Raw genomic sequence first — 51781 nt, 5'->3', positions numbered from 1 at the left:
GTACGACCGCGCGATCAGGGTGGGGCTGGTGGGGGCCGTGGGCCGGGGGGGGTTCGGGAGGGCGGGGGGGGGGGTCGGGGGGGGTCAACCCGGGGGGCCGCCGGGGTGCGCGGCGGGGCGCGCTGCTGGTACGCAAGGGTGCGACCGTCCGATATGGACCGGCGATCCGGATCGTCCCGCTCTCCGACGACACCGAGCTGCATGCCTCGACCGCCCGCCTGCTCGACGAGCGGCTGGACGTCGTCGTCGCGACCACCGGGATCGGGTTCCGCGGCTGGATCGAGGCAGCGGAGGGCTGGGGCATCGGCGAGGCGCTGCTCGACCGGCTCGGCAAGGCGGCGGTGCTCGCGCGGGGCCCCAAGGCCAAGGGGGCCATCCGCGCGGCAGGCCTGTCGGAGGACTACTCGCCCGCCTCGGAGAGCAACGCCGAACTACTGCAGCACCTGCTCGCGTCCGGAGTGGACGGTCAGCGCATCGCGGTCCAGCTGCACGGGGAACCGTTGCCCTATTTCGTGGACTCGCTGCGTGACGCGGGCGCCGAAGTGATCGAGATCCCGGTCTACCGCTGGGTCGGACCCGCCGATCCAGGGCCGCTGGACAGGCTGCTCGACGCGGTGCTCGACGGCTCGATCGACGCGATGCCGTTCACCAGCGCGCCCGCCGCCGCGAGCATGCTGGCCTTCGCGAAGCGGACCGCGCGGCTGCCGGGCGTTGTCGATTCGCTGACCCACCGGATCGTCGTCGCCTGCGTGGGCCCGATCACCGCGGCCCCGCTCGCGGCGCTGGGCATCCCGACCGTGCAGCCGGCGCGCGCGAGGATCGGCGCGCTGGCACGGACGGTTTCGCAGGCTTTGGAAGCCCGGTCGCCGCGGCTGCAGGTGGCAGGGCGATGTATCGAGCTGCGCGGTCAAGCGGCCATTGTGGACGGTCAGTGGTGTGACGTCGCACCGGCGCCGATGGCGTTGCTGCGGGTGCTCGCCGCCGAGCCCGGCCGGGTCATCTCGCGGCGTGAGCTGACCTCGGCGCTGCCGTCCGGCGGTGAGGAGCACGCGGTCGAGACGGCCATCGGGCGGCTCAGGACTTCGTTGGGAGAGGGAAAAATGGTGCAGACCGTGGTGAAGCGGGGTTACCGCCTGGCCGTCGAGGCGGCACTGTGATCATCCTCGCCGCGCACGGCACGCGCGATCCGGCCGGTGCCGAGATGACCGAACGGCTCGCCGCCCGCGTGCGCGCGCACGGTGTCGAGGTGCGGGTGGCCTACGCGGACGTGCGGGCCCCCGACGTGACGACCGTGCTGCGCTCGGTGCGCGGGCAGGCCGTGGTCGTGCCCGCGTTCCTGGCGGCCGGGTATCACGTGCGCACCGATGTCCCCGCCCAGGTCGAGGCGAGCGGGCACCCGGATGTGACCATCGCGCGGTCGTTCGGGCCCGCGCCCGAGCTGATCGAGGTCCTGCGCGCGCGGCTGGTCGAGGCCGGGTACGAGCCCGGCGACTCGGTGGTGCTCGCCGCGGCCGGCTCCAGCGACCCTCGTGCGCTGGCCGACGTCGACGCGGCCGCGCACGCGCTGGCCGTACGGCTCGGCGTGCCCGTGCGCGTCGGTTTCGCCGCCACGGCCGAGCCGTCGGTCGCCGATGTCGTCGCCGCGCTGCCCGGCCGTGTCGCCGTGGCTTCGTGGCTGCTGGCGCCCGGACTGTTCCAGCGTCGCGTCGCCGAGTCCGGCGCCGCGGTGGTCGCCGAGCCGCTGGGCGACCACGACCTGATCGCCGATTTGGTCCTCCGCCGCTACCACTCGGTCAGGCGCGCACAAGTCGCGTAGCACTGGGCCGAACGGCCCAACTTCCGATGACGAGGCAACCGATTTACAGGCCCCAGGCCTATATATCGGTGCCTACTCACCATCGGAGGAGCCAGTGCGAAAACTTTTGTCCCTGGTCACAGTGGGGATCGCCGTCTTCGCGGCCCCGCAGGCGGTCGCCGATCCCGGCCCGCCCGCGAACACGGTCCTGCTGCCCACCGGAGACGAGGTCGTGCTCCGCACGGCGCCGGACGGCAGGGAGCTCACCGAGGTGCGGCCCGCGGCCGCCAAGGGGGTCGCCGCGACGCTCGTCCACCTGCGGCTCGGGGGCAGGGCGTTCGAGGTGCCCGCGACCGCGCTGCCGTATCTCGGCCGGGGGCTGAACCTCGCCGACTTCGACATCCACACCCGGCCGACGACGGCCGACGCCAAAGCGGCCAAGGAGTTCGGCAAGGCGCTGGCGAAGCAGTACGCCGAGGACCGTGCGCGTGGCAGCTTCGGCGGGCAGGGCCTGTTCGCCGGTAAGGCGCCGCAGCGGGCCGAGGTGAAGTCGCCCATGCGAACGGTCTCCCTCGACGCGCAGGGGCCCGATGGCAAGCCCGCGAACGAGGGCGTCGCGTTCCTCTACAACGTCGACAACGCCGGTCTGCTCGACTTCGACGAGCAGGTCAACTACTTCGACGGCGGTACCGCGAAGTTCAGCGCGCCGGACGGGCACTACAGCGCGTTGGGCCTGTTCATCAGCACCGACGCGGACGACAACGTCACCGGCGTCCGGTTCGTGAGCCAGCCAGAGTTCGCCGTCACCGCCGACACGACCGTTCGTGTGGACGCGCCGCGCGCGACCAGCAAGGTCGACTGGGTGACGCCACGGCCGTCACTGCCTGCCGATAACGGGTTCTACTTCCGCCGGGCGGCGCGGGTCGGCACCGGCCAGGTCGTCGACGTGAGCGCGGGCCCCGCGCCGATCTGGGTCGCGCCGAGCGCCAGGCCCGTGCGGGTCGGCGAGCTTCAGACGTACCCGCACAGCAGGCTGATCTCCGCGCCCGCGCCCGGTGTGCCGTACGAGTACCAGCTGCAGAAGGCCGCCATCGGTGTCATCCCGCAGCAGCGGTACGTGGTCAAGGCGAGTGATCTCGCGACCGTGAACGCCAGCTACTACTCGGAATTCGGTCTGACCGGGATCCGGCAGCGAGCGGGCATGTACCCGTTCCAGAAGGAGGGCGGCGGCGGGGGCAGTCACCCGATCACGCTGCCGAGGAAACAGACCGAATACGTCTCGACCGGGACCGATCTCGGCTGGTTCGGCGGACTCGCCAAGTACAGCGTGACCGGCTCCGGCGGGTTCCAGGCCTGGTACGGCGGGCAGTACGAGTCATGGCACTACTACCGGGCAGGGCAGACGCTGACCGAGGACTGGAACAAGTTCCCGTTGCATCCGGCGGGCGCGTTCAGCCTGGTCGACGACAGCTCGAACTTCACGATCGCGCCGGTGACCAGGGACGGCGACCTGCTCCGGGTCGAGCTCACGCCGTTCAGCGACAACCAGCCGGGGCACACCGGGATGGGCTTCTACGGCGAGCCCCGCGACGGGATCGGCGGCTCGTACCGGCTGACCCAGGACGGCACGACGATCGTCGAAGAGAACGCCGCCCGCGGCGTCGACCTGCGGTTCGACCAGAACCTCGATCCCAAGCCGTCGACGCTCAAGCTCACTCTCGACGCCTACCGATACGGGCCGAACTACGCGCTTTCCACCGATACGCGCACCGAATGGACGTGGCCGTCGAAGCACGTCGAGGGCGCGACGCTGCCCGGCTCGCTCGTCTGCACGTCACCCAAGGGGCAGCCGCCGAGCCGCGCCTGCGCGGCGGAACCGTTGCTGACGCTGGGGTACGCGGTCGGCGGGCTCGGCGTCGACGGCCGGGTGCCGAACGGGCCGCAGAGCCTCGACCTGACCGTCGGGCACCTGCAGTCGGCGTCGGCGAGCCCGATCACGGGCGCGACCGTCCAGTTCTCGCTCGACGACGGGGCGACCTGGCAGGACGCGGCGACCACCGCGCGCGGCGAAGGCAAGTTCACCGCGGCGTTCGCGGCGTCGTTCCCCGGCTTCAACGGCGGTCATGTCTCGCTGAAGGTGACCGCGGCCGACGCGGCGGGCGGGGCGATCGAGGAAACCGTCACGCGCGCCTACAAAGTCCTGTCCTAGCGCCAATTCTGGGAGGTATTTGTGCGTAAGTCTCTCTCCGTTCTTTCCGCGATCGCCGCCGGTGCGGCCATGCTCACGGCGGCGCAGGCGATCGCCGAACCCGATGCGCCACCATCCGACACCGTCCTGCTGGTCACCGGTGACCGGGTGGTGATCCACACTTCGCCGGACGGAACGGAGTTCACCGAGGTCAGACCCGCCGTGGACAAGGGCATCGCCCGCTCGTTCGTCCACCTCAAGCTCGGCGGGAAGTCATTCGAGATCCCGGCGATCGCGTTGCCGTACCTGGGCAACGGCCTCGACATGAGCCTGTTCGACGTCCACGCGCTGGCCAAGGCCGAGCGGGACGGCCGGGTGCCGGTCGAAGGCAGGGCGAGCATGGACGCCGACGCGGCCAAGGCGTTCGGCGCCGCGCTCGCCAAGCAATACGCCGAAGACAAGGCACGCGGCAGTTTCGGCGGGCAAGGCCTGTTCGCGGCGGGCGCGCTGCGGCTGCCAGGCGCGGCGGCGCCCAAGGTCAAGACGTCTTCGGTGATGCGGACGCTCACGTTCGCCGCGAACGGTCCGGATGGCAAGCCCGCCAACGGAACCTCGGTGTTCCTCTACAACGTCGACAACGGCGATCTGCTCGACTACGAGGAAGAGGTCGGCCGGCTTTTCAACGGCAAAGTGGCTTTCAGCGTGCCCGAAGGCCACTACAGCGCGCTGGCGATCCACTACACCAGCGATGCCGAGAACAACGAAACCGGCGACTACGTCGTCGCGCAGCCCGAGATCACCGTGAACAAGGACGTGACCGTCCGGATGGACGCGTCGCGGGCGACCAGCAAGGTCGAATGGGTGACCCCGAGGCCGTCGCTGTTGTCCAACAACGGCTTCTTCTACCGGCGCGCCGCGACGATCGGCCGTGGCTGGTCGCTGGGAATGGACACCGCGCCGGGTGTCCCGGTGTGGGTCTCGCCGTCGCCGAAGGTCAAGATCGGAGAGCTGCAGAGCTACGCGCAGACCAGGCTCGTCTCGCCGCCGGGTCCCGCGTACGAGTACTACCTGATGAAGCCGACGCACGGGTTCATCCCGCAGCAGCGTTATGTCGTGACGGACAAGGACGTCACGACCGTCAAGGCCAGCTACTACTCGGACCACCAGACGGTCGGCCTGCGGCTGCGCGCGCCGACGTTCACCTTCCAGAAGGAGGGCGGCGGCGGGCCGACCCAGCAGGTCGTGACCCCGATCCGGCAGACCGAGTACGTTTCGGCGGCGCCGGATCTGCGCTGGTTCGGGTTCTTCTCCAGGTACTCGGAATTCGATGGTGGCTTCCTGAACCCGCGTGACACGCAAGAGGAGCCGAGCCACTACTACACCGCGGGCCAAACGGTCACCGAGGACTGGAACAAGTACCCGCTGCATCCGACCGGCGCGGTCAGCCTGGTCGCCCCGGACGACAGTTCGGTCCGAACGGTCCCGCCCGCGCGGCGTGCGGGTGATCAGCTCAAGGTCAATCTCATCCCGTTCGGTGACAATCAGCCTGGGCATCGCGGTCCCGGCTTCTCCCGCGGGGCTCAGGACAAGGTCGCCGGGCAGTACACGCTGACCCAGAACGGGACCGAGATCGCCAAGGGTGACCAGAGCACCTCCTGGGCGCTGGAGCTGGACCAGGCCGTCGACCCGAACCCGTCGACGTTCAAGCTCAGCCTCGACGCGAGCCGTGCCGGGCCGATGTTCACGCTCGCCACGGCCTCGCACACCGAGTGGACGTGGAAGTCCCAGCACGTCGAAGGCGCGACGCTGCCCGGCGCGTTCGTCTGCCAGCGGTACACACAGGACCGGGCGTGTGCGGTGGAACCGTTGCTGACACTGGGTTATTCGGTCGGGGAGCTGCTCCCTGCCGGGTACACCTACGGCGGGCCGCAGTACGTCGACCTCACCGTCGGGCATCTGCAGCAGGCCGCCGCGAGCGCGATCACCGGCGTGACCACGCAGTTCTCCCTCGACGACGGGGCGACCTGGACGGACGCGGCCGTGACCGGGCAGGGCGACGGGAAGTTCCGCGCCGCTTTCACCGCGTCGTTCCCGAATTTCGGGAGCGGGTACGTCTCGCTGCGCGTGACCGCGCAGGACGCGGCGGGCGGCGCCATCACCGAAACCATCACGCGCGCCTTCCAGGTCGCGCGCTGAAAACAGGGGGAATCATGAGACGTGTTCTTTGTGCCTTCTTCGCGGTGGCCGCGGGGTTGACGGCGGTTGCGGGCACCGCGACGGCCGAGCCCGGCCAGCGTGTGGCCTGTCCCGACGACAAGCCTGGCTATGTGCGCTGCTTGACTTCGTACACGCCGGCCGTGCGCGGTCTCGCCGACGTGCCGTCCGGCTGGGGAGCCACCGATCTCGCCGCGGCGTACCGGCTTCCGGCGGGTGGCGGCGCCGACACGCTGGTCGCGATCTCGATCGCTTACGACGCACCGAATCTGGAGTCGGACCTCAACACCTACCGCGCGCAGTTCGGCCTGCCCGCGTGCACGACAGCCAACGGCTGCTTCCGCAAGGTCAACCAGCGCGGCGACGCGACGCCGTTGCCCGCGTTCCAGTCCGGCTGGGCGATCGAGTCCACTTTGGACGTCTCGATGGTGTCGGCAGCCTGCCCGTCCTGCCGGATCTTGGTGGTGGAGGCGGACAACCCCTCGCTGGAGAACATGGCGGCGACCGAGGAGACGGCCGTGCGTCTCGGTGCGAAGGTCGTGTCGAACAGCTACGGCGCCAGGGAAACCGGAGCCGCGCTGGCGCTTTCGAAGAGCTACACGCACGCCGGCGCGACGATCGTCGCGTCCTCGGGCGACAGCGGATTCACCGCGGCGAGCTACCCGGCGGTGCTGAGTTCGGTCGTGGCCGTCGGCGGGACAACGCTGACGCGTGACGAGGGCACGGCCCGCGGCTGGTCGGAGACCGTGTGGCAGGGCAGCGGCAGCGGTTGCTCGGCGTATGTCGCGAAACCGCGTTGGCAGAAGGACAAGAACTGCGGCAAGCGAACGGTCGCGGACGTCGCGGCGGTCGCTGAAACGCTCGCGCTCTACGTCACCGACGTGGGTGGCTGGATCACCGTCGACGGCACCAGCGCGTCGGCGCCGTTCGTCGCCGGGCTCTACGGCCGGACCGGGCACCTCGGCAAGCCGGGTGACCTGTACGGCCGGACGGGCTTCTTCGATGTCGTCACCGGCAACAACGACCCGCGGTTCAACGGCGACAAGTGCGGCGGCGACTACCTGTGCGTCGCCAAGCCGGGCTACGACGCCCCGACCGGGTTGGGCACGCCGGACGGGGTAGCGGCCTTCTAGACGGCTCGGCCGTGGCTTTGGGGTCGTGAGTGTTTTGGCCGGTTAGAACCGGCCGTGCCACTCACGACCCGGGAGTCCGGGGCGACGCTTGTGGGCGAATGGAACCTCTGCTGCCCTTCGCGCAAGGGCCGTCGGCAACACTCACCACCCTTTGCCTGAGCCCCATCGTGAAGCGAGGGTGCCCCCGAGTGCGTTGGACGCACCCAACGGCCCCTCGCTTCACTGCCCATCCGTCGCGCAGCGCCACCCTCAACGGAGGCGCTGAGCCCCACCGTCATGCAACGCTCACGACCAAGCGACTCGGACGTCCGCGAAACCGCGGGCGGTGGCGATCCGCTCGGATTCCTCGGCTGCGGCTTCGCGAGCGGCGGGCGGGAGTGTCTCGAAAGGACTGAGGTCGAAGTCGAGACGCTTCCGCCCGGCCGCTTTCGCGCGCCAGGTGCCCGCGATCTCGCCGTCGGCCAGCACGACGCCGGGGTTGCCGAGCATCCGCCAGACCTCCTTCTGCCGCGCCCGGTCCGGCACCAATATCGCCCGGTCCCGCGCCTGCAGCAGCGGATCCCACGAGGGCAGCAGCCGCACGAGATCCGGTTCCGGCGGGTTTTCCAGCTCGGAAACGCGTTCCTGGGGCAGGAAAGCGGGCTTGCCCTCCACCCGGACCTCGGTCAGGTCGTCCGGCCAGGTGCTTTTCACGGTGCCCGCGGTCGTGCCCGCGAACCCGGCCGCGTCGGCGCGCGTGCCCGGGCCGTTGACATGCAGGTAACGGCGCACGACGGCGGTCGCGGCCGCGAGGTCAGGCCTGGTGCTCACCGGCTTGCGGCCTTCGAGCGGCGCGAGGACGGCGGGCGTCGCGTCCGGTTCCAGGCGGATGCCGCCGTGCAGTGAGGAGATCCGGAACAGCTGCTCCAGGATGTGCACCACCTGGCAGCCTCGGCAGTAGTAGGTGAGGCCTTCCGGGACCAGCTTGGTGACGGCCGTGCTCGCGTCGCCCTTCGACGTCGGCTTCGGGACGGCCTTGCGCATCGCGCGGGCGGCGATGAACAGCGTCTCCATCGCCGGGATCGCCGCCGCCTCGACCATCTTGCGGTTCCAGCCCATCCTGGCCATCGCGTCGGCCTCGTCGATCGGCACGAGCGACCGCGTCAGCTCGGCCAGGTCCTCGCGGCGGTGGAAGTGCTGCGCGCCCCGGTGCGACCACACCAGCGCGAACCGCTCGTCCTGGGTGAACGACTCGCCGGTGATCGGCGCCGCGAGCCGCGCGACGAGCGCGTGCAACGCCGTGTCGCGGCTGCTGTCCTGCACGCCGAGGTCGAACACGGCGAGCTTCGCCGCGTCCTTTTCGCCGCGGTGCAGGCCCTGCGCCGCGATCCGGTACGCCATGACCTGCGCGCGATCCACTTCCAGCACCTCGGCCACTCCTTAGGTCGCGTTTCTCGGCTTGGGCACGCGATAGCCGCGCCCAAGCCGTCCCTGGCGGCACCGCGGCATCACTCGAGTACAACCCGGTACGAGGGTGATCCCGCGGCACCGCCAGGAACAACCTGGATCACGACTTTCACGCACCGGATCCGAGAAACGCGACCTACAGCGAGTACTCGAACGTGTAGGACATCGTCTGCGACCCCATCGAGCCGGACGCTTCGCCGCCGCCGCTCAGCCCGGCGAGTTCGCCGGTGCCGGAGCCGGGCACGACCGTCCAGCTGCCGTGGACGCCTTCGAGGTCGAAACCTACCTCGTGCCGGATGACGAAGCTGCCCTCGCGACCGTCCACGGTGCCCTCGATGCGTTCGAGGCCCGGCGAGGTCGTGCCCCGGCCGTCGAAGCCCTCGCCGGGGTAGAAGAGCAGGTAGTCGCACACGGATTCGCCCTCGATGACGCCCGAGTAGGCGAACGTGACGTGCGCGTGCGCCACCCTCGGGGCGCCTTCGGTCCCGCTGACGATCTTTTCGTCCCAGTTCTTCGGGGTGAATGTGTTCATGGGGACCACTGTGCCTGGCATACCTGTCAGCTTGTGTCAGGTTTTACTGCGAGAATGAGGTCATGCGAGCGAGCAGGCTGCTTTCGATCCTTCTCCTGCTGCAGAACCGCGGCCGGATGACCGCCGACGAGCTGGCGGCGGAGCTCGAGGTGTCCGTCCGCACGATCTACCGCGACATCGACGCGCTGTCCGCCTCGGGCGTGCCGGTCTACGCCGATCGCGGCCGCACTGGTGGCTACCAGCTCGTCGACGGCTACCGCACGCGCCTGACCGGGATGACCGAGGAGGAGGCGCAATCGCTTTCGCTGGCAGGTCTCCCGGTCGCGGCGGCCGAACTGGGCCTCGGCACGGTCCTCGCGGCCGCCCAGCTCAAGCTCTACGCTGCGCTGCCGGCCGAGCTGCGCAGCCGCGCAGGCAAGGTCGCCGAGCGCTTCTACCTGGACGTGCCCGGCTGGCATCGCGGTATCGAAAGCCTGCCGCATCTGTCCGAAATCGCCGAAGCCGTCTGGCAGAGCAGACTGTTGCGCATCCGCTACGAGAAGTGGGGCCAGCGTGTCGTCGACCGCACGCTGATGCCGCTGGGCCTGATCCTGAAGGCGGGCAACTGGTATCTCGCGGGCCGCTGCGAAGGCAGCGATCGCATGTATCGCGCGTCACGGATCCTCGAGGTCGAGGAAATGGACGTTTTCGAGCGTCCAGCCGACTTCGATCTGGCCTCGACCTGGCGAGAATGGTCCGAACAGTTCGAGCGCCGGATGTTCCCGCGCGTGGCGCTGGTCCACATGTCACCGCGCGCGCAGGCGCTGGCCGGGTTCTACTGCGGTGCGGTCGGCGAACGCGCCGTCCGCGAGGCGCGGGCTTCGCGTGAGCCGGACGCCGACGGCTGGCTGCTCGTCGACCTGCCGGTCGAGAACGGCGAACCAGCGCTGGGCGAGCTGCTGCGCTTCGGCGGGCATCTGCGAGTGTTGGAGCCTGCCGAACTGCGGGACGAGGTCGCGCTGGCGATCAGGGAGATGGGCACGTTATATGGCTGAGCTCACCGGAGTCACGATCGGCATCACCGCCGAGCGACGGGCGGACGAGTTCATCGCCGCGCTCGAACGCAAGGGCGCGTCCGTCTGGCACGCCCCGACCATTCGCATCGTCCCGCTGCCCGACGACACGCTGCTGCGCGCGGCCACCGCCGACGTGCTGTCCGGCGTCGACTTCACGGTCATCACGACCGGCGCGGGCTTTCGAGGCTGGGCCGACGCGGCGGACGGCTGGGGCATGGAGCTCGTCCCGGTGCTCGGCCGTTCCCGGATCTTCACGCGCGGCCCGAAAGCGGTCGGCGCGGTCCGTGGCCGCGGCCTGACCGAGCACTGGTCGGCCGCGTCCGAGACGAACGCGGAGCTGTTCTCCGGCCTGGTCGCCACGGGCGTTTCCGGCGCGCGGGTGGCGGTCCAGCTGCACGGCGGCCCGCTGCCGGAGTTCACCGGGCAGCTGCTCGACGCGGGCGCGTCGGTCATCGAGGCCCAGCCATACCGCTGGCTCTGGCCGGAAGACCTCTCGCCCGCGCGTCAGCTGATCGAAGGCGTTCTTTCGGGCGAGGTGGGCGCTTTGGCGTTCACGAGTGCGCCCGCGGCGAAGAACCTGCTCACGCTGGCGCGCGACTCGGGCCGGTTGGACGCGCTCGTGGACGCCTTGCGCGGGGACGTCGTCTGCGCGTGCGTCGGCCCGGTCACGGCGGCTCCACTGGCCGAGCTGGGCATCACGACCTTGCAACCTGAGCGCCAGCGCCTAGGCGCCCTGGTGAAGCTGCTCGCCTCCGCGTTGGGGTCGTGAGTGTTCCCGACGGTTAGAACACTCACGAGCCTCTACCAGAGCCCGCCTTCCGGCTCCTCCGTCTTCCATCGGTAAACCCGCAGGTCAACCCGTTGGTCGTGCGCCAAGACCCCTTCGGCGCGCAGTAGTTCCAGCTGCTCGTGCGCCAGATGCGGCGCAGGCGTGCCGTTCGCGCGGAGGATGCGGTGCCACGGCAGGTCGTGGCCGTCCTCGGCGAGGATTCGGCCGATCAGGCGGGGTGAAGGGGCACCTGAGGCGTCGGCGATGTCACCGTATGTGGCCACTTTGCCCGCCGGGACGGACAAGATGACCGTGCGCACGCGTTCGTGCAGCTCGTCGTCCATATTCACACTTTGCCGTGTGGCGCGCGCGGGCCGGGCGGGTGGGCATGGTTCCATCCAAGGATGCGCGGATCGACGGTTCAGGCGGGGGCGCGGCTCGTCCGCGTGCCCGCCGGTGCGCGTCGTGAGCTCGTCTGGGACGAGCAGGCGCGCCGGGTGCTGGCCGGACCCGACGGCTACAAGCGGGTGCTGGGCGGCCCTGGCACCGGTAAGACGACGTTGCTCGCGGCGGCGGCGGCCGCGCGGATCGCGGCGGGCGCCGATCCGGAGAGCCTGCTGCTGCTGACGGCGTCGCGGCGCGCGGCGGAGTCGTTGCGCGCGCAGATCACGCGGATGGTGACCACCGAGCACACGATCCGTGAACCCATCGTGCGCACCGTGCACTCGTACGCGTTCGCGTTGCTGCGGCAGCAGGCGCAGGCCGACGGGCTGCCGACGCCCCGGCTGCTGTCCGGCGCCGAGCAGGACGTCGTCGTGCGTGAACTGCTCGTCGGCGATCTCGAGAACGGCGCGCCGGACTGGCCGGAGACGCTTCAGCCCGCGCTGGCCGTGCCCGGTTTCGCCGAGGAGCTGCGTGACCTGCTGCTGCGTGCCGCCGAGCGCGGGCTCGGGCCGGAAGACCTGATCAAGCTCGGCCGCCAGCAGCAGCGCCCGGAGTGGGTGGCCGCCGGGAAGTTCTGGCGCCAGTACGAAGAGGTCACCCTGCTCTCCGCTGGCGGCGGCAACGCGCTAGGCCTGCCCAGCGCGCCCGCGATGGACGCCGCCGAGCTGGTCGCGTCGGCGCTGGTCGCGCTCGAGGAAGACCACGAGCTGATGGAACGCGAACAAGCCCGCGTGCGGCACCTGTTCGTCGACGACGCCCAGCATCTCGACCCGCTGCAGTTCCGGCTGCTGCGCACGGTCGGCTCCACCGCCGGTGAGTTCGTCGTCGCAGGCGACCCCGACCAGTCCGTGTTCTCGTTCCGCGGCGCGGATCCGTCGCTGCTGACCATGGACGACCAGACCGGCGACCGCACGGTCCGGCTGATGACCAGCCACCGGCTCGGCGGCAATGTGCACGCCGCCGTCTCGCGGCTCACCGGCACGCTGACCGGCGTCGGCAGGCATCGCCGGTTCACCACCAAGCCCGGCGCGCCGCCGGGGCAGGTCAAGATCAGGCTGATGCCGACGCCAGCCGCCGAGGCGAGCTGGATCGCCGACCAGCTACGGCGCGCGCATCTCATCGACGGGGTGCCGTGGTCGGAGATGGCCGTGCTCGTCCGGTCACCCGCGCGTACTTTCCTGGTGCTGCAACGTGCCTTGCGTGCGGCAGGCGTGCCGATCGGCTCGGCGATGGAAGAGCTCCCGCTCGCGAAGCAGCCCGCTGTCCGCCCGCTGCTGATCGCGTTGCGGCTCGCGGCCAACCCCGAGCTGCTGGACGTCGACCTCGCCGAACTGCTGCTTTCGTCGCCACTGGGCGGCGCCGACCCGCTCGCGTTGCGGCGGCTGCGGCGTGGCCTCAGGCGGCTGGAGACCGCGGGCGGCGGTCAGCGGTCGAGCGACGAGCTGCTGGTGGAAGTGTTGCGGGGCAACGACATCCTCGCGGGTCTTGGTGACGCCGAGGCGGTGCCTGTTCGCCGCGTCGGCGGGCTGCTGCACGCGGCGCACAAGTCGGTGCGCTCGGGCGCCGGTGTCGAGCAGGTGCTGTGGGAGCTGTGGCAGGCGAGCGGGCTGGAGTCCCGGCTGACCCGGCTCACGGAACGTGGCGGCTCGCTCGGCATGCAGGCGGACCGGGACCTCGACGCGATCGTCGCGTTGTTCGACGCGGCCGGGCGTTACGCCGACAGGCTGCCGAAGTCGAGCGTCGCGGCGTTCGCGGAATACCTTGGCTCGCAACACATCGCGGGTGACAGCCTCGCGCCGCGCGCGGCGCGAGGCGAGGGTGTGTCGCTGCTGACCGCACACGGCGCCGCCGGTCGCGAATGGACGGTCGTGTCCGTCGCCGGTGTGCAGGAAGGCAGCTGGCCGGACCTTCGGCTGCGTGGATCCCTGCTGGGCGTGGAAAGACTCGTCGACCTGCTGTCCGGAGTGGACGACAAGGCGTCGATGATCGCGCCGATCCTCGCCGAGGAACGGCGCTTGTTCTACGTCGCGGCGAGCCGCGCCAGTCGGACGCTGCTGGTGAGCGCGGTCGCCGGGGAGGACGAGCAGCCGTCGCGATTCCTCGACGAGCTGGAAGAGATAGGCGACGAAACCAAGGACACGCGCACCAAGCCACCCGGCCGTTCACTGGTGCTGGCCGAGCTGGTCGGCGAGCTGCGCCGGGTCGTCTGCGACGACGAGTCGGAGCCGGTGCGCCGTGACCGCGCCGCGCGCCAGCTGGCGAAACTCGCCGCGGCGGGTGTGCCCGGCGCACACCCCGGCACCTGGTACGGGCTCGCCGAACCGTCGACCGATCAGCCCTTGCACGGCCCCGGGGACCTGGTCAAGATCTCGCCGTCCACTGTGGACATCCTGACGCGGTGCCCGTTGCGCTGGCTCATCGAACGGCATGGCGGCAGCGATCCCGCGCAGCTCGCGGCCGTCACCGGCACGCTGGTGCACGGGCTCGCACAGGCCGCCGCCGGCGGGCTCGACGACGAGCAGCTCAAGACCGCGCTCGACGAGGCATGGGCCAAAGTGGACGCGGGCGCGCCGTGGTTCTCCCGCAGGGAACGGCGTCGCGTCGAGCAGATGCTGCGCAATTTCATCGCGTGGCTGCGCCAAAGCCGCGCCGAGCTCAAGGAAGCCGGTGTCGAGCAGGACATCGAAGTCGAGCTGCCCCAGGGGGACAGTGAGACGCGGGTGCTGCTGCGCGGCCGGGTCGACCGGGTCGAGGTGGACGCCGAAGGGCGCCCGGTGATCGTCGACATCAAGACCGGCAAGGTGCCGGTGACCGCCGCGGACGCCGAACTGCATCCGCAGCTCGCCGCGTATCAGCTGGCCGTGCTGCTCGGCGCGTTCGACGGCAAGACCGAGCCGGGTGGCGCGAAGCTCGTCTACGTGGCCAAGGCCAACAACAAAACCGGTTCCACGCAACGGGATCAGCCACCGATGACGCCCGAGGGCGGCGGCCAGTGGCTTGAGCTCGTGCACAAGGCGGCCGCCGACGCGGCCGGGCCAGGCTACGAGGCGAACGAGAACTCCGAGTGCGACCGGTGCCCGGCGCGCGGCTCGTGCCCGCTGCGTCCCGAGGGGCGGCAGGTGACCGAGTAGTGCGCACCACGGGGTGGGTCTCACCCGCCGACATCGCCGAAGCGCTCGGCCTGCACCGGCCGACGCCAGAGCAGTCGGACGTGATCGCCGCGCCCGTCGAACCGGCTCTGGTCGTCGCCGGCGCCGGCGCAGGCAAGACCGAGACGATGGCCGCGCGCGTGGTCTGGCTGGTGGCCAACGGGATCGTCACGCCCGAGCGCGTACTCGGCCTGACCTTCACCCGCAAGGCCGCTCGGCAGCTCGCCGAGCGCGTGCGCGCGCGGTTGAAAAGACTTGCGGGATCAGGACTTCTGCAGCGGATCGACCCCGGCGGCACGCGGCTGGCCGCCGTGCTCGCCGGTGAGCCGACCGTCCTCACCTATCACGCCTACGCGGGGCGCCTGCTCGGCGAGCACGGGCTCCGGCTGCCGGTTCAGCCCGGTGTGCGGCTGCTGTCCGAGACCGCGTCCTGGCAGCTGGCGCACCGTGTGGTGTCCACTTGGGACCATGATCTCGACACCGATCGGGTGCCGTCGTCGGTCACCGCCCAGGTGATCGCGCTCGCCGGGGAACTGGGCGAGCATCTGGTCGAGGTCGGTCCGCTCGCTGACTACACGCGGTGGCTGTGCCAGGTCATCGAGAACGCCCCGCGTGCCAAGGGGCAGCGTGCCGCGTTGCCGCAGAAACTGGCGGAAATCATTGCCGCGCAACGGTTCCGCCTCGAACTGCTGCCGCTGGTCGAGGGCTATCACCAGCGCAAGCGTGCGGAGGGCGCGCTCGACTTCGCCGACCAGATGTCGCTGGCCGCGCAGCTCGCGTCGAGTCATCCCGAGGTCGTCACGGGTGAGCGTGACCGTTACGGCGCGGTGCTGCTCGACGAGTACCAGGACACCGGGCACGCGCAGCGGGTGCTGCTGCGGTCGCTGTTCGGTATGGGGGAGCGGCCGCCGATGCCGGTGACCGCGGTCGGCGACCCGGCGCAGGCGATCTACGGCTGGCGCGGCGCGAGCGCGGCCAACCTGCCTCGCTTCACCACGGACTTCCCGCGCGTCGACGGGAAGCTGTTGCCGGCGCACGAATACGGGCTGCTGACCAGTTTCCGCAATCCGGCGGCGATACTGACGCTGGCCAACGCGATCTCGGAACCGTTGCGCGCCAAGGGGCTCGGCGTCGAACGGCTGCGCGCGCGTGACGGCGCCCCGCCAGCCGACATCGCCTGCGCGTTGCTCAAGGACGTGCGCGCCGAACGCGTGTGGGTCGCCGACGCGCTCGCCCAGCGCTGGTACGCGTACCAAGAGGAGCACGGCACGCCGCCGACGGCCGCCGTGCTCGTGCGGCGCCGCGCCGACATGGCGCCGATCGCGGCCGAACTCCGGGCGCGCGGGCTGCCGGTCGAGGTGGTCGGGCTCGGCGGGCTGCTCGACGAACCCGAGGTCGCGGACCTGGTCAGCACGTTGCGCGTGCTCGCCGACCCGCTCGCGGGCACGGCGGCCGCCCGGCTGCTGACGGGTGCGCGATGGCGGCTCGCGGCCGCCGATCTGGCCGCGCTGTGGCGGCGCGCGAACCAGCTGTCCAACCCCGGCCAGCAGGCCGCGAAGGACGAGGTCGTGCTCTATACCGAACGCGCGGAGCAGGCCGGGCTGGTCGACGCGATCGACGATCCCGGCCACCCGGGGCAGTACTCGGCCGACGGGTTCCGGCGGATCCAGCGCATCGCCCGGGAATTGTCGATGCTGCGGCGACGGCTCGACCAGTCGTTGCCCGAACTCGTCGCGGACGTCGAACGGACGCTGCTGCTGGACGTCGAGTCGCTGGCGAGGCCGGGCGCGGCGGGGCGGGTGCACCTGGACGCGTTCGCGGACGTCGTCACCGACTACGCGGAAGCCTCGCCGACGGCGACCCTGTTGTCCTTTGTGGACTATCTGAACACCGCGGCGCACGCGGAGGACGGGCTCACCCCCGGCGAGGTCGAAGTGGTGCCAGACCGGGTGCAGGTGCTGACCGGGCACTCGGCCAAGGGGCTCGAATGGGAGATCGTGGCCGTGCCGCATCTGGTGCAGGACACGTTCCCGAGCAAGCGGCGGTCGTCGTCGTGGCTGCGCACGGTCACCGCGCTGCCCGCGGTGCTGCGCGGCGACGCGCAGGACCTGCCCGAGCTTCGCGTCGCGGACGGCTACGACCGCAAGGAAGTGCTCGAAGGCCTTGAGCTGCACGAAGAAGGCTTCGCCGAGCGGGAGGCCGAGGAGGAGCGGCGGCTCTGTTACGTCGCGCTGACCCGGTCCGAGCGGGCGCTGCTGGTGTCCGGGCATTGGTGGAACGAGACGAGCAACCGGCCGAAGGGGCCGTCGGTGTTCCTGACCGAAATCCTCGCGGTGCTCGAGGAAACGTCCGTCGGCGCGATCGCGGAATGGGCGGACGAGCCCGACCCGGATGACGAGAACCCGCTGGTCACGGACTCACGCAAGGTGGTGTGGCCGGTCGACCCGCTCGGCGCGCGCCGCGAGCCGGTTGCCAACGGCGTCGAACTGGTGCTGGCCGCGATGTCCGACGCCGAAGACCCGGACGACCCCGACGCGCCCGCCGAGGAAGAGGACGACCCGGACGGCTGGATCACCGACACGGAGGTGCTGCTCGCGGAGCGGGCGCGCGCGGTCGCGAACGTCCAGCAGGTGACACTGCCCGATCATCTCTCGGTGAGCCAGCTCGTCGAGCTCGCGTCGGACGCGGAAGGCCTCGCGCGGCGCCTTCGTCGGCCACTTCCCTTGGCGCCCAACACTTTCGCGCGCCGCGGCACGGCGTTCCACGGCTGGCTGGAGCACCGGTTCGGCGGTGGGCGGCTGTTCGAGATCGACGACCTGCCCGGCGCGGCCGACGCGGGCGAGGCCGACGACAGCGAGCTCATCGCGCTGCAGGAGGCGTTCGAGGCGAGCGCGTGGGCGGCGCGGATGCCGGTCGACGTCGAGGTCCCGTTCTCGACCGATCTCGACGGGGTGACCGTGCGCGGCCGGATGGACGCCGTGTTCCAGGAACCGGACGGCACCTGGACCGTCGTCGACTGGAAGACCGGCGCGGTGCCCGACGGCGAGAAACTGCGGCCGCTGGCGGTGCAGCTCACCGCGTATCGCCTGGCGTGGGCGGCTTTGCGCGGTGTCGACCCGTCGTCGGTGCGCGCGGCCTTCCATTACGTGAAGCACGATCGAACGGTCTGGCCGGAAGACCTTTTGGACGCCGAAGGCCTGCGCGAGCTGCTGCGCGGCGTCCCGACGGCCGAATGACTCAGGCGTTGTCGCGAACCTTCAACGCCCACGCGACGAGCGGCCACTGCACCGGCAGTCGCGCGCAGGCGACGGCGCGTTCCTTTCCCTTCGCGTCCAGCGCCTGCTTCACGTTGGCGGGAAAGACACCGAGGAACATCAGCGCCGCGGCGAGCCCGCCCAGTTTGCGTGTCTTCGGCACCGCGATCGCGGTCGCGACGGTCAGTTCCACCACGCCCGACGCGTGCGTCCACTGGCGAGGCGTGCCGGGCAGCTCCTTCGGCACCATCGTGTCGAAGAACTTGGGGCGCGCGAAATGCATGACGCCGGCGAGGCCGAGGAAAGCGGCCAGGAACGCCGCGGGACGCTGTGAAGACATGCCGAAGAGCAAAGCACATCCGCCGACGGCGAGATGACATCTGACCGTGCAATTTCGACCGGCGATCTGCCCTGTACGAATCGTGCGGTTCGGATAGCATGCGCGGCGTGAGTGATGCTGATCATCGGCCAGATCATGAACTCGTCGGCGTGATCAGGATGCCCGAGACGACGGTCAGCCCGTTGCGGTCGATCGTCAAGCGCATCATCGGTGCGTTGCTGGCGCTGCTGGCCACGGTGCTGATCGTCTACGTCGACCGTGGCGGTTACCGCGACACCAACGGCGACGGGCTCAGTTTCCTCGATTGCCTGTACTACTCGACGGTCTCGCTGTCCACGACCGGCTACGGCGACATCGCGCCTGCGACGGACTCGGCGCGGCTGATCAACGTCCTCGTCATCACCCCATTGCGTGTGCTGTTCCTCATCGTGCTGGTCGGCACGACACTCGAAGTGCTGACCGAGCGGTCACGGCAGGCGTTCAAGATCCAGAAGTGGAGGTCGAAGGTGGAGGACCACGTGGTGGTCGTCGGGTTCGGCACCAAGGGCCGGTCCGCGGTGAACACGCTGCTGGGCGACGAGAGCCTGCCGCCGAACCACATCGTGGTCGTCGACACCGACCAGCAGGCACTCGACGCGGCGAGCGCGCTCGGCCTGGTCACCGTGCACGGCTCCGCCACCCGCTCCGACGTGCTCCGCGTCGCGGGCGTGCAGCGCGCGCGTGCCGTGGTCGTCGCGCCGAACCGGGACGACACCGCGGTGCTGGTCACGCTGACCGCCCGCGAGATCGCGCCGAATTCGCACATCGTGGCGTCGGTGCGCGAGGCCGAGAACGTCCACCTGCTGAAGCAGTCGGGCGCGAACCAGGTCGTGGTGTCCAGTGAGACCGCGGGCCGCCTGCTCGGCATGGCGACCTCGACCCCGCGGGTCGTCGACATGGTCGAGGACCTGCTCACCCCGGAATCCGGGCTCGCGATCGCCGAGCGCCCTGTCGAGCCGAGCGAGGTCGGCGGGTCGCCCCGGCACCTGTCGGACATCGTCCTCGGCGTGGTCCGCGACGGCGAGCTCTACCGCGTCGACGCGCCGCAGGCCGACGCCATCGAGCACGGTGACCGGCTGCTTTACGTCAAGAAGGTGACGTTCGCCGACAAGATCGAGCGGTGACCGGCCCGGCTGTGTTTTGCCGCTGCCATCTGGAACCATGGCTGGTGTGCGGCGATCGGAACCACTCAGAAACGCGGTCGTGCCGCGTTGGACACCTTTCGCCGTCGCTGGCGCGCTCGCGGTCTTCGTGGTCATCGCCTCGTGGTTCGCGGGGCCCGGCCTGTTCGCGCTGACCGGTGAGGCCAAGGGCGTAGTCGTCGAAGCCGAGGTCACGGGGCCCGCCCCCTGCACCGGCCCGTCCCCGCACGAGGCCATCCGCATCCCGCAGGGCGGTCACGCCCTCGACGCCACGCTCACCGCGTGCGGCCACAACCAGGGCGAAAAGGTCAAGGTCATGCTGCCGGACGAGCACACCGGCAAGCTCACGGTCGACCCCGCCGAGTTCGTCACCGGCGCCAACGACCTGGTCCGGCCGGCCGGTCTCGCCCTGCTCACCCTGAGCTGCGCCGCCGGCGCCGCCTTCGTCCACCTGCTGCAGCGGACCCCCGCCCGCACCTGAGCCTGGGAAAAAAATCCCAATGCGGCATTCGTCAGGTTTCAGCGTCCCAATGTGGCTTTCGTCAGCTCTGAGCTGACCAAAGCCGCATTGGGATTTTTTTTGTCAGGACACGGCTGACGCGGGCGCCGAGAACGTGTTGCAGTCGACGATCCGGTCGCTCTTCGCGCCCGCACGCCACCAGGCCGCGTAGTGGGCGTTGGTGCCGTGGTCACGGCTGCCCGAGGTGTTGTCGCCCCGGGTCTCCTGGTCGTTCCAGGCCTTGTCGAACATGTCCTTGGTCAGCGAGCCGCCCTGATCGACGTGCGCGCCCAGGAACATCCCCGAGAAGCACTGGGCCTGCAGCTCCTTGCGCCGGGACATGTCGAGACCTGCCGGGCTGTTCGGGCCGACCTCGTAGATCTTCTGCCACGCCGCGTCCATCAGCCCGGCGACCTCTTGCACGTGGTGGCCGTACTCGTGCGCGAACAGTGCCAGGTAGACGCCGGGATTGTTGCCGTACTGGTCGGTCTGCAGGCCGCGGAACGGCACGTAGAGGTTGTTCTCGCAGTAGTACGCGGCCGTCGCGATGCCGACCTGGATGGTGCCGCATTCGGTGTCGAAGCTGGGCCCGGTCGGGAAATGCAGCGCCGGCGGCGAGAACGGCAGGTGGTAGTACTCGAGGAACGGGCCCCACGCCGCGTCGAGGCAGCGGCTGGCGGCGGTGAAGAACTGCTCGGCCGCGCTCTGGTTGCTCTGCCACGCGGGCAGCGTGCAGACGCGGTTCTTCAGCCCGGCCGCCGGGTCCTGCAGGATCGGGTGATCGGCGAGCTTGAGGATCTTCTGCTGCTCCGGCTGCTGGGTCGCGCTCGGCTTGCTGACCGGCACCGACGAGCCGGTCGGGGACGACAGTGTCGCGGGCGGCGGCTTCTGCGGCGGCGGGGTGGGTGCCGCGCTGCTGCTGAACCCGGCCGCGGCCACGTTGCCGTTGTCGTCGCGGTTCAGCGCGACGATCGCCACCAGGCCGAGTACGAGCACGGCCACCGCGCTCAGCGCGATCACCACGATCGCCAGTGGCGACTTCTTCCGCGGCGGTGGCGGAGGCCCCTGAAACCAGGGCCCGCCTTGCTGACGGCTGGGCGCCGGAGGCGGCTGGACCACGCCGGAAGGCGGCCAGGTGCCGTGGGGCGGTTGCGTCATCGATGCGGTCCCGTGGGGGTCTCGGTGGACACGGGCCGGGGCTGCCGGCACGGTCCAGCATAACTAGCCTGGCGCGAGTTCAGTGTCTGTCAGGTCGGGCCGGTGGTGGCCCGCTGGTCAGCGCTCTGCAAGAGTGTGCGCAAGCATTGTCTGAGGGGCTAGGGGCTGCAATGAGTGATAACGGTGGAACGTCCGTGCCAGAAGAGCCGGACGCGCCGACACCGAGCCAGGGGATACCGCGCCACGAACCGAGCGGTTTCATCCAGCCCGCGAAGCCCGAGCAGCCCGCGGACGCCACGCCCGCCCAGCCTGGCACCCCGGCCGAGCAGCCTGGCGCCACCCCGTCCGGCGGTTTCGTGCCGCCGTCCACGCCCGCGCAGCCTGGTGGTTTCGTCCCGCCGTCCGCGCCGGCGCCGCAGCCCGGTTACGCACCCGCGCCCGGCATGCCGGGCGCGCTTCCGCCCCAGTGGAACCCGCAGGGCTACGGCAAGCCCGGCGTGGTCCCGCTGCGCCCGCTGAACCTCGGCGAGATCCTCGACGGCGCGATCACCATCATCCGCCGCTACCCGGGCCAGGTGCTCGGCGTGTCGGCGGTCGTCGCGGTGATCAGCGCGGCGTTGAACTTCGGCCTCGGGTTCCTGCTCGCGGACAACCTCACCGAGATCGAGCCGCTCGGCCCGGCCGCGACCGACCAGCAGCGCGTCGACCAGATGTGGAGCATCCTCGGCCCGACGATCGGGTCGCTGGTCCTCGTGCTGCTCATCACCCTTCTCATGCACGCGGTCCTGCAGGGCTACCTGACGACCGTCGCGGGCAAAGCGGTACTGGGCAGGCCGGTTTCGGCCAAGGAGGCCATCTCCGAGGTCGGGCCGCGGATCCCGCAGCTGATCGTCGTCGGCCTGCTGTACGGCCTGATGTGCGCGGTCGGCGTGCTGCTGTGCTTTGTCGGCGTACTGGTCCCGTGGACGTTCTTCGCGCTGGCCTCGGCCGCGCTGATCCTCGAGCGCAGCACGATCATGGAGTCGCTGCGCCGCTCCGGGCGCCTGGTCAGCAAGGCCTTCTGGCGGGTGCTGGGCTTCCTGCTCGTCGCGTTCCTGATCAGCTGGGTGCTGAGCTTCATCATCCAGCTGCCGTTCGACCTCGGCGCCGGTGGCACGCTCGGCCGCCTGTTCGGCATGTCGGCCCCGCACATCCCGACGACCACCGACCTGATCATCCAGGCCGCGGGCGCGGTGGTGGTGGAAACGCTGATCACGCCGTTCTCCGCGCTGGTGACCGTGCTGATCTACGTCGACCTGCGCATGCGGCAGGAAGGTATGGACATCGACCTGGCGCGAGCGGCCGGAACGGCTCCGCAGTACCCGCAGAACCCGTCCGCGCCGCCCCAGCAGTGGTGAGAATGGACATCCCGGTCGTCATCGGCCGGGACGACGCGCGCCGCGCGGCCCAGGAGGAGCTGACCGACCAGCGGTACCAGGCCGCGAAGCCTTCTTGGTTCGACGAGGCGTTGCGATGGCTGGCCGAACGGCTCGGCGAGTTCCTCGGCAACGTGCAGAGCGTCGTGCCGGGTGGCGTTTTCGGCCTGGTGGCGATCGTCGTGATCCTCGTCGCCGCCGTCGTGGCGGTGCGCGTACGCAGCGGCAAGATCCGGCGCGCCGCGCGCGGGGACCGGCTTGTCTTCGAGGACGGCCGGACCCGCTCGGCGGCGGAGCATCGCAAATCCGCGGTGGATGCGGCGGGCCGCGGCGATTTCGCGAACGCCGTGCGTGAGCGTTTCCGCGCGATCGTGCGTTCGCTGGAAGAACGCGCGCTGCTGGAAGAACGGTCGGGCCGCACGGCGGACGAAGCCGCCGCCGACGCGGGCCGCCTGCTTCCCGAACTCGCCGCCGGGCTTTATCAAGGCGCGCGCCTGTTCGACGACGTCCACTACGGCGACCGAACGGCCACCGAAGCGGGCTATCGCGAGCTGACCGAGCTCGATCAGCGGATCCAGAAGGCCAAACCCGTCGCCATGGCGGCCGGATGAGCACCTCGGTCTCGCCGGACGCGCGCCGCATCTGGCTGAACGTGCGCTGGCCGCTGGCGTTCATCGTGTTCGTGCTCGTCGCGGGCGCGGTGCTGACGCTGGCTGGCGGACAGCCGAACCGTGAATTCCTCGACCCGGCGTCGTATCAGCCCAAAGGCTCGCACGCCTTGGCCAAGCTGCTCGAAGACCGCGGCGTCGACATCGAAACGGTCCACACCGCGAACGACGCGGACGCCTCGCTCGACGGCGAATCGACGTTGTTCGTCGTGCTGCCCGAGATGATCGACCCCGAGCGGCTCGGCAGGCTCGCCGAACGCGCAGGCGACGTCGTCCTGCTTTCGCCGCAGCAGGACGTCACTCGCGTCGTGCCGTCGATCGAGGCGGGAGGACTGGGCGAGGTCGCCGTATACGAGCCCGGCTGTCAGCTCGAAGCGGCCGTCTCCGCCGGTTCCGCGCGGGTGGGCGGGATCCGTTATCGGGCGACCGGCTCGGATGTGACGTTGTGCTACCAGGGCTCGCTCGCGCAGATCCGGGCTGAGCGGGGCACGACCACGCTGGTCGGCTCCGCCGCGCCGGTCACGAACGAGCGGCTCGCCGAAGAAGGCAACGCGGCGCTGATGACGCGGTTGCTCGGGACGCACTCGAAGCTCGTCTGGTACATCCCGTCGCCGTCCGACATCGACGCCGCGGCGAAGAAGACGTTCTACGACCTGGTCCCCGACGGCTGGAAGTTCGCCGTCATCGAACTCGGGTTCGCGGCCGTGCTGGTCGCGCTGTGGCGTGCGCGTCGGCTGGGCCCGGTCGTCACGGAGCCGCTGCCGATCGTGGTCCGCGCCGCCGAGACCACCGAAGGCCGCGCCCGGCTCTATCGCCGATCCGGCGCGGCCGATCACGCCTCGGAAACACTGCGCGAGGCCAGCCGCGCGCGGCTCAAACCGCTGCTCGGACTGCCGGTCGACGCCGAACCGGCCGCTGTGGTGGCTTCCGCCGCGCAGCGCCTCGGCCGCCCGGAAGCCGAAATCGGCGCGGTGCTCTACGGGACGCCGGTCACCGACGACCAGACAATGGTCCGGCTGGCCGACGCGCTCGACGAATTGGAACGGAAAGTGGGGGAGTAGTGACCAGCACCCAAGTGTCCACCGCCGAGGCGCGTGACGCGCTCATCGCGCTGAAGGGCGAGGTCGGCAGGGCCGTCGTCGGCAACGACGCGGCGGTGACCGGCCTGATCCTGGCGCTGCTGTGCCGGGGCCACGTGCTCATCGAAGGCGTGCCAGGCGTCGGGAAGACGCTGCTCGTGCGCGCGCTCGCGTCGGCGCTGAACCTGGAGACCAAGCGCATCCAGTTCACGCCCGATCTGATGCCGGGTGACGTCACCGGCTCGATCGTCTACGACGCGCACAGCGGCGAGTTCTCGTTCCGCGAGGGCCCCGTGTTCACGAACCTGCTGCTCGCCGACGAGATCAACCGGACGCCGCCGAAGACGCAGTCGGCGCTGCTGGAGGCGATGGAGGAGCGGCAGGTCTCGCTGGACGGCCGGTCGCGGCCGCTGCCGGACCCGTTCATCGTGATCGCGACGCAGAACCCGGTCGAGTACGAAGGCACCTATTCGCTGCCGGAGGCGCAGCTGGACCGGTTCCTGCTCAAGCTGACCATGCCGGCGCCGTCGCGTGAGGACGAGGTCGGCATCCTCGTCCGGCACGCGCAGGGCTTCGACCCGCGCGACCTCGTCGCGGCCGGGATCAGGCCGGTCGCCGGGCCGGAGCACCTCGCCGCCGCGCGGCTCGCCGTCGGCGCGGTGAACGTCCGGCCCGAGGTCATCGCCTACATCGTCGACATCTGCCGCGCGACGCGGTCGACGCCGTCGATCCGCATCGGTGTCTCGCCGCGTGGCGCGACCGCGCTGCTGGCGGCGACCAGGGCGTGGGCGTGGCTCGCCGGTCGCGACTACGCGACGCCGGACGACGTCAAGGCGCTGGCCAGGCCCGCGCTGCGGCACCGGCTCGACCTGCGCCCGGAAGCCGAGCTCGAAGGTGCCACCGCCGACGGTGTGCTGGACCGCGTGCTCGCGTCCGTGCCCGTCCCACGCTGATGGCGCTCACCGGACGGCTCGGGCTGCTGGCGGCGCTGGGCGCGCTGGTGGTCGGTTTCGCGCTGCCCTCATGGCTGGGTGTTTGGACGGTTTTGGGGGTTCTGGCGCTGGGCGTGGCCGTCGATCTCGCGCTGGCGGGCAGCGTCCGCGAGTTGCGGTTCATTCGGTCAGGCGCGTCGTCGGTCCGGCTCGGTGAGACGGCCGAAGTCACGCTGACGGTCGCCAACTCCGGCAGGCGCGTGCGCGGCACGCTGCGCGACGCGTGGCCGCCGAGCGCGAACGCGCACGAAGATCGTCACGCGCTCGAACTGCCGTCCGGTGAACGCCGCCGGTTCGTCACCAGGCTGACGCCGACGCGCCGCGGCGACCGGCCCGCGCACCAGGTGACCGTGCGTTCGCTGGGCCCGCTCGGGCTCGCCGCGCGCCAGGGTTCGCACGCGGTGCCCTGGTCCGTGCGCGTGCTGCCGCCGTTCCACAGCCGCAAGCACCTGCCCTCGCGGCTGGCGCGCCTGCAGCAGCTCGACGGCCGCAACGCGATGCTGATCCGCGGCCAGGGCACCGAATTCGACTCGCTGCGCGAATACGTGATCGGCGACGACGTGCGGTCCATCGACTGGCGCGCCACCGCGCGCGCGTCGGACGTGATGGTCAGGACCTGGCGTCCGGAGCGCGACCGTCATGTCGTGCTCGTGCTCGACACCGGCCGTGTGTCGGCGGGCCGCGTCGGCGACGCGCCCCGGCTCGACGCGGCGATGGACGCGGCGCTGCTGCTGGCGGTACTGGCGTCGAAGGCGGGCGACCGGGTCGACCTGCTCTGTTATGACCGGCAGGTGCGCGCGGCCGTGACCGGCTCGTCGGCGGGAGACCTGCTGCCGTCACTGGTCAACGCGATGGCGCCGATCGAGCCTTCGCTGGTCGAGACCGACGCACGCGGGATGGTCGCCGAAGTGCTGCGGCGTACCCGGCGCCGATCGCTGGTCGTGCTGCTGACCGGGCTCGACGCGGCGCCGATGGAAGAGGGATTGCTCCCGATCCTGACTTCTCTGACGTCACGCCACCAGGTGGTCATCGCGTCCGTCGCGGATCCGCGCGTCGCCGAGATGGCACGCGCCCGCGGCGACGCGGAAGCCGTCTACGACGCCGCCGCCGCGGAGAAGACGCTCGCCGAGCGACGCCAGGTGACCGCTCGCCTCGGCCGTCGTGACGTTCAGGTCGTCGACGCGACTCCCGAGGATTTGCCGCCCGCGCTCGCGGATCGGTATCTCGCGCTGAAGGCGGCAGGGAAGCTTTAGGAGCCTGGATCGCGGCTCTCACCCACCGGAAAGACGCCCTCACACCATGGAGTGGGGCCGCTGGTGCGATCGCTGTCCTGCTGCAATGTTCAACAAGATGAACGTTGCCAAGTTCAACAAGGTGAAGCGGGTACTGGCGCTGGCCGCCTGCGTGCTGGTGCTCGGTCCCGCGCCCGCTTCGGCACAGCCCGCCGGGTCACCGCTGTACCTCGCGGACGGCGGCGGCGCCGTCTCGCTCGCCGATGTCGACGGCAAGCCGGTGCTCGCGGACGCCAAAGACGCCAAAGCGCAATGGACGTACGCGAAGGACCTGCTCCAGTTCAAGAACGTGGCGAGCGGGAAGTGTCTCGCCGCGGTCAGCCCGGTCGACGGCATCGGCGTCACCATGGCCGCCTGCGCCGACAAGGACCGCTACCAGCAGTGGAAACGCCAGGCAGGCGCGCCGGGACTGGTCGTGATCGGCAATGTCGCGACCGCGCGGTGCCTGACCGCGGACGGCACCGCCGCGGGCGCGCGGCTCTATCAAGAGGTCTGCTCGCTCACGGGCATCGCGAATACGTGGGCGGCGGGCGGCCGCACGCTCGCGATCATCTCCGGCAACGACCAGCGGCTGGGTGCGGCCCAGCCCGTCGGCGTGCCGTTCGTGGTCAAGGTGATCGGCGAGAACGGGCAGCCGGCTGCGGGCGTCCCGGTCAACTTCTACGTCCGGTCCGCGCGCGCGAAGAATTACCTCGCGTTCGAAGGCGGCGGCGAGACGGCGACGGCCACCAGCGGCGCCGACGGCATCGCGGGCAGCCCGAAGATCAAGCTCGCCGAGCCGGGCGAGTTCGAGATCCGGTTCACCGGAAGCGCGAGCCTCGACGACAGCAACACGATCGTCTTCGAGGGCACCTGTCTCTGCTAAGTCGTCTATCCGAACTCACGTATCGCGAATTCGTGTCAGCCGGTTTCGGGCAGCGCGTCACCCGCGTCGCGTGCGTCGACGTCTCCGGTCTCGCCGTCACGCGCCGCTCGGCGGCCGAGCACGAACACGTACGCCAGGAACAGGACCTCGACCACCACGCCGATCCCGATCCGGGCCCACGTCGGCAGCCCGGACGGGGTCACGAACCCTTCGATCGCGCCCGACACGAACAGCACGCACGCGAGCCCGAGCGCCATCACGACCACAGACCTGCCCTGCTCGGCCAACGCCGCCGCGCGGGAACGCCTGCCAGGGCTGATCACCGTCCAGCCGAGCTTCAGCCCGGTGCCCGCGGCCACGAACACCGCGGTCAGTTCGAGCAGGCCGTGCGGCATGATCAGGCCGAGGAAGACGTCGCCGCGCCCGACCGAGTTCATCAATCCGCCGCCGACGGCGAGCACCTGGATGTTCTGCCACAGCGCGCCGATCACCGGAATGCCGAACACCACCCCGAAGAACAGGCAGACCGCCGCCACCCACGCGTTGTTCGTCCACACGTGGAACGCGAACGACGCGGCGGGCCCGGTCGAGTAGTACGTCTCGTACTGGCCGCCCGGTTCGGTCATCTCCTTGATCAATTCGGGCGGCGCGATGGCGGTGCGCACCTCCGGGTCGTTCGCGATCCACGCGGCGAGCACGGTCGCGATCGTCAGCGAAAGCACGGCCACCGGCACCCACCAGCGCCAGCTGAGGTACACCGTCGCGGGGAACCGGCGCGTGAAGAACAGCCCGAACTCACGCCAGGCGGGCGAGCTCGTCCCGGTCACCGCCGACCGCGCGCGGGCGACGACGCCGGACAGCTGGGAGACCAGCGCCGGGTCCGGCGCCACGGAACGGATGATCGACAAGTGCGTGGCGGCGCGCTGGTAGAGCGTGACGAGCTCGTCGGCCTCGGCTCCCCGCAGCCGGTTCGCGCGGCGGGTCAGCTCGCCGAGCCTGTCCCAGTCGGGCCGATGCGCCGCGATGAACACATCCACGTCCATGAACCGCTCCTCGTCCCCCAACACCCGCGCCGATCCATCGCGCGCGAGCGTGCCCCGAAAGTCGCTTCGCGTGTCGCGAGCAACGTTCGTATTCGGTATCCACCCAGTCCCCGCACACCTTACTGTTGACCTCGTGAAAGAAGAGACGGATCTCGTCACGGGCGAGGCCGTGGTGCTGGACCTGCGGGTCGCCAGACTGGCCAGCCGGGGAGCCGCGATGCTCCTCGACGTGCTGATCCAGGCCGTGACGCTGCTGGTCGTGTTCCTCGTGCTGGTGATGACCTCTTCAGGCGACGAATCGCTGCTCAGCGCGGTGATGCTGGTCTCGACCGTGCTCGTGCTGGTCGGCTACCCGGTTCTGTTCGAGACCCTGTCGCGCGGCAAGACGCTCGGCAAGATGGCGCTCGGCCTGCGCGTCGTCCGCGCCGACGGCGGCGCGATTCGGTTCCGCCAGGCGCTCACCCGAGGCCTGTGCGGCGCGCTGGTCGACTTCTGGCTGCTCGGGTTCCTGGGTGTGGTCGCGATCCTCGTCTCGGCGTTCTCACGCGACGGGAAGCGGGTGGGCGACTACCTGGCAGGCACCGTCGTGATCCGCGAACGCGTGCCGGTCGCGGCCGACGCCGCGCCCGTCTACATGCCCCCGCAGCTGGCGCACTGGGCGTCTCAACTGGATCTGTCCGGCCTGCCGAACGATTTGGCGCTGTCGATCCGCCAGTATCTGGCCCGGTACCACGACCTGCGTCCCGAAGCCGCGCACATGCTCGGCTGGAGCCTCGCGCAGCAGGCCGGCGCGAGCGTCGGTGCCGGGATTCCGCAAGGCATCCCGGTCTGGGCGTACCTCAGCGCGATCCTCGCCGAACGCCGCCGCCGCGAACTGGCCCGCGCGGGGCACGCGCCCGAGCCGATGATGATGCCGAGCTCGGCGATGCCGGTACCGCAGACCACCTACGCGCACCCGGACCCGGCGACCCAGACGCCCACGCCTGCGCAGGCGCCAACCGGGCAGCCGCCGGGCACACCGCCTCTGACCGAGCAGCCGCCGGCGGCGCCGACCGAGGAACCCCCGGTCGCGGAAAGCCCGTTCGCCCCGCCCAAGTGAGACGCCGCCCGCGCGTATCGCGAATTCGCGATACGCGCGGGCGTCACATCAGGACACGTCCCCCGACGGGGAAGCCCAGGTGTTGCACTGCACGTTGCGGTTCTTCAACGCGCCGGTCTGCCACCAGCCCGACGAATGCGCGTCGCTGCCGTGGTCACGCGGACCCTTGCCGTGATCGCCGCGCTGCTGGGTACGCCACGCGTCGTTGTACATCGCGCGGTTGACGTCGCCGCCCCTGTCCACAGTGGAACCGAGGAACATCCCGGAGAAGCACTGCGCCTGCAGTTCGAGCCGCCGTGAGTACTCCAGGCCCTCCGCCGAGTCGGCGCCCGCGTCGTACCGCTTCTCGTTCATCGCGGGCATGATGCCGGTGATCTGCTGGATGTGGTGACCGTATTCGTGCGCGAACACCGCGAGGTAGACGCCGGGCCGGTTGCCGAAGTCCTTCACCTGCAGACCCTCGTACGGCATGTACAGCGTCTGGTTGGTCGGGCAGTAGAACGCCGCCGCCGACCCCTGGCTCACCCCGCCGCACGGGCTGGACCACGAACTGCCGGACGGATACTTGATGTCCGGGTAGTTGAACGGCAGGCCCACGTAGGACAGCGCGTACTTCCACGACTCGGCCGTGCATTTCGCGGCGCTGTCGAAGAACGACTCCGCCGCGCTCGGGTTGTTCGCCCACCGGTTGAGCCCGCACCGGATGTTCGGGAGGCCGCCGTCGGACTTGCTGAACAACGCGTTGTCGGCGAGCTTGCGCGGTGCTTTCGGTGCCGAAGACGCACTCGTCGTCGTGCTCGTGGACCGCGAGGTGCTGGTCCCGGTCGACCGCGAGGTGGAGGTCGACGTCGAGGTGCTGGTCGTCGTCGACGTGGTCTCGCTCGAGGTGATCGTCGGGCGCGTGCTGTACCCGGCGTCGGCCACCTGGTGCCGTTTGCCACCCCCGGACAGCGCGAACGTCGCGATCAGCCCGCCGACGACCACGAACACGCCCACCGCGAGGATCCCGACCACCATGCCGGTGTTCGACTTCTTCGCGTACGGCGCGTATCCGGGCCCGAACCGCGGCCCGTACGCGGGCTGCCCGAACGGCGCCTGCATCCCCGGGTTGAACTGGGCAGGCGGCGGCATCGGCGCGGCCATGGGCGGCGGCAACGGCTGCCCGCCCGTCTGTGGCCATGGCGGCGGGCCCATCGGCGGCCGCTGCATCGGCGGCGGCGGTCCCTGAGGCGGCCTCGGCGGCATCGGTGGCTGACCACCTTTGCCGCCGAGTCCGCCCGGTGGCGGCCCTGGCTGCTGCCCGCCAGGTGGCGGTCCCATAGGCGGGCGGCCCGGCGGCATCGGCCGCGCGCCGGGCGGCGGCAGCGGACGGGAACCGGGCGGGGGCACAGGCCGCCCGCCCGTCGGTCCCTGGCCCGGCCGGTGGCGTGGATCCGGCGGGCCTTGCGGCGGTTGGGTCATCGAGAGGGAACCCCCAGTGGTCTTGCTCCGTCAAAAGGCAGGTCTTCACCCAGTTGGCGGGTTTCGTCTTCTGGGCCGCCAGCATAAATGGATTGATCTAGGGTGTGTGGCTGTGTTGACGAAATGGGGGCCGGCCGCGGTATTGACCGCCGCCGCCGTGATGTTCCCGGCTCAGCCGGACTTCGATATCCCGCCCGCCGGCGGACCTTCCGTGCCCGACCAGCCGGACATCACGATCCCGCGGCCGCCGAACGGCGTCGCCGGGCGTGTCGCTGAGTCCCAGCCGGACGGACCGACCAGCGACCTGGAGCTGAAGGTCGGGCGTGACGGCAAGCTGAACGTAGCCGAAAAGGTGAAGATCCCGGGCGGTAAACAGCTCGTCCGTGTGATCCCGCTGCGCGTGCCCGCGACCGGTGACCAGGACCGAGTTTTCGGCATTCCCGAGATCAAGGCCGAGGGCCCGGCGACCATCAGCCAGAACTCCGACAACGTCACCATCACCTTCCCGCCGGGCGAGTCGACCGTCAGGTACACAGTGGACGGCGCGGTCGCCGACCTCGACGGCGGCCAGCAGCTGCGCTGGCAGCTCGCGAGCGGCTGGTCGGAGCCGGTCGCCAGGGTCACCGCCTCGGTCATCGCGCCCGTGCGCGAGCTCTCCCTCGTCAACTGCTTCGCCGGGCCGATCGGCTCCGACCAGCAATGCACGCTCGCCGAGGTCGACCACACAGGCATCGTTCGGATCGAACACGACGACCTCAAGCAGGGCGACCGGGTCGACCTGTCGGTCGGTCTTCCCGCGGGTTCCGTGCCCGCGAACGCGCGTTTCGAAGCGATCTCGGGCGCCGCCGGCGCGTTCGCGCTGACCACGGCCGTCGGCATCGGCTTCGGGCTGCTCGCGCTCCTGCTGCTACTGGGCGCGCTGCTCGTATGGCGCCTGCGCAAACGTGACGCCGCCGCGCTGGCAGGCGGCTCCGGGCCGGTCGACGTCCTGCAGCGCGACGGCGGGCACGTCACCTTCGTTTCGCCAGACGGCGTGCTGCCCGGCCAGGTCGGCACGGTCGTCGACGAGACGGTCGACGTGGTCGACATCAGCGCCACCGTCGTCGACCTCGCGGTGCGCAACTACCTGTGGATCGCCGAGGTCCCGAGCGGCTCGGGCACGGTCGACTGGCAAATCAGCCGCCGCAATCCGGCCGACGAGAACCTGCACGAGTTCGAGCGCGCGATCTTCGAAACGCTGCTGCCGGACGGCACGGACAGCGTGCTGCTGTCCGAGATCCGCTCGCGTGGCTCGCTGGACCTGCGCAAGGTCAGCGACGCGATGTACGCCGACGTGGTGCGCAAGGGCTGGTTCGCACGCCGCCCCGACAGCGGCAAGAGCCTGCTGACCTGGATCGGTGTCGGCCTGTTCGGCGCGGGGCTCGCCGCGACGGTCGCACTGGCGTTCAGCATCGGCAACGCGTTGCTCGGCGTCGCGCTGGCCGTCGCCGGGATCGCGCTGGTGCTCGGCGCGGGCTGGCTGCCGTCGCGGACCCCGCGCGGGCGCCTGCTCGTGAGCAACGTGCGCGGGCTGCTGGATTACCTGCACAACGTCAAGGTCGAGGACATCCCGGCCGCGGATCGCGAATTGGTGTTCTCGCGCTCGCTGCCGTTCGCGGTCGTGCTCGGCGACAGCGAACGCTGGCTGCGGACGTTCGCCTCGCTGGACCCGTCGGCCGACGGATCCGCTGGCCTGTACTGGTTCGGCGGACTTGACCAAGAGCGCGATCTGCATCGCTTCGCCACGCATTTCCCGGCGTTCTTGACGGCTTTGGACGGCCTGCTGGCCGAATCGGGCCACTTGCGTTCGCTGCAGCCCGTCCCGGCGTGAGGGCCGCGCTCCTAGCGGCGGTTTTCCTGCTCGTCTCGGCAGGTTCGGCATGGGCGGACGATCCGCCGCTGCCGAACCTGCCGAACAGTGCGGAGATTCAGCTCAAGGTCGAACGCGACGGCACGCTGTCGGTGGCCGAAGCCGTTTCGGTGCCCGCGGGCACGACCATGGTCCGCAAGATCGATCTGCGTGTGCCCGCCGCGCACAACCGTGACCGCGTATACGGAATCCACGACGTCAGCCTCGAAGGCGCCGGGAGTACCGAGCAGAGCGGCGACGTCTTCACCGTGACGCTGCGCGGCGGCACCTCGATCCTCCGGTACAAAGTGGACGGTGCGGTCGACGACGACCACGACGTCCTGCACGTCAGCTGGCGTCTCGCCGGTGGCTGGGACACCAAGCTGGCGCTGGTCCGCGCGTCGTTCGCGGCGCCGCAGATCGCGCAGGCGGTCAGCTGTTCACTCGGCTCCGCGGATCGCCATTGCGGGGCCGCGCAGATCGACCACATCGGACTCACCCGGTTCAGCCAGCAGAACCTGGCGGCCGGGCAGCCGATGGACATCGCCGTCGAATTGCCGGCAGGCTCGGTGCCGGCCAACGCCGAGTTCGCACCGTCGAAGACACTCGCCGGCGCGTTCGTGCTCACGACGCCCGTCGTGCTCGGCTGGATCCTGTTCGCGATGCTCGCCGTCATCGGCGGCGCGTGGCTGTGGCTGGCCCGCCGCCGCGACGCCGAGCCGGGCGATCCGCTGCCCGTCGAAGTCGTGTCCGGCGACGACGCGGACGCGGTGTTCGCGTCCCCGGACGGCGTGCTGCCGGGTCACGTCGGCACCGTCCTGTCCGGACGCGCCGATGAGGTCGACCTCGCCGCGACCGTGCTCGACCTGGCCGTCCGCAACTACCTCTGGGTCGAGGAGAGCGAGGACGACGGCCTCACCGACTGGCGATTGACCCGCCGCAACCCGCCGGATGAGCACCTCACCGACTTCGAACGTGCCGTGTTCGAACTCGTGCTGCCCGGTGACACTCGCACCCTGTCCGAGCTCAGGACCGAGCGAGTGGGCGTCGCCGCGGTGCGAACGGTCCTGCGCGAAGACGTCGTCGGCAGGCGCTGGCTCCGGCGCGGGGGCACTTTGTCCCGGCGCGGTCTCCGAGTCGTTTGCTACGGCCTGTTCCTGACCGCCGTGCTCGCGTTCACGATCGGCTACGCGCAGCTCGGGGTGGCCGTCGCCATCGCGGGTCTGCTCACCGCGTTCGCCGCCCGATTCGTGCCGTCGCGCACCGATCGCGGCAGGCAGCTGCGCCGCCGCCTGCTCGGGCTTCGGGACCAGCTGCACGCCACGCGCGCGAAAGGCGTCCCCAAACTGGCCCGCGACCTGGTGTTCTCTCGCGCGCTACCGTACGCGCTGACCCTCGGTGAAGTCGACGATTGGGTGAACGCGTTCAACGCTTTGAAGTCGCCGCCGAAGCCGTATTGGTACGGCGGAGTGGGGTCACTGCGGCGGGTGAGTGAATTCACCGCCGCGCTCGTGGGAACGTTCGCCGGGTCACGCCGGGGGCGTCGCCTCGAAGGCTGAGAAACCCGTAGGGTGAGGCCATGGCGGTTCCTGAACTCACTAGGTTCACCCTCGACAACGGCTTACGCGTGGTACTGGCTCCGGACGACACCGCACCGGTCGTCGCGGTCAGCGTCCACTACGACGTGGGCTTCCGGTCCGAACCGGAAGGGCGAACCGGCTTCGCGCACCTGTTCGAGCATTTGATGTTCCAGGGCAGCGAAAGCCTCGAGAAACTCGCACACTTCCGTCACGTGCAGTCCAGTGGTGGCTCGTTCAACGGCTCCACGCACCCGGACTACACCGACTACTACGAGGTGCTGCCCGCCGCGGCGCTCGAGCGCGCGCTGTTCCTCGAAGCGGACCGCATGCGCGCGCCCAAGCTGACGCAGGAGAACCTGGCCAACCAGATCGACGTGGTCAAGGAGGAGATCCGCCTCAACGTGCTGAACCGGCCGTACGGCGGGTTCCCGTGGATCCTGCTGCCGCCGGTGCTGTACTCGACGTTCCCCAACGCGCACAACGGATACGGCGGGTTCGAGGACCTCGAACAGGCCACACTGGACGATTGCGCCGCGTTCTTCGACACCTACTACGCGCCGTCCAACGCGGTGCTGACGGTCGCGGGCGACTTCACCGTCGACCGCGCGCGAGAGCTCATCGAGAAGCACTTCGGTGACGTGCAGTTCCGCCCGCGCCCCGAACGGCCTTCGTTCTTCGAGCCCCACCCGGTCGGCGAACTGCGCGGCGAGCACACCGACCCGCACGCCCCGCTGCCCGCGCTCGGCGTCGGTTACCGCATGCCGGACCCGATCAACGACCTCGACGGCTACCTCGCGAACCTCGTGCTCGCGGGCGTGCTGACCGACGGCGACGGCTCACGGCTGCAGCAGCGCCTGGTGCACCGCGAGCCGCTGGTCGTCGACCTCAACGCGGGCGCCGGTCTGTTCGGCCCGTTCGAGGCGCGTGACCCCGACACGTTCACCGTCACCGCGATCCACCCGCCGGACGTCTCCACGGAGCGCGTGCTCGGCGCGCTGGACGAGGAACTGGAGAAGCTCGCCTCCACCCCGCCGGACGCCCAGGAACTCACCAGGGTGACCGCGCGCTGGGCCGCGGGCCTGCACCAGGAGCACGACCAGCTGCTCTCGCGCACGCTCGGCTTCGGCTCGTTCGAACTGCTCTATTCCGACGCCGCACTGGTGTCGACGCTGGCCGACCGGATGGCCGCGATCACCGCGGAGGACGTCTCGGCCGCGGCCAAGGCGTTGCGCCCGGACTCGCGCGCGGTACTGGTGGTCAAGCCCGAGGGAGGCAAGTGATCGTGACCGCAGCAACACATCGCACGGCGGAGGAGATCGGCCGGACCGAGCAGGGCCCCCGGCCGCTGCCGCCGCTCGGCGACCAGCGCGCCGCCGCCGACCTGTCCCATGTGGACACGGTGCTCGGCAACGGGCTGCGGGTGCTGGCCGTGCGCAAGGCGAACGTCCCGCTGATCGAGTTCCGCCTGTGGATCCCGTTCGCCGGTGACGACCGCATGCACCCGGCACGCGCCGAGGTGCTCGCCGAGACGCTGTTCACCGGCACCGTGCGGCGCGACCGCGTCGGCGTCGACACCGAGCTCGCGCTCATCGGCGGCGACATCTCCGCCGGGGTCGACCCGGAGCGTCTGATCATCTCCGGCAACGCGCTGTCCAGCGGCCTGCCGACGCTGCTCGACGTGGTCGCCGACTCGCTCACCGGGGCGTCCTATGTGGACGCCGAAGTGGCGCGCGAGAAGGAACGGCTGATCGAGCGGATCAGCATCGCCAGGACGCAGCCGCGCACGATCGCCCGCGAGGCACTGCAGAAGCACCGCTACGGCAACCACCCGGCGACCTTCGAGACCCCCGAGGCGACCGACGTCACCGAGGTGACCCCCGCAGAGGTCCGCGCACTGCACACCGCGTCCGTGCTGCCGCGCGGCGCGGCGCTGGTGATCGTCGGCGACATCGACCCGCAGCAGGTCGTCGCGGACATCGAAAAGGCGTTGTCCGGCTGGGTTTCCGACGCTTCGGCGGTCCGGCTACCCGCGCTGCCGGAGCTGGCCGGTGGCCCGGTGCTGCTGGTGCCGCGGCCGGGCGCCGTGCAGTCGCAGATCCGGCTGTCCGCGCAGGCGCTGCCGCGCACGGACCCCGGTTACGCCGCGCTGCAGCTGGCGAACCTGGCCTTCGGCGGCTACTTCTCCTCGCGTCTGGTCGAAAACCTGCGTGAGGACAAGGGATACACCTACAGCGCGCACTCCGGCTTCGAGTTCACCGACCAGACGGCGACGGTCAACATCGACGCCGACACCGCCAGCCCGGCGACCGCGGCCGCGCTGCTCGAGACCCGCTACGAGCTGGGCAGGCTCGCGCTGGTGCCGCCGACCAAGGACGAGGTCGAGTCGGTGCGCCAGTACGCGATCGGCTCGCTCGTCACGTCGACGTCCTCGCAGGCCGGTCTGGCTCGCCAGCTCACCGCGCTGGTGTCGAACGGGCTCGGCCTCGACTGGCTCGCCGAGCACCCGACGCGGCTCGCGCAGGTGACCGGCGAAGACGTGGAGAAGGCGGCGCTGGCGTACTTCGGGCCCAAGCGGTTCACCGGCGTGATCGTCGGCGACGCGGACCTGCTCGCGGAGAAGCTGACCGCCGTCGGTGATGTGACCGTGGGTGACCCCACCGTATGACCGTCCCGTTCCAGCTCGCTGCTCTGCCGACCCTGTCCCGGTCCACAGTGGATCGCCAGGAAACCTTGCGTGGCAACCCTGATCGGCTGCGCACACGCTGGCCCAAGGCCCGCGTGATGCTGCTCGACGACCGGGGACGGTCGCCGGTTCGCCTCTCCGAGGCGACACTGGCGACACGCCGGGCACTCGACTTCGGCGACGCGCCGCCGGACGACGCGGTGTTCCTGGGGGAGTGGCAGGACGTCGACTACTGGGCGGCTCGTGGCGAATGGCGCGGCGAGCCGGAGATCCAGCAGCTGGCAGGCAGCTGGGGCGTGCTCGAGGAGGTCCCGGTCGTCGACGGCGAAGCGTGGGTCGATCTGCGCGGCTACGGCGACCTGCTGGACGACACGTCCGCCGGCCTCTTCACGACCGCGCAGGCGCTGCGGCACTGGCGTCGCCAGGCGCGGTTCTGCGCGCGCTGCGGCGCGGAGACAACGCTCATCCAGCTGGGCTGGGCGAGCAGGTGCACTTCGTGCGAGCGCGAGGAGTACCCGCGTACCGACCCGGCGGTGATCTGCCTCGTGCACGACGACTCGGGTGTCAACGGCTCGCACGTGCTGCTGGCACGTCAGCCGATCTGGCCGCCGGGGCGGTACTCGGTGCTCGCGGGCTTCGTCGAGGCGGGCGAGTCACTCGAAGGCTGCGTCGAGCGCGAGATCCGCGAGGAGGTGGGCGCCGAGGTCTCGGCCATCCGCTACCTCGGTAGCCAGCCGTGGCCGTTCCCGCGTTCGATCATGCTGGGCTTCACGGCCCGCGCCGACATGGCGGCCCCGCTCACCCCGGCCGAGGGCGAGATCGAGGAAGCGTTGTGGGTCTCGCGTGACGAGGTCCGCGCCGCGTTCGCGAACTCCCAGGAACGCACCGGGCACGCGGTCCCGACCCCCATCGCGGGCGGCCGCGCTTCGATGATCATGCCGGGCAACTCGTCGATCGCCCGGGTCATGCTCGACGCCTGGGCACACGCCGAGGCCTGAGGAACGTTGGTTCGGAAGGACGCCTTCCCTACGCCACATGGCTAGGGGAGGCGTCCTTCGTTTTGGGCGGGTGTTCCTCTTTCACCGGCAGGCTCGCAAGGCGGGAAAGTCCCCAACGGAGCGCTCTCACCTGCACGGATCTGAGCATTCTTGCTCGGTAAACGGTTCCCCGACGAAAAATCCACACCGACCACGCATGTGCCGTTCGCCGGGCCTCGAAGCGTTATGCGTCTGTTTCAAACCGGTGTTGACGCCTGATGTGGCGCTCACTACAGTCCCCGAAATCGTCTGTAAAGTTTCCTAATAAAGTCGGAGTACAGAGTGAGAGCCGGAAGCCCCCGGATGCTGCGCGAGATGAACGACCGCGCCGCCATCGACGCCCTGCTGAGGGTGGGGCCCTCGACGCGCTCGGAACTCGAGTACGCGATCGGCCTCTCCAAGCCGGCCACCGCCCAGCTCCTCGCCCGCCTCGAAACCGAAGGCGTGGTCGTCAAAGCGGGTGTCCGCGGCGGCGGCCGAGGCCCCCGCGCGCAGCTGTGGACCGTCAACGGCGGACTCGCCCACGTCGCGGCCGTCGACCTCACCCCGCACGTCGCCGACTTCGTCGTCGCCGACATCACCGGCGCGATCCTCGCGGAGCACCGCGTGCAGCTCCCCGTGCACGCCGGCGCCGACGTGGTCGGCTCCTTCGGCACCGCGCTCGACCGCGTCGTGAAGGCGGCAGGCCTGCAGCGCGCCGATCTGCGTCACGTCGTCATCGGCGCCCAAGGCGCCTGCGACCCGCGCACGGGCCACATAGGATCCGCCCCCCACATCCCCGGCTGGCTCGGCTTCGACGTGCCCACCCGGCTCAGCACCGAACTGAACATCGAAGTCACCATCGAGAACGACGTGAACCTCGTCGCCATCGAGGAGATGACCGAAGGCCGGGCCGTCGACCTGCGGGACTTCGTCCTCGTCTGGCTCAGCGAAGGTGTCGGTGGCGCGGTGGTCGTCGGCAGGCGGCTCCTGCGCGGCGCCACCGGCGGCGGCGGCGAAATCGACTGGATGCGCGTCCCGGACCCCGCGTCGGTAAAAACCGAGGACGGGATCACCCGCTCTGGCGCGCGCTTCGGTGAAATCGTTGACTCACCCGCGATTGTACGCCTCGCCAAGGCACACGGTGTGCCAGGCGAAACCGGCTGGGACGCGGTCGCCACCGCCCGCGAAACCGGCGCTGACGGCTTCCTCGACGACCTCGCGCGCCGCGTCGCCGGTGGCGTCGCCAGCGTGGTCAGCGTCGTCGATCCCGAAGTCGTCCTGCTCTGCGGCGACGTCAGCCGCGCGGGCGGTGAGGTGTTCGCCGAACACGTCGCCGTCCGGCTCCACGAACTCGTTCTTCCCCGCACCCCCGTCGGCCTCGCCTCGGTACAGGGCAACGCCGTGCGCGCCGGTGCGCTTCAGTCCGCCCTCGCCACCGTGCGCGAGGACGTGTTCGGCCTGGTTTCCGCGACGACCTCATCGCTACTCGGGTCACGCAGGACCGCGGAGGGATCACCCGGCGCCGCCGTCGCGATCCCGAGTTCGAGAACAGCTCCACAGTCCCCCGGCATAACCGACTAGGAGGAGGCTCATGCGCTCCATGACCCGGGTCAGAGGAAGTGGCCGCCCACGGCGCGCCCTGATATTAGCCAGCGTGGCGGCATCCGCCGCCATGCTCACCGCTTGCGGTGGAGCCGGCGGTGGCGGCGCGACGAAGGACGGTGCCCCCGCGCCCGCGCCCAACAAGGACGACAAGCTCACGCTGACCGTCTACAGCAAGTTCACCTCGCGCGAGTTCGACATCGTGACCAAGGGGCTCAACAACCTCAAGGCCAAGTTCCCGAACATCGAGATCAAGCACGAGGGCAACCAGGACGACGACAAGCTGACGTCCTCGATCCGCGGCGGCAACCCGCCCGACGTCGCCATCTCGTTCTTCACCGATAACCTCGGCGCCTGGTGCTCCACGGGCAGCTTCATCGACCTGAAGCCCTACATCGAGCGCGACAAGATCGACATCAACACCATCCCGGACGCGGTGCGCAGTTACACCGAGTTCGGCGGCAAGCGGTGTGCGATGCCGATGCTCGCCGACGTCTACGGCTTCTACGTCAACACCGACATGCTCAAGGCCGCGGGGCTCAGCGAGGCCCCGAAGACCACCACCGAGCTGTTCGAGTACACGAAGAAGCTGACGCAGTTCAACGCGGACGGCTCGATCAAGGTCGCCGGCTTCCTGCCGAACATGCCGTTCTACGAGAACCAGGCGCAGATCTGGGCCCCGAACTTCGGTGCCACCTGGCTCGACAAGGACGGCAAGTCCAACCTCGCCGCCAGCCCGGAGTGGAAGGAGATGTTCAACTTCCAGAAGAAGCTCATCGACTTCTACGGCCACGACAAGCTGGAGCAGTTCAAGGCGGGCCTCGGCGACGAGTACTCGGCCGACAACGCGTTCCAAAAGGGCAAGATCGCGATGACCTACGACGGTGAATACCGCGAGGCCTTCATCCGCGACCAGGCGCCGGACCTCAAGTTCGACACCGCGCCCCCGCCCGTGCTCGACAGCAAGAAGGAGCAGCGCTACGGCGGTGCCTTCACCACGGGCACCATCATCGCGATCCCCAAGGGCGTCAAGAACCCCGGCGCTTCGTGGGAGCTCGTCAAGCAGATGTCGCTGGACACCCAGACCCTGGTCGACCTGTCCAACGGCCTCAAGAACCTGCCGAGCACCAACGAATCGCTGCACGACCCCGGGTTGAAGGTCACCCCGCAGTTCCAGAAGTTCCTGGACATGTTCAGCAGCGGCAAGCTGCTGCCCAACCCGTCCACGAACATCGGTGACGCCCATCTCAAGGCCGTCAACGACTTCGCCGAGCGCTGGCAGGCAGGCAACGAGCCGAACCTGGAAGAAGGCCTGAAGAAGGTCGACGCGCAGATCAATGACGAGCTGGCCCAGAAGCGCGGCGGCGGCTGAGACCAGTGACCGCCACGTTGAGTCCGAAGGCGACGAGCTCCTCGCCCGTGTCTGGAAAGGCACGGGCGGGGGGCCGCTCCCGCCGCAAGTGGACATTCCTCGGCTTCATGGCCCCGGCGTTCATCGGGTTCGCCATCTTCTTCGGCTACCCGCTGATCGCCACGGTCTACTACTCGTTCACCCGGTATGACCTGATCAATCCGCCAGAGTGGATCGGGTTCGACAACTACGTGCGGATGTTCACCAGCGAACCGCTGGTCGGCAAGGCCGCGTACAACACACTCTGGCTGGTCATCGTGCTCACGGTGGTCAGGGTGATCTTCTCGCTCGGTGTGGCTTCGGTGATCTCGCGGCTCAAGCGAGGCGTCGGCATCATCCGCACCTTGTGCTACCTGCCCGCGCTCGCCCCGCCCGCGGCGGCGACACTGGCGTTCGTCTTCCTGTTCAACCCTGAGTTCGGCCCGGTCAACCGGTTCCTGCGGCTGGTCGGCGTCGACGGCGGCCTGTGGTTCAACGACCCGGCCATGTCGAAGCCGGCGCTGACCCTGCTCGTCATGTGGGGCTCCGGTGAGCTGATGATCATCATCCTCGCCGCCCTGCTCGACGTCCCGCAGGAGCAGTACGAAGCGGCCGAGCTCGACGGCTGTGGCGCGGTCCGGCGGTTCTGGCACATCACGTTGCCGTCGATCTCGCCGGTGCTGCTGTTCGGCATCGTCAACTCGATCATTTTCGCGCTGCAGTTCTTCACGCAGGCGATCGTCGCCGGCTCGGTCGCGTCCGGTGCCGCTGACGTCGCAGGCAACACCAGATACATCGGTGCGCCCCAGAACTCGACGCTGACCTATCCGGTTTGGCTCTACGTACAGGGTTTCCGGTACTTCAACATGGGATACGCGGCGGCGATGGCGGTACTGCTGTTCATCGTTTCGTTCGCGTTCACCGCGATCCTGGTGCGGCAGATCCGCAAGGCTTCGACGGCGGAGGAGGGCTGATGATCACACTGAGCGACACGAAACGCCGCCCGGTTCCCCGCAAGCCGATCATGCAACGGCGACGGGAGTGGGACAAGCGCCTGTTCTCGATCGCCACCCACAGCACGGGTATCGCACTCGCGGTCATCTTCACGGCCCCGGTGCTGTTCGTCGTGCTGACCGCAGTGATGAAGAGCGACCAGGCGATGTCCTCGAGCCTGTGGCCGAGCGAATGGCACTTCGAGAACTTCGTCAAGGTCTTCCAGCAGTCGGATCTGCTGACCTACTTCTTCAACAGTTTCGTCTACTCGGGGCTGGCCACGATCGGCGTGCTCATCTCGTCGATCCCGGCTGCCTACGGACTCGCGAAACTGCGCTGGCGGGGCAACACGGTCTTCTTCATGCTGGTCGTGGCGGCGATGATGCTGCCGCCGCAGGTCGTCGTGGTCCCATTGTACGACCTGTGGGTGCGGCTCGGCCTGACCGGCACGCTGGCCCCGCTGGTCGTGCCGTACTTCTTGTTCGACGCGTTTTCCATCTTCCTGCTCCGGCAGTTCTTCCTCACGATTCCGAAGGACTACCTGGAAGCGGCGAAGATCGACGGGTGCAGTGAGTTCCAGGCGATGACCAAGGTGCTCATCCCGATGGCGAAGCCGGGTATCGCGGCCACCGCGATGTTCTGCTTCTTGTTCACCTGGAACGACTACTTCGGTCCGCTCCTCTACACGGGCGACAGCCGCGAGAACTGGACGATGTCCCTCGCGCTGGCGTCGTTCCGCGGCATGCACCACGTCGAATGGAACCTGACCATGGCGGCAACGGCGCTGTGCATGACCCCGGTTCTCATTCTGTTCGCCTTCGCGCAGAAGTCCTTCGTCAAGGGCATTACATTCACAGGGGTTAAGGGATGAAGTTAGCGGTTGTCGGTGGCGGCTCGACCTACACGCCCGAGCTGATCGACGGAATCGCCGGACGGCGCACCACGCTGGACGTCGACGAGATCGTGCTGATCGATCCGGACACCTACCGGGTCGACATCGTCGGGGAATTCGGGCAGCGCCTGCTCGACCACGCCGGTCACCCGGCACGGATCCGCACGACCAGCAATCTGGAGGAAGGGGTCGACGGCGCGTCGGCCGTCCTGATCCAGCTGCGCGTCGGCGGTCAGAAGGCGCGTCGTTCGGACGAGACCTTCCCGCACGCCTGCGGTTGCGTCGGCCAGGAAACGACCGGTGCGGGCGGCCTCGCGAAGGCGTTGCGCACCGTGCCCGTGGTGCTCGACATCGCCGAGCGGGTAAGGAAAGTCGCGGGCGACGACGCCTGGATAGTCAACTTCACCAACCCGGTGGGCATCGTCACCAGGGCGCTCCTGCGCGAAGGCCACCGCGCGGTCGGCCTCTGCAACGTGGCCATCCACCTGCAGCGGACGTTCGCGCAGCTGCTGGATGTCGGCGCCAATGACGTCCGCCTGGAGCACACCGGGCTGAACCACCTCAGCTGGGAACGCGGCGTCTACGTCGATGGTGTCGACCGGCTGCCCGAACTGCTCGGCCAGCACGGCGAGCACATCGCGGAGCACGTCAGCGTCCCGCTGGACTGGATGCGCCGGATGAACGTCGTGCCGTCGTACTACCTGAAGTACTTCTACTCGCACGACAAGATCGTCGAGCAGCAGCGGACCGAGCGTCCGCGTGCCGAGGTGGTCAGCGACGTCGAAGAAGAGCTCCTCAAGGTATACGCCGACCCCGAGGTCGTCACCAAGCCCGAGGCGCTCGAGAAGCGTGGCGGTGCCTATTACTCCGAGGCCGCTGTGCAACTCGTGCACGCGCTCACCGGTGGTGGACCTGCCGAAGAGCACGTCGTCAACGTGGCCAATAACGGCACCCTGCCGTTCCTGCCGGACGACGCGGTCATCGAGGCGCTTTCCTCCGTGGACGGAACCGGTGCCAAGCCGCTCGCCGCTCGCCCGGTCGAACCGCTGTACGCAGGCCTCATCTCGCACGTCACCGCGTACGAGAACCTGGCTCTGGAGGCGGCGCTCAAGGGTGGCCGTGACCGGGTCGCCGACGCGCTGCTGGCGCACCCGCTGGTCGGCCAGTACGACTACGCCGACCAGCTAGCCGACAGCCTGGTCAAGGAGAACCAGCACCTTCTACCGTGGGCTACCGCATGACCGCACCCCACGACGTCGTGATCGCCATCGATGGCGGCAACAGCAAGACCGACGTCCTAGTGGTCGACGCTGCCGGCACCGTGCTCGGCAGCTCACGCGGTCCGGGTGCGTCCCCGCAGAACGTCGGGGTCGAAGGCTGCGTCACAGCGCTCGAGGGCTTGGTGATCCAGGCACTCGAGGCCGCCGGCAAGGCAACGACCCGGCCGTTCGCGGTGCACACCTCTGCCTACCTGGCGGGGCTCGACTTCCCCCGTGAAGAGGAAGCCCTCGCCAAGGCATTGGCCGCTCGCGGCTGGTCGGAGTCGCTGACCCTCGCCAATGACACGCTCGCCCTGCTACGGGCGGGCACATCCGATGGCATCGGGGTGGCCGTGGTCTGCGGCGCGGGCATCAACGGCGTCGGTATCGGCCGGGATGGGCGCGAAACCGGCTTTCCCGCGCTGGGCAAGATCTCCGGTGACTGGGGCGGTGGCTACCGGCTCGGCGAGGAAGCCCTGTGGTGGGCGATCCGCGCCGAGGACGGACGCGGTCCGGCCACCGCGCTGACCGACGCGGTCAGAACGCACTACGGTGCCTCGACCGTGCTGGAAGTCGTGCAGGGTCTGCATTTCGAGGAGATCCACAGCGACTCGGTCCACGAGTTGTGCCCGCTGCTGTTCCGGGTCGCTTCAGCCGGTGACGCGGTGGCACAGGAGGTCGTCGACCGCTTCGTCGAGGAGGTCAGCCTGCTTGTCGGAGTGATTCTTCGCCGACTCGAGCTGACGGAGTCCACCCCGGAGATCGTGCTGGGCGGTGGGGTGCTGACCGGCGTCGCGACCTCGGTGATCACCGACATCGAACGACGCTGTCTCAAAGTGGCACCGAAGGCGGTTGTCAAGATCGTCGACGTCGCGCCGGTGGTCGGGGCCGCGCTGTTCGGTCTCGACACCATCGGCGCCGACGAGGCGTCGAAGGTCCGGCTCCGAGCGGCTACTCAGCGAGTTTGATCCTCTGCAGTACCGCCGCCAGTATCTCCTCCGGGAGATCCGCGGCATTCATGATCCATCCCGGTTCGCCGGCTTCGAGCGCTTCGAGGTCGGCGAACTGGGAGTCCAAAAGCGACGGCGGCATGAAGTGCCCGCTGCGGTGCGCGAGCCGTTCCGCGATCAGTTCCCTGCTGCCGTCCAGATGCACGAACTGAACGTCGTTATTACCGTCGCGAAGCAGGTCGCGGTAGGCGCGTTTGAGCGCCGACGACGTCACGACCCCACCTTCGAGCTCGTGGTCGTGTATCCAAGCGGCGATCGACCGCAGCCAGGGCCAACGGTCCTCATCGGTGAGCGGAGTTCCCGAACTCATTTTGGCGATGTTCTCGGGCGAGTGGAACTCATCCGCCTCGGCGTAGGGGACTTCGAGCGCGTCGGCGAGCTTCCTGCCGAGCGTTGTCTTCCCAGAACCTGACACACCCATCACGACGAACACGGTCATCCGGGTAGCCTGCCCCACTGATGGGCTGTCAGGAAACACAGGGGGCAGGGTGACCGCAGGGCGCGCGATCGGGCTGATGCTGGGCGTGGCCGCGGACGGGGTACTCGGAACGCCTCGGCACGGCCGTCCGGCGAGCACCTTCGCCAAGGCCGCCCGAGCGCTGGAGACCCGCCTGAACTCGGATCATCCACTTGCCGGTGCACTCCACGCCAGCGTCTTGGCCGGCTCCGCGGTCCTGCTCGGCGTGCTGACCGAACGGGTCGGTCGTCGCAGTCCAGTAGCGCAAGCTGCGGGCACGGCCATCGCGACCTGGGTCGTCCTGGGTGCCGCAGACCTCGCCGCCCATGGCACCGCGATGGCTCGTGACCTCGAGGACGGCAAACTCCCGGCCGCCCGCCACACGCTCGCCAGCCTCGACCCAAGGGTCGCCGACGAACTGGACACGATCGCCCTGTCTCGCGCGTCCGTCGAATCACTGGCCGAGAACACCTCCGACGTCGTCGTCGCTCCGTTGTACTGGGGCGCGTTAGCGGGCGCTCCAGGACTCCTCGGGTCCCGAGCGGTCAGCCTGCTCCGCCGTCAGGCCCGCGGCCGCTCCCCTCGATACCGCTGGTTCGTCGCGCGCTTGGACGAGGCTGTCCACCTGGTCCCGACGCGTGTCGCCGCGGTGCTGACCGTGACTGGGGCACCGGTCGTAGGAGGGTCCGCCCAAGGCGCGTGGAAAGCGTGGCGCCGCGACACGATCGCACACCCCAGCCCCAACGCCGGCCGGGTCGAGGCCGCGTTCGCGGGAGCGCTTGAAATCCGCGTCGGAGGCCGCACGATCTACCCCCACGGAGTCGAGGAACTGCCCGTCCTGGGCGTCGGCCGGAACCCGGATGCGGGGCATGTGACCCGAGCCGTCGAGCTTTCTCGCGTAGTCGGGTGGCTCGCCGCCGCAAGCTCAGTGGTTCTGGCCGGCCTTCTCGGACTGCGACGCAGGCGCTGACTCGTCCTCGGCGAGGATCTCGGCGACGGACTTGCGCCGCTGCTTGTCTCCGGTCAGGGCGCCGCCAGGCTTGAGCTCACGAATCGTGAAGTACGCCCACCCGAACAAGGCCATCGCTCCGAACGCGATCCACTGCAACGCGTAGGAGAAGAACGGGCCCGCGTCGGTTTGAGGCAGCGGCAACGCATCGAGAACACCTGGCTGGCCATTGTCGAGCTGGTAGTAGCCCGGCCTGATCTCTAGCTTCGTCGCCCTGCCCACGACTCGTGAGTCGACCACATAGCTGTGCAGTTTGCCGTCGGTGGACGCGTCCGCGAACGCGTCTCGCGCCTTCGGGTCGTTCTCGTCCACGCGAATCCGCGTGACCAGGTTCACCGTTCCGGCCGGAGGCGCCGCGTAGTCCGGCACCCGGGACTTCGCATTCGGCCTGACGTACCCACGATCAACCAGGATCACCGCGCCATCCGCCTGCCTGAACGGCGTAAGGACTTCGAATGCGGCTTCGCCCTGTACGGTTCGTAGTCGTGCGATTACCTCTGCCTCCGGCAAGTACGAACCCGTGACGGTGGCAAGGTGCCATTGCGTCCGCTCGTCGGGTGCTGCTCCGCCAGGTAACAGCTCGCCGAGGGGCTTCGGAGCTCCGACGAACGATGCCTGCAGGGCGGCGTTCTGCGTCTCGCGCTCCGTGTTCCTGCTGAATTGCCAAGGTGCGAGCAGGGTGAAGCACGAGCCGGCGAACGCGAACACCACCAGCGTCAACGCCAGCCACCCGGGCCGGAGCAGGAACTTCAACCGCACACCTCCACGGTAGGCCGTGCCTGGTCAGGCGCGGCAGCTAGGTCCTTGAAGAGACCCAGCGACTCGTTCGGATGGTCACCTGTGAATCGTCGTATCGGCATGTCGGCCGCTAGGCCGCGCTGTGCCGGGGCGGGTCATGCGCGGTGTTGCTGATCGGTGTTCGCTCGGGATCCAGCCAGGCCGGGGGCACCCACTCGATCCGGTTCTCACCCGCCTGGATCTCCCACTCGGTGTGATGGAGTAGATGCCGATCGCGTTCGCAGACCAAGCCGAGGTCCTTGAGCTCGACGGGTCCGTGCTCGGCGATCCACCGAGTCACCTGCTGAGGTGTGCACCACTTCGGGCCTCTCGTGCACCCTGGGCGGCTGCAACCACGGTCTCGGATCGCGAGGGCGGCCTGCTGTGCTGGTGAGGTGAGTTCAGCGGGCTGCCCCAGGTGCAAGACCTCGCCAGCCGTTCCGAGCACCGCTGGAACCACTCGCGCATCGCAGCACAGTTTGAGCAGCTGGGACACGCTGACGGCTCGGTAGTTGTCAAGCATCGCGATGCCTGCGCGCCGTTCGAGCTCCTCGAGTCCCACAGTCACGGTCATCGTGGTGCGTTCGCTGGCGTTGAGCGGCAGATCGGGGGCGCGAGCGGCCACGTCGAAGACCGCGGCTACCGCATCTCCTTGCCGTTCGTCCTTCGTTCGCCTGTCAGGTCTGCCGATCTCATCGGCGGGATCCGGCTTCGAAAGCGGAGCGAGAACGCCCGCCACCATGGTCGAAGTCTCCGGATCGAAGACGCCCGAGAACTCCATCAGCCCATCGGAAGTCATGGAGTAGTGGAACATTCGCTTGGGACGAGCCAGATCCTGTTCTCGAGTTTTCGGGTCCTTGGCTTCAACGTCCCAGTACGACCTGAGCCGGACCCCGATCTTGCGCACAGTGAACGGACTTGCCTGCTGGGCCAGACTGACCAGCGAGTCTTCATCCGCTGTGAGTTCGCTCTTGGACAGCGACTCCGGCGCCCGAGACAAAACGCGCTCGATCTCCTGCAGATGTTCTCGGTTGATCTTCCCCGATGCCAATGCGGTCTTGGCGGCGGGCATCGTCAGTTTCGCTTGTGCGACTCTTGCCCGCGCCTCCTTATAGGACAGGCGAAGTGCGCTCACGAGGAACACGGATGTGTTGCGGCAGCCCTTCCTTGGTGCGAGCGCGCGTTTGTCGAATTCACCGACGAGATCCACAATGCGCGCGTACTCGCGGTTCATGGCCTCTTCGGAAGCAAGCATGGCTGCAGTCAGCTCGTCATCAGACAGCTGCTGTGCGGGGACTGCTTTCTTGGAGACCACGCCGCCACGTTAACCACAGGAGCCTGCGGGCGGAAAAACTCGGCGAGGCGAAAGGAGTAAAGACGTCGATATTTGCGCGAAAACGACCGAATGGCTCGAAATTTGTCCGTAAACGACCACAAGCCACTGTGGACTTGCAGCGAAGGCTCCTCGGTTGGGAAAGTGAAGGGGTTAAAGTGCCAAGATGCGCCGGGCGGTAGAGAGCGCCTCCGTCGTATACCCACTACCAAAAAGTGCTGCGTGAACCAGCAACGGAAAGAGTTGATGCACGTCGGTCCGGCCCTGCCAGCCCGCCCGTAGCGGCGATCCTGCGTTTTCGGCCGCCTCGGCGTAGGCGCCCAGTACATGGCCCAGCAACGGGGTGCCGAAAAGACGCAGCATCGCGAGATCCGTCTCGCGATGACCGCCGTGCGCGGCGGGATCGATCAGCCACACCTGACCGTCTGTTCCCCAGAGCAGGTTGCCGTTCCAGAGGTCGCCGTGCAGGCGAGCCGGCTGTTCCGAGCGACCACAGAACTGTGGCAGTACCTCGCCGACCGAATCGAACACGTTTGCTTGTCGGACGGTCATCAGACCCTGATCAACGCATGATCTGACGTAGGGTTCGATGCGGTGCCGCAGGTAGAACGTGGGCCAATCGTCGCAAGGCTCGTTGCGTAGAGGGGCGAGGCCGATCGTGGCGTCGACCGGGCCGCCAGGCGGAGCGGTGCCGAACGTATCCGCGCCACGCAGATGCAGTGCGGCCAGGCCTCTGCCGAACGCCTCCGCGGCTCCGGTCGTGGGTGGCCCAGTGGGAACAAAGTCCGTGACCAGCCATTCGCCGTCTGAACCGTGCACGCGAGGAACCGCCACGTCGTCGTGCGTGCTCAACCAGAGCAGACCGGCGGATTCCGACGTACCTGGGCTGCGCTTGATCATGAAGTGTCTGTCAGTGGTGGTCACCGCATAAACGCCCGAGGAAAGGGGGCGGACGTCGTCAACTCGGTAGCCGAGGAGTCGTTCGGCTGCCTCCCCGGCCGTCATCCCTGTTCCCTCACCCACTTCAAGAGGCCTGGAACGGTGCGCTCGATCATGGCCAGCACTTCTGTGAAGCCGCCGTCCGCGCCGTAGTACGGATCGGGCACTTCGGCGCCTTCAGGTGCCTCCGGGTCAAACTCGCGCAGGAGTCGCACCTTCGACGGATCTGCGACGCGGCTCTGAAGAAACCGCAGGTGACCAGCGTCCGCGGCGAGCAGGAGATCAGCTTCCAGGTGGTCGTCGTCGACTTCGGCCGCGATGTGTGACGTCGGGTAACCGTAGGCGCGCAGCGTCGCCTGGGCTCGGGAATCGGCAGGCTCGCCCGCGTGCCACGGACCGGTGCCGGCACTGGTGACCCGTACGGACAACCCCTCGCGGCGCAGGTGTTCCTTGACCACGAGCGCGGCCATGGGCGAGCGGCAGATGTTGCCTGAGCAGACGAAGCAGACATGAAGCATGGCGTCAGTCTGTCCTATGGTGCCGCTGGCCGTAAATCGCTTCGGTCGGTGGCAATGGCGCTGTTAGCCTTGCGAAGCACTCCCGGTGCGAAGCCCGCGGCACTTCACTCTCAATGAAACTGAGCCGTAGGCGACTAATCTCTCGGGAGAGCGTCGGCAGGTGCACGCGGTGCGCAGGCGAGGGTTAATTCGGGTTCGAAGAAGTTGCGGGTTCGAATCCCGTCCAGTGCCTTAACGGTTTGGTAGCTCAATCCGGCAGAGCATTTGATATTAGTTCACCGACTATTACTCGAGTGCATCTGTTCGCGCTCCTCGCAAGCAAGGTGGGTTTGGGGGACGGCCACGTTCAACACCGCTGTTCGGACGACCGCTTATGAAGGTGGCACTGGATACGCACGTGACGTGAAGACCGAATTTTTCCTGTTCGCCGTATTCAACATGGTTGGCGAGAAAACCTTCGATGAGTCTGCTGAGTCGCTCGCTCGTTCAAGTCGCCGACGTGTTGAGCCTGGTCCACTCGAAACCGCAGAACCATGGCCAGGCCCTCTTGTTCAAGGACATCGTCGACCGTCGCTTCAATCCGGTTCGGCCGATACCCGCTGAGCTGGGGATGCTCGCTGCGCGGACGGCGTTGACCAGATGGGACGTCGAGAGGCGCCGCGAACTTTTCGATCAGAAGGGCGAGGTCGAGGAAGTTGCCGATGCGCTTCTTGTCCGCACATCGGGCGGCGCCGTCGGAGCGCTGGGCGTTGTCTCTCGAGAAGGCGATCGCGTGTTCGCTGGGCAACGTGCCTGAGCTGCCGGGGCGCACGCTCGTCGTGATCGTCACCTCGTATTCGATGAACAGTCCGTTCAGCAAGGACGGCTCACTGGTGCGGCGGGACGCGGCGGCGCTCTTCGGCCTAGCGCTCGCAGCCCGTTGTGCGGACGCGAAGGTGGTTTCGTTCAGCTCGGAGCAGCGGGTGAACGGTGGATGTTTCCTGGGCGGTGGCACCGACACCACGGATGCGGTGCGTGGTCACTTCGCCGGGCACGACGCGTGGTCATCATCACCGACGAGCAGGCCGCTTACGGTGACGTCAGCACCAGCCTTCCGGGTTCGGTTCCGATCTACGCCTGGAACCTCGCCAAGTGCCGATACGGCCACACATTGGTCGGGACCGCTCGCCGGTACACCTTCGGAGGCTTGACCGACCAGGCCTTAAGGATGATTCGTTGATCGAGGCGGGTGAGACCGCCGGTTGGCCGTTCTAGCCGCATACGGACTGGACCGCCTCCACCAGCGCACGCTGGTGGATGGGGTCGCGGTGGCGGCGGCGGGGGTCCAACAACGGGGGGATGAACAGGCGGAGTTAGCAGGG

44 protein-coding genes are annotated in these 51781 nt (G+C 69.2%); 31 read left to right on the top strand and 13 right to left on the bottom strand.

What is annotated here, in order from left to right; genetic code table 11:
• Positions 1-122 precede the first annotated feature (122 nt).
• From ACFV15_RS20575 to ACFV15_RS20555, 5 genes are all read left to right on the top strand, one after another.
• Entirely contained in the window at positions 123-1157 is a 1035-nt protein-coding gene (locus tag ACFV15_RS20575; RefSeq protein ID WP_378352090.1) for a uroporphyrinogen-III synthase, read from the top strand.
• The gene (locus ACFV15_RS20570) at positions 1154-1816 is read left to right on the top strand and encodes a sirohydrochlorin chelatase (protein ID WP_378352084.1); all 663 of its coding nucleotides are present in this window, start codon (positions 1154-1156) and stop codon (positions 1814-1816) included. Before ACFV15_RS20575 ends, ACFV15_RS20570 begins: the two co-directional genes overlap by 4 nt.
• 94 nt (positions 1817-1910) lie before the next feature.
• Positions 1911-4004 (top strand): hypothetical protein, encoded by a 2094-nt coding sequence (locus ACFV15_RS20565; protein ID WP_378352083.1) that lies wholly within the window; start codon positions 1911-1913, stop codon positions 4002-4004.
• 21 nt (positions 4005-4025) lie between these two features.
• Positions 4026-6179 carry a hypothetical protein gene (locus ACFV15_RS20560; protein WP_378352082.1) on the top strand — a complete coding sequence of 718 codons (2154 nt, stop codon included), beginning with the start codon at positions 4026-4028 and terminating at the stop codon, positions 6177-6179.
• A 14-nt stretch (positions 6180-6193) separates the two neighbouring features.
• Positions 6194-7330 (top strand): S8 family serine peptidase, encoded by a 1137-nt coding sequence (locus tag ACFV15_RS20555; protein ID WP_378352081.1) that lies wholly within the window; start codon positions 6194-6196, stop codon positions 7328-7330.
• A gap of 285 nt (positions 7331-7615) precedes the next feature.
• On the opposite strand, the gene ACFV15_RS20550 is transcribed toward ACFV15_RS20555, so the two are convergent.
• Together ACFV15_RS20550 and ACFV15_RS20545 are read right to left on the bottom strand one after the other, a co-directional pair.
• Positions 7616-8737 (bottom strand): DNA glycosylase AlkZ-like family protein, encoded by a 1122-nt coding sequence (locus tag ACFV15_RS20550; protein WP_378352080.1) that lies wholly within the window; start codon positions 8735-8737, stop codon positions 7616-7618.
• Positions 8738-8912: 175 nt separating this feature from the next.
• Positions 8913-9308 carry a DUF3224 domain-containing protein gene (locus ACFV15_RS20545; RefSeq protein WP_378352079.1) on the bottom strand — a complete coding sequence of 132 codons (396 nt, stop codon included), beginning with the start codon at positions 9306-9308 and terminating at the stop codon, positions 8913-8915.
• A 62-nt stretch (positions 9309-9370) separates the two neighbouring features.
• Here ACFV15_RS20545 and ACFV15_RS20540 point away from each other — a divergent pair, with 62 nt between their 5' ends.
• Positions 9371-10342, top strand: a complete 972-nt coding sequence (locus ACFV15_RS20540) for a helix-turn-helix transcriptional regulator (protein ID WP_378352078.1) — start codon at positions 9371-9373, stop codon at positions 10340-10342.
• Positions 10335-11132 carry a uroporphyrinogen-III synthase gene (locus ACFV15_RS20535; protein WP_378352077.1) on the top strand — a complete coding sequence of 266 codons (798 nt, stop codon included), beginning with the start codon at positions 10335-10337 and terminating at the stop codon, positions 11130-11132. Before ACFV15_RS20540 ends, ACFV15_RS20535 begins: the two co-directional genes overlap by 8 nt.
• Positions 11133-11164: 32 nt before the next feature.
• Here the strand turns inward: ACFV15_RS20535 and ACFV15_RS20530 are convergent, their stop codons facing one another.
• Positions 11165-11476, bottom strand: coding sequence for an MGMT family protein (locus tag ACFV15_RS20530; protein ID WP_378352076.1), 312 nt, complete (start codon positions 11474-11476; stop codon positions 11165-11167).
• A 60-nt stretch (positions 11477-11536) separates the two neighbouring features.
• Here ACFV15_RS20530 and ACFV15_RS20525 point away from each other — a divergent pair, with 60 nt between their 5' ends.
• Together ACFV15_RS20525 and ACFV15_RS20520 are read left to right on the top strand one after the other, a co-directional pair.
• Positions 11537-14707: an ATP-dependent helicase gene (locus ACFV15_RS20525; protein WP_378352075.1), complete on the top strand. Its 3171-nt coding sequence runs from the start codon at positions 11537-11539 to the stop codon at positions 14705-14707.
• Positions 14707-17961 (top strand): ATP-dependent helicase, encoded by a 3255-nt coding sequence (locus ACFV15_RS20520; RefSeq protein WP_378352074.1) that lies wholly within the window; start codon positions 14707-14709, stop codon positions 17959-17961. Before ACFV15_RS20525 ends, ACFV15_RS20520 begins: the two co-directional genes overlap by 1 nt.
• A 1-nt stretch (position 17962) precedes the next feature.
• Here the strand turns inward: ACFV15_RS20520 and ACFV15_RS20515 are convergent, their stop codons facing one another.
• Positions 17963-18319 (bottom strand): DoxX family protein, encoded by a 357-nt coding sequence (locus ACFV15_RS20515; RefSeq protein WP_378352073.1) that lies wholly within the window; start codon positions 18317-18319, stop codon positions 17963-17965.
• Positions 18320-18477: 158 nt separating this feature from the next.
• Here ACFV15_RS20515 and ACFV15_RS20510 point away from each other — a divergent pair, with 158 nt between their 5' ends.
• Positions 18478-19482, top strand: coding sequence for a potassium channel family protein (locus tag ACFV15_RS20510; RefSeq protein WP_378352089.1), 1005 nt, complete (start codon positions 18478-18480; stop codon positions 19480-19482).
• A gap of 79 nt (positions 19483-19561) precedes the next feature.
• Positions 19562-19981 carry a hypothetical protein gene (locus ACFV15_RS20505; RefSeq protein ID WP_378352072.1) on the top strand — a complete coding sequence of 140 codons (420 nt, stop codon included), beginning with the start codon at positions 19562-19564 and terminating at the stop codon, positions 19979-19981.
• A 102-nt stretch (positions 19982-20083) separates the two neighbouring features.
• On the opposite strand, the gene ACFV15_RS20500 is transcribed toward ACFV15_RS20505, so the two are convergent.
• Positions 20084-21157: a neutral zinc metallopeptidase gene (locus tag ACFV15_RS20500; protein ID WP_378352071.1), complete on the bottom strand. Its 1074-nt coding sequence runs from the start codon at positions 21155-21157 to the stop codon at positions 20084-20086.
• A 194-nt stretch (positions 21158-21351) separates the two neighbouring features.
• Here ACFV15_RS20500 and ACFV15_RS20495 point away from each other — a divergent pair, with 194 nt between their 5' ends.
• The 6 genes from ACFV15_RS20495 to ACFV15_RS20470 all read left to right on the top strand — a co-directional run bounded on the left by ACFV15_RS20495 (position 21352) and on the right by ACFV15_RS20470 (position 27468).
• Positions 21352-22554: a hypothetical protein gene (locus ACFV15_RS20495; RefSeq protein WP_378352070.1), complete on the top strand. Its 1203-nt coding sequence runs from the start codon at positions 21352-21354 to the stop codon at positions 22552-22554.
• 2 nt (positions 22555-22556) lie between these two features.
• Complete coding sequence (locus ACFV15_RS20490) at positions 22557-23183, top strand: DUF4129 domain-containing protein (protein ID WP_378352069.1); 627 nt, start codon at positions 22557-22559, stop codon at positions 23181-23183.
• Positions 23180-24301 (top strand): DUF4350 domain-containing protein, encoded by a 1122-nt coding sequence (locus tag ACFV15_RS20485; RefSeq protein WP_378352068.1) that lies wholly within the window; start codon positions 23180-23182, stop codon positions 24299-24301. The genes ACFV15_RS20490 and ACFV15_RS20485 overlap by 4 nt, the downstream gene beginning before the upstream one ends.
• On the top strand, positions 24301-25272 hold the full coding sequence (locus ACFV15_RS20480) for an AAA family ATPase (protein WP_378352067.1): 972 nt from the start codon (positions 24301-24303) through the stop codon (positions 25270-25272). The genes ACFV15_RS20485 and ACFV15_RS20480 overlap by 1 nt, the downstream gene beginning before the upstream one ends.
• Complete coding sequence (locus ACFV15_RS20475) at positions 25272-26564, top strand: DUF58 domain-containing protein (protein ID WP_378352066.1); 1293 nt, start codon at positions 25272-25274, stop codon at positions 26562-26564. The genes ACFV15_RS20480 and ACFV15_RS20475 overlap by 1 nt, the downstream gene beginning before the upstream one ends.
• A gap of 97 nt (positions 26565-26661) precedes the next feature.
• Positions 26662-27468 carry an RICIN domain-containing protein gene (locus tag ACFV15_RS20470; protein ID WP_378352065.1) on the top strand — a complete coding sequence of 269 codons (807 nt, stop codon included), beginning with the start codon at positions 26662-26664 and terminating at the stop codon, positions 27466-27468.
• A 35-nt stretch (positions 27469-27503) separates the two neighbouring features.
• Here the strand turns inward: ACFV15_RS20470 and ACFV15_RS20465 are convergent, their stop codons facing one another.
• Complete coding sequence (locus ACFV15_RS20465; protein WP_378352064.1) at positions 27504-28511, bottom strand: stage II sporulation protein M; 1008 nt, start codon at positions 28509-28511, stop codon at positions 27504-27506.
• Between the two features lie 133 nt (positions 28512-28644).
• Here ACFV15_RS20465 and ACFV15_RS20460 point away from each other — a divergent pair, with 133 nt between their 5' ends.
• Positions 28645-29610: an RDD family protein gene (locus ACFV15_RS20460; protein WP_378352063.1), complete on the top strand. Its 966-nt coding sequence runs from the start codon at positions 28645-28647 to the stop codon at positions 29608-29610.
• Between the two features lie 48 nt (positions 29611-29658).
• Here the strand turns inward: ACFV15_RS20460 and ACFV15_RS20455 are convergent, their stop codons facing one another.
• Positions 29659-30348, bottom strand: a complete 690-nt coding sequence (locus ACFV15_RS20455) for a neutral zinc metallopeptidase (RefSeq protein WP_378352062.1) — start codon at positions 30346-30348, stop codon at positions 29659-29661.
• Between ACFV15_RS20455 and ACFV15_RS20450 the strand changes: the two genes are divergently transcribed.
• The 12 genes from ACFV15_RS20450 (at position 30314) to ACFV15_RS20395 (ending at position 45345) form a co-directional block, all read left to right on the top strand.
• Positions 30314-30838 (top strand): hypothetical protein, encoded by a 525-nt coding sequence (locus ACFV15_RS20450; protein ID WP_378352061.1) that lies wholly within the window; start codon positions 30314-30316, stop codon positions 30836-30838. The two genes, ACFV15_RS20455 and ACFV15_RS20450, sit on opposite strands and share 35 nt — an antisense overlap.
• 345 nt (positions 30839-31183) lie before the next feature.
• Complete coding sequence (locus tag ACFV15_RS20445) at positions 31184-32941, top strand: DUF2207 family protein (protein WP_378352060.1); 1758 nt, start codon at positions 31184-31186, stop codon at positions 32939-32941.
• Positions 32938-34518 (top strand): DUF2207 family protein, encoded by a 1581-nt coding sequence (locus tag ACFV15_RS20440; RefSeq protein WP_378352059.1) that lies wholly within the window; start codon positions 32938-32940, stop codon positions 34516-34518. Before ACFV15_RS20445 ends, ACFV15_RS20440 begins: the two co-directional genes overlap by 4 nt.
• Positions 34519-34538: 20 nt before the next feature.
• Positions 34539-35819: a M16 family metallopeptidase gene (locus ACFV15_RS20435; RefSeq protein WP_378352058.1), complete on the top strand. Its 1281-nt coding sequence runs from the start codon at positions 34539-34541 to the stop codon at positions 35817-35819.
• Between the two features lie 2 nt (positions 35820-35821).
• A complete protein-coding gene (locus ACFV15_RS20430; protein WP_378352057.1) occupies positions 35822-37204 on the top strand; it encodes a M16 family metallopeptidase in 1383 nt (460 codons plus the stop codon).
• Positions 37201-38220, top strand: coding sequence for an NAD(+) diphosphatase (gene nudC, locus ACFV15_RS20425; protein WP_378352056.1), 1020 nt, complete (start codon positions 37201-37203; stop codon positions 38218-38220). Before ACFV15_RS20430 ends, nudC begins: the two co-directional genes overlap by 4 nt.
• Positions 38221-38562: 342 nt before the next feature.
• Positions 38563-39822 (top strand): ROK family protein, encoded by a 1260-nt coding sequence (locus ACFV15_RS20420; protein ID WP_378352088.1) that lies wholly within the window; start codon positions 38563-38565, stop codon positions 39820-39822.
• Between the two features lie 10 nt (positions 39823-39832).
• Complete coding sequence (locus ACFV15_RS20415) at positions 39833-41215, top strand: ABC transporter substrate-binding protein (RefSeq protein WP_378352055.1); 1383 nt, start codon at positions 39833-39835, stop codon at positions 41213-41215.
• A gap of 5 nt (positions 41216-41220) precedes the next feature.
• Complete coding sequence (locus ACFV15_RS20410; protein ID WP_378352054.1) at positions 41221-42207, top strand: carbohydrate ABC transporter permease; 987 nt, start codon at positions 41221-41223, stop codon at positions 42205-42207.
• Positions 42207-43097, top strand: coding sequence for a carbohydrate ABC transporter permease (locus tag ACFV15_RS20405; RefSeq protein ID WP_378352053.1), 891 nt, complete (start codon positions 42207-42209; stop codon positions 43095-43097). Before ACFV15_RS20410 ends, ACFV15_RS20405 begins: the two co-directional genes overlap by 1 nt.
• Positions 43094-44359, top strand: coding sequence for a 6-phospho-beta-glucosidase (locus tag ACFV15_RS20400; protein WP_378352052.1), 1266 nt, complete (start codon positions 43094-43096; stop codon positions 44357-44359). Before ACFV15_RS20405 ends, ACFV15_RS20400 begins: the two co-directional genes overlap by 4 nt.
• Positions 44356-45345, top strand: a complete 990-nt coding sequence (locus ACFV15_RS20395) for an N-acetylglucosamine kinase (protein WP_378352051.1) — start codon at positions 44356-44358, stop codon at positions 45343-45345. Before ACFV15_RS20400 ends, ACFV15_RS20395 begins: the two co-directional genes overlap by 4 nt.
• Here ACFV15_RS20395 and ACFV15_RS20390 read toward each other — a convergent pair.
• Positions 45329-45826, bottom strand: a complete 498-nt coding sequence (locus tag ACFV15_RS20390; protein ID WP_378352050.1) for a gluconokinase — start codon at positions 45824-45826, stop codon at positions 45329-45331. The two genes, ACFV15_RS20395 and ACFV15_RS20390, sit on opposite strands and share 17 nt — an antisense overlap.
• A gap of 49 nt (positions 45827-45875) precedes the next feature.
• Between ACFV15_RS20390 and ACFV15_RS20385 the strand changes: the two genes are divergently transcribed.
• Positions 45876-46814, top strand: a complete 939-nt coding sequence (locus ACFV15_RS20385; RefSeq protein WP_378352049.1) for a cobalamin biosynthesis protein — start codon at positions 45876-45878, stop codon at positions 46812-46814.
• Here ACFV15_RS20385 and ACFV15_RS20380 read toward each other — a convergent pair.
• From ACFV15_RS20380 to ACFV15_RS20360, 5 genes are all read right to left on the bottom strand, one after another.
• Positions 46770-47612, bottom strand: a complete 843-nt coding sequence (locus ACFV15_RS20380; RefSeq protein WP_378352048.1) for an SURF1 family protein — start codon at positions 47610-47612, stop codon at positions 46770-46772. The two genes, ACFV15_RS20385 and ACFV15_RS20380, sit on opposite strands and share 45 nt — an antisense overlap.
• Before the next feature lie 109 nt (positions 47613-47721).
• Positions 47722-48945, bottom strand: coding sequence for a DUF222 domain-containing protein (locus ACFV15_RS20375; RefSeq protein WP_378352047.1), 1224 nt, complete (start codon positions 48943-48945; stop codon positions 47722-47724).
• 171 nt (positions 48946-49116) lie between these two features.
• Positions 49117-49968, bottom strand: coding sequence for a fructosamine kinase family protein (locus tag ACFV15_RS20370; RefSeq protein WP_378352046.1), 852 nt, complete (start codon positions 49966-49968; stop codon positions 49117-49119).
• The gene (locus ACFV15_RS20365) at positions 49965-50420 is read right to left on the bottom strand and encodes a low molecular weight protein-tyrosine-phosphatase (protein WP_378352045.1); all 456 of its coding nucleotides are present in this window, start codon (positions 50418-50420) and stop codon (positions 49965-49967) included. The genes ACFV15_RS20370 and ACFV15_RS20365 overlap by 4 nt, the downstream gene beginning before the upstream one ends.
• 433 nt (positions 50421-50853) lie before the next feature.
• Positions 50854-51279, bottom strand: coding sequence for a hypothetical protein (locus ACFV15_RS20360; RefSeq protein WP_378352044.1), 426 nt, complete (start codon positions 51277-51279; stop codon positions 50854-50856).
• Positions 51280-51781: the final 502 nt, after the last annotated feature.

The sequence above is a fragment of the Amycolatopsis sp. NPDC059657 genome (genome assembly GCF_042734395.1).
Lineage (GTDB): Bacteria > Actinomycetota > Actinomycetes > Mycobacteriales > Pseudonocardiaceae > Amycolatopsis.
Note: the sequence above shows the minus strand (reverse complement) of the source record. Positions and strands in the feature narration are given on the sequence as shown.

Coding starts and splice junctions, on each gene's coding strand:
- ACFV15_RS20555 (WP_378352081.1), top strand. CDS start 6,194: ATGAGACGTGTTCTTTGTGCCTTCTTCGCGGTGGCCGCGGGGTTGACG.
- ACFV15_RS20545 (WP_378352079.1), bottom strand. CDS start 9,308: ATGAACACATTCACCCCGAAGAACTGGGACGAAAAGATCGTCAGCGGG.
- ACFV15_RS20540 (WP_378352078.1), top strand. CDS start 9,371: ATGCGAGCGAGCAGGCTGCTTTCGATCCTTCTCCTGCTGCAGAACCGC.
- ACFV15_RS20535 (WP_378352077.1), top strand. CDS start 10,335: ATGGCTGAGCTCACCGGAGTCACGATCGGCATCACCGCCGAGCGACGG.
- ACFV15_RS20530 (WP_378352076.1), bottom strand. CDS start 11,476: ATGGACGACGAGCTGCACGAACGCGTGCGCACGGTCATCTTGTCCGTC.
- ACFV15_RS20525 (WP_378352075.1), top strand. CDS start 11,537: ATGCGCGGATCGACGGTTCAGGCGGGGGCGCGGCTCGTCCGCGTGCCC.
- ACFV15_RS20515 (WP_378352073.1), bottom strand. CDS start 18,319: ATGTCTTCACAGCGTCCCGCGGCGTTCCTGGCCGCTTTCCTCGGCCTC.
- ACFV15_RS20510 (WP_378352089.1), top strand. CDS start 18,478: ATGCCCGAGACGACGGTCAGCCCGTTGCGGTCGATCGTCAAGCGCATC.
- ACFV15_RS20500 (WP_378352071.1), bottom strand. CDS start 21,157: ATGACGCAACCGCCCCACGGCACCTGGCCGCCTTCCGGCGTGGTCCAG.
- ACFV15_RS20490 (WP_378352069.1), top strand. CDS start 22,557: ATGGACATCCCGGTCGTCATCGGCCGGGACGACGCGCGCCGCGCGGCC.
- ACFV15_RS20485 (WP_378352068.1), top strand. CDS start 23,180: ATGAGCACCTCGGTCTCGCCGGACGCGCGCCGCATCTGGCTGAACGTG.
- ACFV15_RS20475 (WP_378352066.1), top strand. CDS start 25,272: ATGGCGCTCACCGGACGGCTCGGGCTGCTGGCGGCGCTGGGCGCGCTG.
- ACFV15_RS20470 (WP_378352065.1), top strand. CDS start 26,662: ATGAACGTTGCCAAGTTCAACAAGGTGAAGCGGGTACTGGCGCTGGCC.
- ACFV15_RS20465 (WP_378352064.1), bottom strand. CDS start 28,511: ATGGACGTGGATGTGTTCATCGCGGCGCATCGGCCCGACTGGGACAGG.
- ACFV15_RS20450 (WP_378352061.1), top strand. CDS start 30,314: ATGTTCGGGAGGCCGCCGTCGGACTTGCTGAACAACGCGTTGTCGGCG.
- ACFV15_RS20435 (WP_378352058.1), top strand. CDS start 34,539: ATGGCGGTTCCTGAACTCACTAGGTTCACCCTCGACAACGGCTTACGC.
- nudC (WP_378352056.1), top strand. CDS start 37,201: ATGACCGTCCCGTTCCAGCTCGCTGCTCTGCCGACCCTGTCCCGGTCC.
- ACFV15_RS20420 (WP_378352088.1), top strand. CDS start 38,563: ATGCTGCGCGAGATGAACGACCGCGCCGCCATCGACGCCCTGCTGAGG.
- ACFV15_RS20415 (WP_378352055.1), top strand. CDS start 39,833: ATGCGCTCCATGACCCGGGTCAGAGGAAGTGGCCGCCCACGGCGCGCC.
- ACFV15_RS20405 (WP_378352053.1), top strand. CDS start 42,207: ATGATCACACTGAGCGACACGAAACGCCGCCCGGTTCCCCGCAAGCCG.
- ACFV15_RS20400 (WP_378352052.1), top strand. CDS start 43,094: ATGAAGTTAGCGGTTGTCGGTGGCGGCTCGACCTACACGCCCGAGCTG.
- ACFV15_RS20395 (WP_378352051.1), top strand. CDS start 44,356: ATGACCGCACCCCACGACGTCGTGATCGCCATCGATGGCGGCAACAGC.
- ACFV15_RS20390 (WP_378352050.1), bottom strand. CDS start 45,826: ATGACCGTGTTCGTCGTGATGGGTGTGTCAGGTTCTGGGAAGACAACG.
- ACFV15_RS20370 (WP_378352046.1), bottom strand. CDS start 49,968: ATGACGGCCGGGGAGGCAGCCGAACGACTCCTCGGCTACCGAGTTGAC.
- ACFV15_RS20365 (WP_378352045.1), bottom strand. CDS start 50,420: ATGCTTCATGTCTGCTTCGTCTGCTCAGGCAACATCTGCCGCTCGCCC.